This is a genomic window from Sphingomonas sandaracina, assembly GCF_036663695.1.
In the GTDB taxonomy this organism is placed as follows: Bacteria; Pseudomonadota; Alphaproteobacteria; order Sphingomonadales; family Sphingomonadaceae; genus Sphingomonas.
Window position 1 is genome coordinate 459928 of record NZ_JAXOJK010000001.1, and the last position, 57671, is coordinate 517598.

The 57671-nt window shown below is 66.6% G+C and carries 45 protein-coding genes (2 of these 45 only partly in view); 24 read left to right on the forward strand and 21 right to left on the reverse strand.

What is annotated here, in order from left to right:
* From addA to U1707_RS01965, 6 genes are all read right to left on the reverse strand, one after another.
* Positions 1–3417: the 5' portion of a double-strand break repair helicase AddA gene (gene addA / locus U1707_RS01940; protein WP_332798463.1), read on the reverse strand. It extends 12 nt beyond the left edge of the window; 3417 of the gene's 3429 nt are visible here — the first part of the coding sequence; it begins with the start codon at positions 3415–3417; its stop codon lies beyond the left edge, outside the window.
* Entirely contained in the window at positions 3401–6379 is a 2979-nt protein-coding gene (gene addB, locus U1707_RS01945; RefSeq protein ID WP_332798464.1) for a double-strand break repair protein AddB, read from the reverse strand. The genes addA and addB overlap by 17 nt, the downstream gene beginning before the upstream one ends.
* Positions 6372–7127, reverse strand: coding sequence for a nucleotidyltransferase family protein (locus tag U1707_RS01950; protein ID WP_332798465.1), 756 nt, complete (start codon positions 7125–7127; stop codon positions 6372–6374). Before U1707_RS01950 ends, addB begins: the two co-directional genes overlap by 8 nt.
* Positions 7124–8092: an aminoglycoside phosphotransferase family protein gene (locus U1707_RS01955; protein WP_332799028.1), complete on the reverse strand. Its 969-nt coding sequence runs from the start codon at positions 8090–8092 to the stop codon at positions 7124–7126. Before U1707_RS01955 ends, U1707_RS01950 begins: the two co-directional genes overlap by 4 nt.
* On the reverse strand, positions 8089–8529 hold the full coding sequence (tsaE, locus tag U1707_RS01960; RefSeq protein ID WP_332799029.1) for a tRNA (adenosine(37)-N6)-threonylcarbamoyltransferase complex ATPase subunit type 1 TsaE: 441 nt from the start codon (positions 8527–8529) through the stop codon (positions 8089–8091). The genes U1707_RS01955 and tsaE overlap by 4 nt, the downstream gene beginning before the upstream one ends.
* A gap of 127 nt (positions 8530–8656) precedes the next feature.
* Positions 8657–11032 (reverse strand): PAS domain-containing sensor histidine kinase, encoded by a 2376-nt coding sequence (locus U1707_RS01965; protein ID WP_332798466.1) that lies wholly within the window; start codon positions 11030–11032, stop codon positions 8657–8659.
* Positions 11033–11344: 312 nt separating this feature from the next.
* Between U1707_RS01965 and U1707_RS01970 the strand changes: the two genes are divergently transcribed.
* Together U1707_RS01970 and U1707_RS01975 are read left to right on the forward strand one after the other, a co-directional pair.
* Entirely contained in the window at positions 11345–14359 is a 3015-nt protein-coding gene (locus U1707_RS01970; RefSeq protein ID WP_332798467.1) for a TonB-dependent receptor plug domain-containing protein, read from the forward strand.
* A 129-nt stretch (positions 14360–14488) separates the two neighbouring features.
* Positions 14489–14890 carry a hypothetical protein gene (locus U1707_RS01975; RefSeq protein WP_332798468.1) on the forward strand — a complete coding sequence of 134 codons (402 nt, stop codon included), beginning with the start codon at positions 14489–14491 and terminating at the stop codon, positions 14888–14890.
* 75 nt (positions 14891–14965) lie between these two features.
* Here U1707_RS01975 and ahcY read toward each other — a convergent pair whose 3' ends face one another.
* Positions 14966–16387: an adenosylhomocysteinase gene (ahcY, locus tag U1707_RS01980; RefSeq protein WP_120300115.1), complete on the reverse strand. Its 1422-nt coding sequence runs from the start codon at positions 16385–16387 to the stop codon at positions 14966–14968.
* Between the two features lie 225 nt (positions 16388–16612).
* Positions 16613–17173: a YqgE/AlgH family protein gene (locus U1707_RS01985; protein ID WP_332799030.1), complete on the reverse strand. Its 561-nt coding sequence runs from the start codon at positions 17171–17173 to the stop codon at positions 16613–16615.
* Positions 17174–17281: 108 nt separating this feature from the next.
* On the opposite strand from U1707_RS01985, the gene U1707_RS01990 reads away from it, so the two are divergent.
* The 3 genes from U1707_RS01990 to U1707_RS02000 all read left to right on the forward strand — a co-directional run bounded on the left by U1707_RS01990 (position 17282) and on the right by U1707_RS02000 (position 20007).
* Complete coding sequence (locus U1707_RS01990; protein ID WP_332798469.1) at positions 17282–17761, forward strand: peroxiredoxin; 480 nt, start codon at positions 17282–17284, stop codon at positions 17759–17761.
* Positions 17762–17974: 213 nt separating this feature from the next.
* Entirely contained in the window at positions 17975–19411 is a 1437-nt protein-coding gene (locus U1707_RS01995; RefSeq protein WP_332798470.1) for an AMP nucleosidase, read from the forward strand.
* 89 nt (positions 19412–19500) lie between these two features.
* The gene (locus U1707_RS02000; protein ID WP_332798471.1) at positions 19501–20007 is read left to right on the forward strand and encodes a hypothetical protein; all 507 of its coding nucleotides are present in this window, start codon (positions 19501–19503) and stop codon (positions 20005–20007) included.
* 267 nt (positions 20008–20274) lie between these two features.
* On the opposite strand, the gene U1707_RS02005 is transcribed toward U1707_RS02000, so the two are convergent.
* The 6 genes from U1707_RS02005 to U1707_RS02030 form a co-directional block, all read right to left on the reverse strand.
* Positions 20275–22110 carry a M2 family metallopeptidase gene (locus U1707_RS02005; protein ID WP_332798472.1) on the reverse strand — a complete coding sequence of 612 codons (1836 nt, stop codon included), beginning with the start codon at positions 22108–22110 and terminating at the stop codon, positions 20275–20277.
* A 176-nt stretch (positions 22111–22286) separates the two neighbouring features.
* Entirely contained in the window at positions 22287–23048 is a 762-nt protein-coding gene (locus U1707_RS02010; protein ID WP_332798473.1) for an alpha/beta fold hydrolase, read from the reverse strand.
* 169 nt (positions 23049–23217) lie between these two features.
* Positions 23218–24243 carry an aspartate-semialdehyde dehydrogenase gene (locus U1707_RS02015; protein ID WP_332798474.1) on the reverse strand — a complete coding sequence of 342 codons (1026 nt, stop codon included), beginning with the start codon at positions 24241–24243 and terminating at the stop codon, positions 23218–23220.
* Positions 24244–24452: 209 nt separating this feature from the next.
* Positions 24453–25124 carry a hypothetical protein gene (locus tag U1707_RS02020; RefSeq protein WP_332798475.1) on the reverse strand — a complete coding sequence of 224 codons (672 nt, stop codon included), beginning with the start codon at positions 25122–25124 and terminating at the stop codon, positions 24453–24455.
* A gap of 31 nt (positions 25125–25155) precedes the next feature.
* A complete protein-coding gene (locus tag U1707_RS02025; RefSeq protein ID WP_332798476.1) occupies positions 25156–25872 on the reverse strand; it encodes an MgtC/SapB family protein in 717 nt (238 codons plus the stop codon).
* Positions 25873–25878: 6 nt separating this feature from the next.
* A complete protein-coding gene (locus U1707_RS02030) occupies positions 25879–28218 on the reverse strand; it encodes a S9 family peptidase (protein WP_332798477.1) in 2340 nt (779 codons plus the stop codon).
* Positions 28219–28477: 259 nt separating this feature from the next.
* Between U1707_RS02030 and U1707_RS02035 the strand changes: the two genes are divergently transcribed.
* From U1707_RS02035 to U1707_RS02060, 6 genes are all read left to right on the forward strand, one after another.
* Positions 28478–29143, forward strand: a complete 666-nt coding sequence (locus tag U1707_RS02035; RefSeq protein WP_332798478.1) for a DUF6975 family protein — start codon at positions 28478–28480, stop codon at positions 29141–29143.
* A 70-nt stretch (positions 29144–29213) separates the two neighbouring features.
* Positions 29214–30068: an AAA family ATPase gene (locus tag U1707_RS02040; RefSeq protein WP_332798479.1), complete on the forward strand. Its 855-nt coding sequence runs from the start codon at positions 29214–29216 to the stop codon at positions 30066–30068.
* Between the two features lie 166 nt (positions 30069–30234).
* A complete protein-coding gene (locus U1707_RS02045) occupies positions 30235–30798 on the forward strand; it encodes a CHAP domain-containing protein (protein WP_332798480.1) in 564 nt (187 codons plus the stop codon).
* Between the two features lie 209 nt (positions 30799–31007).
* Entirely contained in the window at positions 31008–32903 is a 1896-nt protein-coding gene (locus tag U1707_RS02050; protein ID WP_332798481.1) for a CocE/NonD family hydrolase, read from the forward strand.
* Between the two features lie 165 nt (positions 32904–33068).
* Positions 33069–34247 (forward strand): vWA domain-containing protein, encoded by a 1179-nt coding sequence (locus U1707_RS02055; RefSeq protein WP_332798482.1) that lies wholly within the window; start codon positions 33069–33071, stop codon positions 34245–34247.
* A 77-nt stretch (positions 34248–34324) separates the two neighbouring features.
* Positions 34325–34645: a hypothetical protein gene (locus tag U1707_RS02060; RefSeq protein ID WP_332798483.1), complete on the forward strand. Its 321-nt coding sequence runs from the start codon at positions 34325–34327 to the stop codon at positions 34643–34645.
* Between the two features lie 306 nt (positions 34646–34951).
* Here the strand turns inward: U1707_RS02060 and U1707_RS02065 are convergent, their stop codons facing one another.
* Positions 34952–36088 carry an anhydro-N-acetylmuramic acid kinase gene (locus tag U1707_RS02065; protein WP_332798484.1) on the reverse strand — a complete coding sequence of 379 codons (1137 nt, stop codon included), beginning with the start codon at positions 36086–36088 and terminating at the stop codon, positions 34952–34954.
* Positions 36089–36182: 94 nt separating this feature from the next.
* On the opposite strand from U1707_RS02065, the gene rimO reads away from it, so the two are divergent.
* Complete coding sequence (rimO, locus tag U1707_RS02070; RefSeq protein ID WP_332798485.1) at positions 36183–37535, forward strand: 30S ribosomal protein S12 methylthiotransferase RimO; 1353 nt, start codon at positions 36183–36185, stop codon at positions 37533–37535.
* A gap of 94 nt (positions 37536–37629) precedes the next feature.
* On the opposite strand, the gene U1707_RS02075 is transcribed toward rimO, so the two are convergent.
* On the reverse strand, positions 37630–37776 hold the full coding sequence (locus tag U1707_RS02075) for a lmo0937 family membrane protein (protein ID WP_128452849.1): 147 nt from the start codon (positions 37774–37776) through the stop codon (positions 37630–37632).
* A 162-nt stretch (positions 37777–37938) separates the two neighbouring features.
* Between U1707_RS02075 and U1707_RS02080 the strand changes: the two genes are divergently transcribed.
* The gene (locus tag U1707_RS02080) at positions 37939–39330 is read left to right on the forward strand and encodes a serine hydrolase domain-containing protein (protein WP_332798486.1); all 1392 of its coding nucleotides are present in this window, start codon (positions 37939–37941) and stop codon (positions 39328–39330) included.
* Entirely contained in the window at positions 39327–40709 is a 1383-nt protein-coding gene (locus U1707_RS02085; protein ID WP_332798487.1) for a leucyl aminopeptidase family protein, read from the forward strand. The genes U1707_RS02080 and U1707_RS02085 overlap by 4 nt, the downstream gene beginning before the upstream one ends.
* Positions 40710–40841: 132 nt before the next feature.
* On the opposite strand, the gene U1707_RS02090 is transcribed toward U1707_RS02085, so the two are convergent.
* Together U1707_RS02090 and tpiA are read right to left on the reverse strand one after the other, a co-directional pair.
* Positions 40842–41540, reverse strand: coding sequence for a hypothetical protein (locus tag U1707_RS02090; protein ID WP_332798488.1), 699 nt, complete (start codon positions 41538–41540; stop codon positions 40842–40844).
* A gap of 123 nt (positions 41541–41663) precedes the next feature.
* The gene (gene tpiA, locus U1707_RS02095; RefSeq protein WP_443025634.1) at positions 41664–42407 is read right to left on the reverse strand and encodes a triose-phosphate isomerase; all 744 of its coding nucleotides are present in this window, start codon (positions 42405–42407) and stop codon (positions 41664–41666) included.
* A gap of 153 nt (positions 42408–42560) precedes the next feature.
* On the opposite strand from tpiA, the gene U1707_RS02100 reads away from it, so the two are divergent.
* Both U1707_RS02100 and U1707_RS02105 read left to right on the forward strand, forming a co-directional pair.
* The gene (locus U1707_RS02100) at positions 42561–44516 is read left to right on the forward strand and encodes a peptidylprolyl isomerase (protein ID WP_332798489.1); all 1956 of its coding nucleotides are present in this window, start codon (positions 42561–42563) and stop codon (positions 44514–44516) included.
* Positions 44517–44520: 4 nt separating this feature from the next.
* Positions 44521–46011: an anthranilate synthase component I family protein gene (locus tag U1707_RS02105; protein ID WP_332798490.1), complete on the forward strand. Its 1491-nt coding sequence runs from the start codon at positions 44521–44523 to the stop codon at positions 46009–46011.
* Between the two features lie 185 nt (positions 46012–46196).
* Here the strand turns inward: U1707_RS02105 and U1707_RS02110 are convergent, their stop codons facing one another.
* On the reverse strand, positions 46197–46601 hold the full coding sequence (locus U1707_RS02110; RefSeq protein WP_332798491.1) for a hypothetical protein: 405 nt from the start codon (positions 46599–46601) through the stop codon (positions 46197–46199).
* 212 nt (positions 46602–46813) lie between these two features.
* On the opposite strand from U1707_RS02110, the gene U1707_RS02115 reads away from it, so the two are divergent.
* From U1707_RS02115 to moaC, 4 genes are all read left to right on the forward strand, one after another.
* Positions 46814–47410 carry an anthranilate synthase component II gene (locus U1707_RS02115; RefSeq protein ID WP_332799032.1) on the forward strand — a complete coding sequence of 199 codons (597 nt, stop codon included), beginning with the start codon at positions 46814–46816 and terminating at the stop codon, positions 47408–47410.
* Positions 47411–47567: 157 nt separating this feature from the next.
* Positions 47568–48560: an anthranilate phosphoribosyltransferase gene (gene trpD, locus U1707_RS02120; RefSeq protein WP_332798492.1), complete on the forward strand. Its 993-nt coding sequence runs from the start codon at positions 47568–47570 to the stop codon at positions 48558–48560.
* Positions 48561–49352 carry an indole-3-glycerol phosphate synthase TrpC gene (gene trpC, locus U1707_RS02125; RefSeq protein WP_332798493.1) on the forward strand — a complete coding sequence of 264 codons (792 nt, stop codon included), beginning with the start codon at positions 48561–48563 and terminating at the stop codon, positions 49350–49352.
* Positions 49349–49816, forward strand: coding sequence for a cyclic pyranopterin monophosphate synthase MoaC (gene moaC / locus U1707_RS02130; RefSeq protein WP_332798494.1), 468 nt, complete (start codon positions 49349–49351; stop codon positions 49814–49816). The genes trpC and moaC overlap by 4 nt, the downstream gene beginning before the upstream one ends.
* Positions 49817–49907: 91 nt before the next feature.
* Here moaC and U1707_RS02135 read toward each other — a convergent pair whose 3' ends face one another.
* Positions 49908–50648: an energy transducer TonB gene (locus U1707_RS02135; RefSeq protein WP_332798495.1), complete on the reverse strand. Its 741-nt coding sequence runs from the start codon at positions 50646–50648 to the stop codon at positions 49908–49910.
* Between the two features lie 536 nt (positions 50649–51184).
* Here U1707_RS02135 and U1707_RS02140 point away from each other — a divergent pair.
* Together U1707_RS02140 and lexA are read left to right on the forward strand one after the other, a co-directional pair.
* Complete coding sequence (locus U1707_RS02140; protein WP_332798496.1) at positions 51185–52366, forward strand: molybdopterin molybdotransferase MoeA; 1182 nt, start codon at positions 51185–51187, stop codon at positions 52364–52366.
* A gap of 68 nt (positions 52367–52434) precedes the next feature.
* A complete protein-coding gene (gene lexA, locus U1707_RS02145; RefSeq protein WP_332798497.1) occupies positions 52435–53109 on the forward strand; it encodes a transcriptional repressor LexA in 675 nt (224 codons plus the stop codon).
* Between the two features lie 132 nt (positions 53110–53241).
* Here the strand turns inward: lexA and U1707_RS02150 are convergent, their stop codons facing one another.
* Complete coding sequence (locus tag U1707_RS02150) at positions 53242–55476, reverse strand: ComEC/Rec2 family competence protein (RefSeq protein ID WP_443025635.1); 2235 nt, start codon at positions 55474–55476, stop codon at positions 53242–53244.
* A 49-nt stretch (positions 55477–55525) separates the two neighbouring features.
* Here U1707_RS02150 and gltX point away from each other — a divergent pair, with 49 nt between their 5' ends.
* Positions 55526–56956 (forward strand): glutamate--tRNA ligase, encoded by a 1431-nt coding sequence (gene gltX, locus U1707_RS02155; protein ID WP_443025636.1) that lies wholly within the window; start codon positions 55526–55528, stop codon positions 56954–56956.
* A gap of 25 nt (positions 56957–56981) precedes the next feature.
* Positions 56982–57671, forward strand: partial view of a citrate synthase gene (locus tag U1707_RS02160; RefSeq protein WP_332798499.1) — the 5' portion only. It continues 594 nt past the right edge of the window; the window shows 690 of its 1284 coding nt (coding positions 1–690); the start codon lies at positions 56982–56984; its stop codon lies off the right edge, out of view.

Genomic DNA, 57671 nt, shown 5'->3' on the forward strand with positions numbered 1-57671 from the left:
CGTGGGCCGATAGTGCGGCTTGTTCGCAGCCAGCGTCTCGTCGTTCAGCACGATCAGGCGCGGTCCGGCCGTGTACAGCAAGGCTGCCTCGACCGACCGCCCTGGAAAGATCACGGCCAAGGCTTCGACATAGGCTGCCATCTGCTTCAGATGGTATTCCGGCACGTCGTCGAGGCCGCGCGGTGCGCGCCGCCCGGTCTTGAAGTCGACGACGCGGATGCGGTCGGCCCCGATCAGCAGGCGATCGACCGTTCCCGACACGACCGTGCCGTTCGGGAGGGTCGCGGCGATCGGCGCTTCGGCCAACGTATCCTCGCTGAACAGCTCGGCAAAGCGCGGATCATCGAGCACCGCGACCACGCTCTGCACGATTTCGGACCGTGCTGCGGGATCGTCGACGCCGCCTGCTTTCGCTAGCCAGCGGTCCGCTGCCGTCGCGCGGTCAGTGGCAGCAACCGCGGGCAGACGCTCGAACAGCGCATGGATCAACCGGCCCCGCTCCGCCGCGACGCGCATCGCCGGCGTCGGCGGTGGATCGGACACGGCGTCGTCACCCAGCGCAGACGGCGACAGCGGACGAGGCGGACGCGCTTCTTGCGGTGCAGGTTCATGCGCCCAGGCCGGTAGCTGCGCGTTCGCCGCAACGTCCACCGATGTCGAAGCCTTGGCGATCACCGCAGGCTGAGGCTCGACCCCGGCGAACGTCCGCGCCCCCTCACCCACCGGCACCTCGAGCGCCGTCAGCGCCCGATCGGCCGCGGCGTACCAGCTGTTCTCCGGCGGCACGCCCTTGGCGCGCGGCCCGAGCGCACCGGCGATCACCAGCCGCTCTTCGGCGCGCGTTGCGGCGACGTAGAACAGCCGCCAATGCTCCTCCAGTTCGCGCTGCTCGGCGGCCGACACAACCGCATCCAGCGGCCCGCCGCGCTCGCTCGACCGCGGCCGGAACACCGGGATCGGCGCAGCCCCCGGCTCGGGCGCCCATTTTAGAATCGAGCGCGGCGCCGCCGACGGATCCGCCGTCGCATCCGCGAGGATCACCAGCGGCGCCTGCAACCCCTTTGCGCCATGCGCGGTCATCACCCGCACCGCATCGAGCGGCGCCGACGGATCGCGGACGATCTCGACATCGCCGCGATCGAACCAGTCGAGGAAGCGCTGCAACGACGGCGTCGTCGTACTCTCGAACGTCAGCGCGGCGTTTAGCAGTTCCTCGATCGGATCGCGTGCTTCGGTCCCGAGCCGCCGGATGAGTTTTCGGCGACCATCGAGTGGGCCGGAGAGCAACTCCTCCAGGAACTGGTACGGCGTGGCGATGTCGGCGCGCGCCAACATCGCCAGCAAGGGGGCGAGCCGCGTCGCGGGTTGCGTGCGTTGCAGATGCCGCCATAGCGGGCCGGCCTCGCGCGGTGCGGCGGCCATCAATTCGTCCTGCGTCCAGCCGATCAGCGGCGATACGAGCAACGCCGCGACGCTCAAATCGTCCTCCGGCTGCAACACGAAGCGGATCGTCGCGAGCAGATCCTGTACCGCCAGCGGAGCGTTCAGCCGCAAGCGATCGACGCCCGCCACCGGCACGCCCTCGGCATAGAGCCGCGCGACGATCAGCGAGGCGAGATCGCCGCGGCGCTTGACGAGGATCATCACGTCCTCAGGCCGCAACCGCCGCCCCTTGCTCTCCAGCATGAGCCCCGTGTCGGACGTGAGCCAGCCCTTCACCGCGCGCGCGATGTCGCTGGCGAGTTTGCGCACCGCGTCGTCGACCCAGCCCTCTTCGTCGTCCTCGCTGCCGCCCGCCGACACCGGTGGCCACAAGGTCACGGTGCCCGGTCCGGCCACTTCGCTCGCATGCGGTTCCGTAGTCTCAATACCTAGCCCAGGCTCGCCGATTGCCTCGATAGCCGCGTCGACAAATTCTAGAACGGGTAGCGTCGACCGAAATGAATGCGTCAGCGAAAGTGCTGATAGAGGTAGCCCACGCTCGTGCTCGGGCCAATCGTCATCACCAAGCGCCTCTTCGGCGCGCCGAGTAAAGGATATCTGCGCGGCTTCGAACTGTTGCGGGTCGGTCCCCTGGAACCCGAAGATCGCCTGCTTGTAATCGCCGACCGTGAACAGCGTCCGCGTCGACGGCGCATAGATGCCGCGGCCGACGAAGAACTCATCCGCCAGCGCGCGGACGATCCGCCACTGATGTCCGTTGGTGTCCTGCGCCTCGTCGATCAGCAGATGCTCGGTCGCCTGGTCGAGCTTGTAGCGCACCCATTCGCCGATCCCCGGCTGGTCGAGCAGCGCCACCGTCGTCGCGATCAGGTCGTCGAAATCGACCGCCCCCGCGCGGCGCTTGGCCAGCGCATAGCCGCGAGCATAATCGCGCCCGACCTCGAGCCCGTCGGCGAGCAGGTCGCAATAGGTCGCGCGCTGGACCATCGACAGCACGTCGGTGCATGCCTCGCCCAGATCGCGCGCGAGGATTTCGTAGTCGGGCTCGGCATCGATCAGCTTTTTCGAGGCTTTGCGCTGCGTGCCGGTGCCGGTCAGCACGACGCTGGCGAGCTCGTCCAAGGTCGCCGCGCGATCCTCGGAGTCGAGCCACCGCTGCACGGTCGCCGCCGCTGCCTGCCCGGTGGCGGTCCCCCAGGCGCGATTGGCCGCTGCAATTCGCGCGATCGCATCGAGGTCGAGCGCGTCGCACCATTCCGCGATCGCCTCGTCGATGTCACCGGACGGCAGGCCGAGTTCGCGGCGGAGCCACGGCTGGATCCCGACCGGTAGAGCCTCCAACGCGGGCAACGCGCGCGCGCAGGCGAGCAGGAACGCTTCCGCCCCACCCTCGCCCATCCGCAAGCTCAGCCGCCCGACAATCTCGACCGGCCTCTCGCGCCCTTCGCGCTCGGCATCCGACAGCATCGTCGCCAGCGCTTCCCGCGCGAGCCCCGCCTCTTCGCGCGCCTCCAGCGGCCGGAACCCCGGCGTCAGCCCGGCCTCGACCGGGAACGCGGCCAGCAACCCCTGGCAGAATCCGTGGATCGTCTGGATCCGTAGGCCACCGCCCGGTGCATCGAGCACCTTGGCAAACAGGGTGCGTGCGCGGTCCTGCAACGCCTGCACCGGGCTCTCGCCGAGCGCGATCAGGTCCGCCGCGAGCGCCGGGGCGGGCATCCGCACCCAGGCCGCGAGCCGGCCGTTGATGCGCTGCGCCATCTCCGCCGCGCCCGCTTTGGTGAAGGTCAGGCAGAGGATCGCGCCGGGATCGACGCCGCGCAACAGCAGGCGGAACACGCGCGCAGCCAGCACCTGCGTTTTGCCGGTGCCCGCCGATGCGGAGAGCCAGACGTGCGACGCCGGGTTGCTCGCATCGGCCTGCGCGCCTCTCAGCCGGGGCAGCGTGGCGAGCGCGTCACCGCTCACGGCCATACCATTCGTCGCGTCGCATCAGCTGGTCGTACTCGGCATAGGGGGCGTATTCGGGGACGAGTTTCGCGGTGAACGCGGCGCTGCCGGTGAGCCATTCGCCGACGACTTCGGTGAAGTTGTGCGCGGCGATTGACGTGAATTCCGCGGTCGGGATCTTGTCGCGCTTGCCCTCGGGATCGACCGGGCTCTCGATATAGCCGAACGCATCGCGCTTCTTGCCGAGCGACCAATATTCGAACGCGCCTGCGGTGCCGGAGACGTCGGGGAAACCGCCGCGCTCGGCGATCAGGCCGAGCAGGCCGAGCTGGAGGCTGTAGCCGGCGCGGACCGCGGTCGGCGAAGGGGGCTTGCCGGTCTTGTAGTCGATCACGGCGAGGCGGCCGTCGGGGAGCTTGTCGATGCGGTCGTAGCGCCCCGATAGCGTCACCCCGGCGATCTCGATCTTGCCCTTGCCCTCGGCGCTGGCGACGGTGCGGCCGTCCTGCCCTTGCGCGACGATGGCGCCCGCGATCCAGTCGATCGCCTCCAGCAACCGCGGCTGCCACAGCGCGCGCATCATCGGATGCGTTCGCTCGTCGTCGAGCATCGCCTTCGCGCGCAGCCGCAGCGTGTCGACGGTACACCCGTCCTGCTTCCACCATTGCTCGAGGATGTCGTGCACCGCCGTCCCGCGCCACGCCGCGCTGGGGTCGGCATCGACGGGGTCGAGCGGCATCAGCCCGAGCACGCGCCTCGCGTAGAAGGCGTATGGGTCGGCCTTGAGGCGGTCGACCTCGGTGACGGAGATCGCCTTCGGACGCAGCAGAGCGGGTGGCGACGGGGCCGGCCGGTCGGCGGGTAGATGCTCGCCCGGATCGTCGAGCGCGCGCGTCCAGCCTTCCAGCGCGGATGCGCGCTCGAACCGATCGCCCGCAAGCGCCTGCAACCTTAGCCACAACCGCGACGCCAAGGCGGGCGACTTCGCATCCCGCCGCGCCCGCGTGACAACCGCACGCGGCGCACCGAGCGCCTGCGCGAAATCATGCGCCGCGGTGCCGACACGTCGCTCCAACCCCGGCAGCCCGAGTTCCATGCGGATACGTGGGGCCAGCCACGGATCGGGCGCAGGCCGCCCCGGCCACACGCCTTCGTTCAGCCCGCCGAGCACCATGACGTCGGCGGTCTGCAACCGCGCCTCGATCAGGCCGTAGATGGCGAGCCGTGGGTGCCCGCCCGGCGGCGGCCGCACCGCGACCTCGTCGAGCAACGTCCGCAACAATTGCGGCAACTCGCGCGGATCGATGCGCGGCGGTCCGGCCGGCGCTTCGGCTTCAAGATCGGCCAGGAACTCCGCCGCGGCGCGCCCTGCTAGCCCCGACCACAGATTGTCGCCGCACAAGGTCTGCGCCGTCTCACGCAGGCAAGCGAGCACCGAGGCCAAGGGTTGCGGCCCCTGGTCGAACGCTCCTGCCAGCGGCGTCAGCAACGGCTGGACGTCCGTCCACCACGTCGCCGCGGTCCCCTTGCGCTCCTCCAGATGCCCCGCGATCCCGTCGAGCCCTGCCGCCGGTCGCGGACCACGCAGCCTTCGATCAAGTGCACGCGCACCGTCGAGCCAGGCAAGGCGTATCGGCCGTTCGGAGGGTTTTTCGCTCGCCCGCACCAGCGGATGCTTCAGCAACGCCAGCAGAGCGAGCGGCGAGAAGCGCTGCGCCGCCGCCTCGGCCAGCGCGAGCAGCAACGTACCGGGCGGCAGGATCGACAGAGGCCGCCCCGCACTGTCGTCGATGCCGATGCCCCAGCGCCCGAGATGCGCCGCCACTCGCCGCGCCAAAGCCCGGTCCGGCGTGACCAGCGCGGCGGTCCGCTCCGGCACTTCTAACGCCTCGCGCAACACGAGCGCGATCGCCTGTGCCTCCTCCGCGGGGGTCGCGAGTTCGGCTGCGGTCACGCCCTTCAAGCGGCGATCCTCCGCCGCGATCTGCGTCCACTTGCCGGTGAAATCGGCGGGCGCCAGCGCATTGGCGATTGCCCGCCCGCGCGCCGCATCGGCGTCATGCCCGCCGCCTTCACGCCAGGTCTGCACCTCAGCACGGCCGACGCCCATACGCAGGAGCATCAGCTTGGCATCGAACTGGGGGTGCGTTTCGATCGACCGCCGCGTGAGGCCGGTGACCGGGTTCGGATCGTGCGGGCCGAGTGCGTCCCATTCCTCGTCCGGCAGGGCTAGGTCGAGCCCTGCGAACACCACCATGCCCTGCGGCATGTCGGCGATACAGCGGAGCAGACGCGCGACCGCGGGTGCGGAATCGGTCACGCCAGCCGCACAGACGATCCCGGCCGGCGGCGCGGTCCGCCAGCGCTGGGCAAGCCGATCGAGCAACGCCGAGCGCCGGGTTGCCGCATCAATCCGCTCCAGCCGCGCCAGTTCGCCCGGCCAGCGTTGCAGCACGATCTCGAACGTCGCGAGCGCACGCCGCCAATGCTCGGTCAACTCCGGCCCAAGCTCGATATCGCGCAGCTTGGTCGGCGGCACTTCCTCGACCAGCAACTGATCGAGCGTTCGCGCGAGTTCGCCCGCCAGCCGAACCGCCTCCGCCGCATCGACCGGATGCCCCTCTCGCGCCCGTTCTTCCGACACCAGTCGTGCGAGGATCATGCGGCGCTGATACGGCGGCACGGCGGGCAGCGGCGGATCGATAGCGTCCGCCGGATCGAGCGCGGCGCCGACCGCCTCGCCCATCTCCGGATCGCCCAGTGCAACCAGCCGTGGCAGCACGAGCCCGCCGCCACTCGCACGGACGAAAGCCTCGGTCACCGCCTTCACCGCGCGGTTGTTCGGCAACACGACCAGCGCGCGAGCCAGCGCCAGCGGATCGCGCCCCGCCCGCCGGGTCAGTCCGGCGACCAGCGCATCCGCAAACGCCCGGTGCGCGGGGATCGTGTACAGCGTCGGACGACCCGCCGTGGCGACATCAGCCATCCGCGAGGATCGCCTCGGTCTTCGGAATCGCGGCGGGCGTGCCGACATCGAACCACAGGCCCTGGTGGACCTGACCGTAAGCGCGCCCGGCGGCGATCGCGCGGTCCCAGAACAGGTTCGTCGAAAACGGCCCCTCCGGCCAGTCCGCGATCAGGCGCGGGTGAAGGATCTGGATGCCGGTATAGGCGAACGGTGCGACGCGGCCGGGCTTGCGCCGCCCGACGATCCGCCCGTCGCTGCCGAGGTAGAAATCGCCCATGCCGCCGTGATTGTTCGCGCGCGCAAGCGGGACCATCAGCAGCAACGCATCCATCTTGGCATCGTCCCAGCGCGACGCGAGCAGCTTGATCGCATCGACGGGCCCATCGATCCACAGATTGTCGCTGTTGACGACCAGCACCGGCGCGGACCCGAGCAGATGCCGCGCCTGGACGAGCCCGCCGCCCGTCTCCATCAGCATCTTGCGTTCGTCGGAGATCACGACGTCGATCCCCGCGAACCGGTCGGTGACGTGTGCCTCCAGCGTATCCGCCAGGTAATGCACGTTGACGACCGCGCGCTTGATGCCCGCCGCCTGCAACCGCTCGAAGACGTGATCGATCAGCGGCTTGCCCGCGACCTGCACCAACGGTTTGGGCCGCGTCGCGGTCAGTGGCCGCATCCGCTTACCCAGACCCGCCGCCATCACCATCGCCGTCTCGGGCACGATCCCACGCGGGACAGGGCGGATCGTCTGCTGACGAGTCACGCCGCGATGACCAGCGGATCGCCGCGCAGCGCAGGCGGCACGTTGGCGGCGAACCACGCTGCGACCGGGGCCATAACCGGCTGGGCCAAGTCGCGCTCCATATACGTCCAGACACGCGGGCACATCGTCGCGTAATGCGACTTGCCGTCGCGCTTCCAAAGCCGGGTGAAGATGCCGAGGATCTTCGCATTCCGCTGCGCGCCGAGCACGTGGTACGCGTTCATGAACGCCTCGTCGGCGTCGGTGACGGCGCGATACCGGTCCAGCATCGCCGCCTCGACCACCGGGTCCACAGTCCGCCGCGCGTCCTGCAACAGCGACACCAGATCATAGGCCGGGTGCCCTGCGAGCGCGTCCTGAAAATCGAGCAGGCCGAGCGAGCGCGCCGGCCCGACCAGCATCAGATTCTCGGCATGATAATCGCGAAGCACAGTGACCGGCGTTTCAGCTATGGCGTGGTCGAACACCGACTCCCACGCCGCGTGCCAGCCTGCGAGATCGGGCTCGATACCGACCGCCGGGCAGTACCATTCCACGAACAACCCCGCCTCGCGCTTCAGCACCGCGCGGTCGTACGGCGGAACGGGTGCCGCCGGATGGCCACGCAACCGCACGAGCAGGTCGATCGCGGGGGCGTAAAGCGACAGTTCGTCGGCGGGCGTCGCGTCGATCGCCTCGCGCAACCGGTCGTCGCCGAAATCCTCGATCAGCACGAGCCCCTGGTCGAGGTCGCAGGCGAGGACGGCCGGTGCCGCGAAGTCATGCTCGACGAGCCACTGCGCGATCGCGATGAACGGCCGTGGGTCCTCATGCGGCGGCGGCGCGTCCATCAGGATAGCGCGGCGCTCGCCTTTGACGGCGCGAAAATACCGCCGGAACGAAGCATCGCCCGCGACCGGGAGGATCTGCGCCCCGCCCCAGCCATGAGCATCGAGAAAAGCGGCGGCGCCGGGCGGCGGGGTCATGTCGGCCATCGCGACCTCCAAGCTTCCGGGACGCCGATAGTCAAGCCGCGCGTGCCATCCGGCTCGATCGTCAGGCTCAACCGAAGCGCATCCGGCCAGTAATCGGGGCCGGCGCGCTCGGGCCATTCGACCAGCAACAGCGAATCGTAGCGCGCATCGTCGAGCGCCAGTTCCTCGATCTCGGCGGGGTCGTCGATCCGGTAGAGGTCGACATGCAGCACGGGAAACCGCACCTCCGGCGGCTCGTAGGGCTGGACGATCGCGAAGCTGGGGGATGGCGCCTCGCCGGCGAGACCGAGCGCGGCGAGCAACCCGCGGGCAACGCTGGTCTTTCCGGCGCCGAGCGTGCCTTCGAGGGTGATCACGTCGCCCGGCTGGACGCGCGTGGCGAGCATCGCCCCGAACGCCTCGGTCGCCTGAGGATCGGGTAGAGGGATCACACGCACGAGCCCTCTCCCCTCCGGGAAGAGGGTGGGGTGAGGGGCAGTCCCGGGCGCTGCACTGCTTGGCAGCCCCTCACCCCGACCCTCTCCCCGAAGGGGAGAGGGAGCAGTGCCCCCGCTCTCATCGACGCGGCAACTCGACTGTTATCAAAGTCCCAGCCCCCGGCTCCGACACCAGCTCGATCGTCCCGCCATGCGCTTCCACGAACTGCTTGGCCAACGGCAATCCCAACCCCAAGGCCCGATCCCCCATCGGCTTCGACTCCGCGAACCGGTCGAACGCGTGTGCGACTGCCTCCTCGTCCATCCCGATCCCGTCGTCCGACACCACGATCCGCGCCGAGGTCGCGTTGCCGTCGGTATGCAGCAGCACCCGCCCGCCATCCGGCGTCGCCGCGACCGCATGCCGCAACAGATGCTCGACGACCTCCTTCAGCCGCTTCGCATTGCCGTTCACCCGCCCCGTCGAACGCGCCACCTCGACCGCGAAATCGAGTTTGCGCCGCTTGGCCGACGGCAGGATCGTGTCGGCGGCCGCGCGCACGATGTTGGCCAGATCGACGTCGCTCCGGTCGGTCTCGTCGCGGTCGCTCTCGGCGCGCGTCAGGTCGAGCACGTCGTCGACCAGCAACCCCAGCCGCTCGACGGACTCGAGGATGGCGCCGACATACGCCTCGGCCTGCGCGGTCATCGTGCCGGCATAGCCGCCGTGCAGCATTTCCGCGAACCCGCTGATCGACGTCAGCGGCGTGCGCAGCTCGTAACTCATGTTCGCGACGAAGGCGGTCTTCACCTTGTCGGCGGCCTCCAGCGCGTTCGCCCTGTCGCGCAAAGCCTGCTCGGCACGCCGGCTGTCGGTGATGTCGAGCATCGTGAACAGTGCGTTGCCGTCGGGCAGCGGCACGCCGGCGAACTCGAAATGGCGCCCGTCCGAAAACGCGACACGCCCGCCGCGCTGCTGCCGTTCGACCGTGGCGGACCGGACCAGATCGGGGATCAGCGCCGACCGGCTCGGCGTCGCCAGCTTGTCGGCGACCGCATCGGCGAACGCGTCGACCCGCGGATGCGCGGCGAGAAACTCCTCCTCGAGACCCCAGAGCAGCCGGAACCGGTTGTTCCAGACCTGCAACCGGCCATCGGCAGCGAACACGCCGAGTGCCTCGAACAGATTGTCGAAGGTCGCCGTCCGCACCCGCAACAGCGTGTCGCGCGCGCTGGCCAGCTGGACTTGCTCGGTGCGATCCTCGAAGATCAGGAGCAGGCCGCCGTCGGGAAGCGGCTGCGCGACGACGCGCAGATGCGTGCCGCCGCGCAAATGCCAATTCTCCTCGATCGCGCCCCCCCCAACCGGGCCATTCTGCGACCCGCCGTTCTGCAGGAACCAGTCGCGCCGCTCCGCCTTCCAGCTCGGAAAGTCGCGCACCTCGGGCAGGCGATTGGCTTCGCGCATTCGCTCCAATACGCGGTCGAACTCGGGGCGATCGGCCAGCCATTCGCTGCGCATCGCGAACATCCGCCGGAACGGCTGGTTGCAGAAGACGAGCGACCGGTCGCCGCCGAACTGCGCGACGCCCGCCGACAGGCGATCGAGCATCGCCCGCTGCGCTTCGGCAAAGCGCTTGGCGCCCGAACGCGCCTGTTCCAGTTCCTCGATATCGATCGCGAACCCGGCCACGCCGCCGCTCGACAACGGCACGTCGTAGATCTGCAACGAACGTCGCGCGCCGTCGATCGTCGCCGGCAGGACCTGCTGGTGCGGGCGTCCCTGCTCACGCGCGACCGCGGCGCCCGCAAGCGGCCCGCCGCGTCCCGATCCCTCGACCAGTTCCAGCCCACGCGCCACCACATCGGCCGCATCGCGCCCCTCGACCGCATCGACATAGGCGGTATTGACCATCGTCAGCCGCAGGTCGTTGGCGCGGTACCACATCGGCATCGGTGCCGCCTCGATCAATCCGGTCAGCGAATCATAGGCGCCTGCCAGCCGCGTGGTCTCGGCGCTGAGCCGCGCGATCTCCGCCTCGCTGTCGGTCGCATCGAACGCCCACAGCAGCACCGCGCCGGTCGCCCCCATCTCGCCCGGTGCGCGACCACCGCGAAACGTGATCGCGCGCGTCGATCCCTGCAACCGCACCGACCGCACGAACGCCCGTCCGGCGCGCTGGGCGGCCGTCAGATCGGCGATCAACCGCGCCGCATCGTCGGCCGACAATCCCGTCCCGCCAGCCGCAAGCTCGGCAAGCGACTGCGGCGGCGTATCGAGCCCCAGCCAGTCCGCCATCCGCTGCACCATCTCGATCCGCCCGCCGGACCGGATCAGCGTCACAATCGCCGGCGAGCCGTCAAGGATAGTCCGCAACTGTGCGTTCGTTTCGACTGTTTCCGCAGCAGCGTTCCGAGCGTGCACCCCGAGATACAGCAGCCCGCCGCCCCCCACGACCAGTGCCAGTAAAAGGACACCCGCAAGCACGGTCATCTCGAGGCCAAGCGTGATCATCGTGAAGCGGACGAGGTACGGAGCAGATTCATCTTTATCAGTCTAAGCGCCACGATGCCGATGGGGAAGACGGAGGAAAAAAACCGAGGGTCAATTGTCGTCTTGCACTCGCGCCTACGACGACATTCCACCGTTGGCCAAATATGTCTGCAAACATTGCCAGTGTTGCAAGGAAGAAACACCACGCAATAATCGGTCGCGATTCGCCGCAAGAGAATGGCAGAACCCGTGTCCCAGCCTTACGCAGCGGCGCATTGACGAACGACAGCCCCCTTGCCGTTTCGCCCGGACAATATGCCAGGACGCCAAAGAATGCAGACATATCGCCGCCGTTTGCTCGCCACGACGTTGTTCGTGGGTGCCGTTGCCCTCGCCGCCCCTGCGATCGCGCAGGTCGCTCCTACCGAAGCGCCTGCAACCGAACCCACGGCATCGCAGCCTCCCGTCGATCAGGCCACAGCACCGTCCGCCGCCGATCCCGCCGCGCAGGCGACCGGCAGTGCAGCGCAGGGTGACGAACCCGCCGGCGATATCGTCGTGACCGGGTCGCGCATCTCGTCGCCGTCCGCCACCGCGGCGTCGCCCTTGCAGTCGATCAGCGCCGACCTGATCCGCCAGTCCGGGGCGGTCAACGTGCAGGACGTGCTGTTGCAGAACCCGACGTTCGGCGCCCCCGGCATCAGCCGAACCAACTCGAGCTTCGCAACCCAGTCGGCCGGTGTCGCCACCGTCAACCTGCGCAACCTGGGTGAGGATCGTACGCTTGTCCTCGTCAACGGTCGTCGCTTCGTCTCGGGCGTTCCCGGCAGCAGCGCGGTCGATCTCAACGTCATCCCCGCACAGTTCCTCGAGCGCACCGACATCCTGACCGGCGGCGCGTCGGCCGTGTACGGTTCGGACGCCGTCGCTGGCGTCGTCAACTTCGTCTACAAGACCAAGTTCGACGGCCTGAACATCGACGCGCAGCAGGGCATCTCGCAATATGGCGACGGCGCCGATCGTCAGATCAACCTGCTCGCCGGCAAGAACTTCGCCGACGGTCGCGGCAACATCATGCTGTTCGGCGGTTATTCGAAGCAGGGCACCGTCCTGAAGAAGGACCGCTCGACCGAGGCCGGTTCGAGCGCGATCGACCGCACCAGCGCATCGCTGACACCTAACGATCCCGAAGTCCTGTTGTCGGGCTTTATCCCGGGCGGCCGCTTCTACGCCGGCGATCAGACGTTCAGCTACGGCACCGACAACACGCTGCGGGACTGCACCACGGTCAGCTGCGGCGGTTTCAACCGCTCCGATTCGCGCTACCTTGCCGTGCCGGTCGAGCGCTATCTCGCCGCCGGTCGCGCGAACTACGAGTTCTCGCCAGCCGCTAACGTCTTCATCGAAGGCAATTACGCAAAGACCAAGGCGCGCACCAATATCGAGGCATTCCCGCTCAGCTCGGATCTGGTCAACATTGCTACCGGCGGTCAGGTGCCGATCCAGACAGTCGTCGGCGGCGCGACCCTCCGCAATCCGTATGTGCCCGATGCGATCTTCAACGCGGCGACCGACACGGACGGCGATGGACTGAAGGATATCTACTTCGACCGCCGCCTGACCGATTTCGGTCCACGCACGAGCAGCGCGACGCGTGACATGTTCCGCATCGCCGGCGGTGTGAACGGCAAGTTCCTCGAGGATCGCTTCAACTACGAAGTGTACGGCATCTATGGTCAGACCATCGAGAACCAGACCGGCAACGGCCAGTATGACAGCACCAAATTCAACCAGGCGCTGAATTCGTACCGCGATCCGGCAACCGGCCAGATCGTCTGTGCCGATCCGGCAGCACGCGCAGCTGGCTGCGTCCCTGCGAACATCTACGGCATCAACGCGCTTGCGCCGGCCGCGAGCTACCTCGCCGTTCCGACGTCGCTGCGTTCGAAGATCACGCAGACGGTCGCTGGTGCAAATGTGTCGGGCAAGCTGTTCTCGCTGTTCGGCGCGGACCCGGTCGGCTTCAGCGTCGGTACCGAATATCGCCGCGAGAGCAGCAGCAACACCTTCGATCTGCTCACGCAGCAGGGCCTGAACGGTAACAACGCGCTGCCGTCGACGAGCGGCAGTTTCGACCTGATCGAAGGCTTCGCCGAGACGATCGTGCCGATCCTTCAGGACCGTCCGTTCTTCCACTCGTTGTCGGTTCGCGGCGCGGTCCGCGTGTCGAACTATTCGACCGTCGGCACCACGGTCAGCTACAACTATGGCGGCGAATGGGCGCCGATCCAGGACGTCCGCTTCCGGGTCATGCAGGCACGCTCGGTACGTGCGCCGAACGTGAACGAGCTGTTCCAGCCTGCCCAGCAGGATTTCCCGACCGGTCTTCAGGATCCCTGCGCTGGCGTGACGGCAACGACCGCCGGCACGCTTGGAACGCAGTGCCGTGGCGCGCCGGGGGTCGCCGCCAACATTGCCGCCAATGGTGCGTTCGCGGTCAACCAGGCCGATCTCCAGGGCGTCACCAGCTTCGGCGGCGGCAACCCCGCCTTGCAGGAAGAGAAGGGCAATTCGTTCACCGCTGGCGTGGTCATCAACCCGCGCTCGGTCGCGGGCCTGCGCAACCTCGTCGTCAGCGTCGATTACTTCAACATCAAGATAGACGACGCGATCGTCACTACACCGCTCCAGTTCATCCTCAACCAGTGCTACAACTCGGCGATCCAGCAATATTGCGACTTGGTCGTTCGTCGTCCGGCCGTATCCGGTCCGAACAGCGCCGGTTCGCTTGACGAGGTCAATACGTCGCCGAGCAACAGCGGCGGCGCAAAGACTTCGGGAATCGACGTCGCGGTTGACTGGCGCTCGAACCTTTCGTCGCTCGGTCTGGCCGGCGATCTTACGCTGCACGGTGCCTACACGCATCTGATCAGCGGCTACAACGTACCGTTGCCAGGCTCGGCGCGGGACTATTTCGCGGGCGAAGTCGGTACCGATATCGCGGCGCCCCGCGACAAGTTCAGCATCACATCCGGCTATGATATCGCTGGAATTGGCCTCACGCTGACAGGTACGTGGCTGAGTCAGGCGAGCCTTGACGATCAGCTGACAGGCGTTCGTCCAGGCAGCGATTTACAGTACCGCACACGTCCCCAATTCTACCTCGACTCGCAGATACGTTTCCGAACCAACGACGGTTTCGAATTCTACGTTGGTGGTTCGAACCTTCTGAACAACAAGCCGCCGTTTATCGCCGATATCGGCGCAAGCGCAGGACAGGATACGAACACCTCGATTTATGACCCACTCGGTCGCCGTTACTACGCAGGCGTTCGCATGTCGTTCTAAGCGACCTGCCCGATCGATCGAACCGAAGAGGGGAGCCGGAAACGACTCCCCTTTTTTATTGTGCCGAAGGTAAGTAGCTCTGTCGCGATCAGCTCAAGACTGACAATTTCTGCCATGGGAGTATTGCAGATGCACTGGGTATCGGGAATTGCGACTGTAGCGCTGGCGGCTTCGGGTTTGGCCACCGCTCAACCGGCCACGGACACGACCGACGTTTTGCGGGTGAAGGACGTGGGCCGATTGGTCCCCGTCAAGCCTGACTCTGAAATCCGGATTGCGTTGCCGTATGTTATCGGCTCCAACTATCGTTGGCAGATTTTGTCGTCGAAGCGCGTGACGCTCGCAGGCCCCATCGTGACGATCGACGATCCCGAGCGCTCGGTTGGGGCACCTGGGTTACCCCAGGTCGCCTTCATTCGCCTGCGCGCACCGTCGAGCGGAACCGCCAGCATATTACTGGGCGAGGTCCGTGACGGCGGCGGCGGTGTGGCACCCAACTCGTACCGCTTCCGCTTTCGCGTAGTCCCGTAATTACGGCTCCATAACACAAAAGCCGCGCCCACCTGATGGTGGACGCGGCCCTTTACGCAACGATCGCGCGCGCGATCAGTAGCGGTAATGGTCCGGCTTGAACGGGCCCTCGACCGGCACGCCGATGTAACCGGCCTGCTTGTCCGAGAGCTTCGACAGCTTCACGCCGAGCTTCTCGAGGTGGAGCATCGCGACCTTTTCGTCGAGGTGCTTCGGCAGGACGTACACTTCGTTCTTGTAGTTCTCGCCCTTGGTCCAGAGCTCAATCTGCGCGAGCGTCTGGTTGGTGAACGAGGCCGACATCACGAACGACGGGTGGCCGGTGGCGCAACCGAGGTTCACCAGGCGACCCTTCGCCAGGATAATGATCTGCTTGCCGTCCGGGAACTTCACCAGATCGGTGCCGGGCTTCACTTCGGTCCAGTCGTAATTCGACAGCGCGGCGATCTGGATCTCCGAGTCGAAGTGGCCGATGTTGCAGACGATCGACATCGGCTTCATCGCCTTCATGTGATCGGCGGTGATGACGTCGGCGTTGCCGGTCGCGGTGCAGAAGATGTCGGCGCGCTTCACGGCCTCTTCCATCGTCACGACTTCGAAGCCCTCCATCGCCGCCTGCAATGCGCAGATCGGATCGACTTCGGTGACCATCACGCGCGCGCCGCCGTTGCGGAGCGACTGGGCCGAGCCCTTGCCGACGTCACCGAAACCGGCGACGCAGGCGACCTTGCCGGCGAGCATGACGTCGGTCGCGCGACGGATCGCGTCGACCAGCGATTCCTTGCAGCCATAAAGGTTGTCGAACTTCGACTTGGTGACCGAGTCGTTGACGTTGATCGCCGGGAAGGGAAGCTCGCCCTTCTTGGCGATCTCGTACAGGCGGTGAACACCGGTGGTGGTCTCTTCCGAGACGCCCTTCAGGTTCTTGACGGTCTCGGTGAGGTAGCCGGGGTTCTTCGCGACGTACGCCTTGAGCGCACGCTGCATCTCGACCTCTTCCTCGTTCTCGGGCTCGGGCATCGTGTGGCCGGCTTCGAGCTTGGCGCCCCAGAGTGCGAACATCGTCGCGTCGCCGCCGTCATCAAGGATGATGTTGGCGGTCTGGCCCTCTACGTCGCGATCCCACGAGAAGATGTCGCCGACATAGTTCCAATAGTCCGCGAGGCTCTCGCCCTTGATCGCGAACACCGGCACGCCGGTCGCGGCGATCGCGGCGGCGGCATGGTCCTGCGTCGAGAAGATGTTGCAGGTCGCCCAGCGGACGTCGGCGCCGAGCGCAGTCAGCGTCTCGATCAGCACCGCGGTCTGGATCGTCATGTGCAGCGAACCGGTGATCCGCGCGCCCTTTAGTGGCTGTGCTGCGCCGAATTCGGTGCGCAGCGACATCAGGCCGGGCATCTCGGTTTCGGCGATGTTGATCTCGGCACGACCGAAATCGGCGAGGCTGATGTCGGCGACGACGTAGTCGGTCTTCGCGGGGGCGAGGGTGGTGGCCACTATGGGTCTCCTGAGAATATCGTGATCGGCGAGCCTCATGCCCGTGCCGGATACTGCATCATAGGAGAGTGGAGGCCCCAAATCAAATATAAAGATATCTTTATATGACGCTTCGGAGATCCGTACCGCTGCGCTAGCCGCCTACGTTCTCCTGCGAACGCAGGAGCCGAGGATCACATAGAACACCGTTCGTTACCCTGGGCTCCTGCGTTCGCAGGAGAACGGCTAGGCCCGGCCCGTCTCCGCCACCAACAACCGCGGATCCACGCCAGCTTGCGCGAACGCATAGGTCCAGCGATCCTCGACCGCGGTATCGAACAGCAGGTCGGTATCCCCGGCCACGTTGAACCACCCCGGCCGCGACAGCTCCCCCTCGAGCTGCCCGCCGTCCCAGCCCGCATAGCCGAGCGCCACCACCCATTGCGAAGGCCCGGCGCCCTCGGCAATCGCGCGCAATACGTCGACCGTGCTCGACAGCTTCCACCGCCCGGCGACATCGACCGAGTCCTGTCCGCCCCAGTCGGACGAATGCACCACGAACCCGCGCCTCGGCTCGACCGGGCCGCCGAAATGCACCGGCGCGTTGGGCGCATCGCCAGGCTCGATCCCGAACTGTTCGAGCAGGTCGTGGAAACCGAGCCCCTCGATCGTCGCGCCGATGCCGATGCCGATCGCGCCACTCTCGTCATGGCTGCACATCGCGATCACCGCGCGTGCAAACCTGGGGTCGCTCATCCCCGGCATGGCGAGCAGGAATTGTCCGGAAAGAAAGGGCGTCTTGTCCATGACGCGGAACATAGCGTCCCGCGCGCACGGTCGCCACGCTTGAAATACTGCGCCCGGCGTCCAAGGTACGGACCGCGCGCGACCAACGCGCGGCACAGGAGATTTCACATGACGATCAGCGTCGGCGACCGGCTTCCCACCACCACCCTCGTCAAGGCCACCGCGGATGGCCCCGACCAGGTCGATACCGACAGCTTCTTCAAGGGCCGCAAGGTCGCGCTGTTCGCGGTCCCCGGCGCGTTCACGCCGACCTGTTCGGCCAAGCACCTTCCCGGTTTCGTCGAGAAGGAAGCCGAACTGAAGGCCAAGGGTATCGACGAGATCGCCTGCGTGTCGGTCAACGACGCGTTCGTGATGGGCGCATGGGGCAAGTCGGCAGGCGCCGGCGACATCACCCTGCTCGCGGACGGCAATGGCGATTTCGCCAAGGCTGTCGGCCTGACCATGGACGGTTCGGGCTACGGCATGGGCACGCGCAGCCAGCGCTATTCGATGATCGTCAACGACGGCGTGGTCGAGCAGTTGAACGTCGAGGCACCGGGTGAGTTCAAGGTCAGCTCCGCCGAGCATCTGCTCAGCGAGATCTGATCGAAGGGGCGGGAGCGATACCCGCCCCTTATACCACCCCGGCGAAGGCCGGGGCCCAATTGGCAAGGCCGAGGTAACTTCGGACCGGCGTCCGTTACATATGTCCCCCAATTGGGCCCCGGCCTCCGCCGGGGTGGTGCATTAACGGCGAGCGCTGACTGTGCCCCCCACCGTGGTCTTGCCACCGTAACCTCGTCCACCTAACACTGCCCGATGACAATCGCATCCGACCTCGTCGCAGACCTCGACCGCCTCTATCGCGCCTCCGTCGAGCGCCTCCAGACCGCGATGAGCGCCTATATCGCCGACGGCACGACGCCAGATCCGGCCAGCCGCACCGACGGCTCGTTCGCTTATCCCGAAATCCGGCTGATCTATAAGGGCGGCGTCGATCGCCCTACCCCGCTGCGCTCGTTCGGCCGCATGGTCACGCCCGGCGAATACAAGATCAGCGTCACCAAACCCGCGATCTTCGCCGAATATCTGATCGAACAGCTCACCCTGCTGATCGAGGATTACGACGTCACGGTCGAAGCGGTCGAGGGTCGCCAGGAAATCCCCTTCCCCTATGTGATCGACCCCGGCCACGCGCTGAGCCTCGACGAGGTCTCCGCCACCGAATTGTCGCGCCACTTCCCCGCCACCGAACTCGCGCACATCGGCGACGAGATTGCCGACGGCCTCTGGATCGCAAACGACGAGACGCGCCCGCTCGCGCTGTTCGACGGCCTGCGCACCGATTTCAGCCTTGCCCGCCTGCGCCATTACATGGGCACGCCCGCCGAGCACGCGCAGCGCTTCGTGCTGTTCACCAACTATCACCGTTACGTTGACGAGTTCGTCCGCTGGGCCGGTACACAGCTTGGTGAAGGCTCGCGCTTCACCAAGCTGTCGGGCGCGGGCGGAATTACGATCTCGTCGGGCGACGACATCGACAAGATCATCTCGGACAGCGCGTGGCGGCGTCACCAGATGCCTGCCTATCATTTGATGGCGGACGACCGCACCGGCATCACGCTCGTCAACATCGGCGTAGGGCCGTCGAACGCCAAGACGATCTGCGATCACCTCGCGGTCCTGCGTCCCGAGGCGTGGCTGATGATCGGCCATTGCGGCGGGCTGCGTCCCAGCCAGCGGATCGGCGACTATGTCCTCGCCCACGCCTATCTGCGCGACGATCATGTCCTCGACGACGTCCTGCCGCCCGAAATTCCGGTGCCGGCGATCGCCGAAGTCCAGGTCGCGATGGCCAAGGCGGCCGAGATCGTTTCCGGCCAGTCGGGCGAAGAACTGAAGCGCCGCCTGCGTACCGGTACGATCGTTACCACCGACGATCGCAACTGGGAGCTGCGGTATTCGAAGTCCGCGCTGCGCTTCTCGCTCAGTCGTGCGGTCGGGATCGACATGGAGTCCGCAACGATCGCCGCGCAGGGCTACCGCTTCCGCGTTCCCTACGGCACATTGCTGTGCGTCTCGGACAAGCCGCTCCACGGCGAACTCAAGCTGCCGGGCCAGGCGAACCGGTTCTACGAGCGCGCGATCAGCGAGCATCTGCGGATCGGCATCGAGACCTGCGAGCAGCTTCGTCTCGAAGGTGCCAAGCTCCACAGCCGCAAGTTGCGCGCGTTCGACGAGCCGCCGTTCCGCTAAGCCAGTAGAGCGCGTGGGTCGGTAAAAAACGGAGCGGACGCGGCGAAAATGCGTTACGCACCGGGAACCATTGCTGAGGGAAAATGACCGTGGCCGACACCGACACGCCCGATACGGAAGCAAAGAAGCCCGTCACCCGCCGCCGCGCCCCGCGCAAGACCAGTGCGCCCAAGGCGGCACCGGCCGCGACGTCGTCCACCAAACCGGTTGCTGCAAAGCCGGCACCCGCGACAAAGCCCGTCGCGGACCAGCCTCTGGCCGCCGCGCCGCCCAAGCCCGCTGCGAAACCTACGCCGAAACCACGCTCGACCAAACGCAGCACGCCTCGCCCGGTCCCGGCGCGCAGCACCGCCACGCCGGTCCCGGTCGCCAAGCCACCGGAGAAGACCCGTGGTAAATGGGGCGCTGCCGCGATCTTCAGCGGTGTCGCGGTCGCTGGCGCCGCAGTCGGCGCGCTCCTCACGCTTCGGGGGAGCACGCCGAAGGCTCCGACACCGCCCAAGCCGAAGGGTGGTCATGCGCATCAGGCAGACGGAACGGACTCGTCGAAGTCGTTCGACGCGGGCATCGCCGATCCCGGGACGGTCCCGGAATAAGCCTCCCCGACCAACGCCACCCCGGCGAAGGCCGGGGCCCAATTGGAACGTCCTGAGTAACGAACCACATCGCTCCGTTAGCGACGTTTCCCAAATGGGCCCCGGCCTTCGCCGGGGTGGTAGAAATTGCCAGCGGCCTTCCTTCAAGACCGTTCCCCCGCGGAGGCGGGGGCCCAGCTAAAGCCACGGGAGCGTTCGTAGCCCTGGGCCCCCGCCTCTGCGGGGGAACTAGGAGGAAGCGTTAGTGGTCAGATGCCCGGCCCCCCCTCACCACCCGGTCGGCTTCCCCTTGTTCTGCACGTCCAGCCATTTCTTCAACGGCGCAAAATACTCGACCAGCGCCGCGCCCGACATCTCCCGGCTCCCGGTGAACACCTGCAACGCATCCGGCCAGGGCTTCGACTGTCCCATGCTCAGCATCGCGTTCAGTTTCGTGCCGACCGCCTTGTTGTCGTAGAACGAACAGCGATGCAGCGGCCCCTTCCAGCCGGACTGGTCGCACGCCGCCTTGTAGAACTGGAACTGCAGCACCCGCGCCAGGAAATACCGGGTGTACGGCACCGCCGCCGGGATGTGGTATTTCGCACCCGCATCGAACTTCGTCTCGTCGCGCGCCACCGGCGGCTTGATGCCCTGATATTGTAGCCGCAACTTGTCCCACGCCGCCTGATAACCGGTCGCCGGGATCTCCCCGGAGAACACGCCCCAGCGCCATTTGTCGATCAGCAACCCGAACGGCAGGAACGCGACCTTGTCCATCGCCTGGCGCAGCAGCAGCCCGATGTCCTTGTCCGCACTCGGCACCTTCGCCTGGTCGAGCAGGCCGATCTTCACCAGGTAATCCGGCGTGATCGACAGCGCGACGGTATCGCCGATCGCCTCGTGGAACCCGTCATTCGCGCCGTTCTTGTAGAGGAACGGCTGCGCCTTGTACGCGCGCTGATAGTAATTGTGGCCGAGCTCGTGGTGGATCGTGACGAAATCGTCGGCGTTCACCTTCGTGCACATCTTGATCCGGATATCGTCCTGATTGTCGAGATCCCAGGCCGATGCGTGGCAGATCACGTCGCGGTCGGCGGGCTTGGTGATCTGCGACCGCTTCCAGAACGTCTCCGGCAGCGGTGCGAAGCCGAGCGACGAATAGAATCCCTCGCCCTGCTTCACCATCTTCAGCGGGTCATAGCCCTTCGCCTTGAGCAGTTCGCCGGTATCGTAGCCGACGTCGCCCGCCCCTTTCGGCGCGACGATGTCGTAGATATTGCCCCATTCCTGCGCCCACATATTGCCGAGCAGGTCGCTGCGGATCGGGCCGGTCTTCGCCTGCACCGCATCGCCGTATTTCTCGTTGAGCTTCCACCGCGTGTAGGTGTGCAGCGCCATGTACAGCGGCTCGACCTCTTTCCAGATCTTGTCGGTCAGCGTCGCGAACTGCTCCGGCGTCATGTCGTAGCCCGAGCGCCACAGCGCGCCGACATCCTTGTAGCCAAGCTCGCGCGCGCCTTCGTTCGAGATCGACGTCATTTTCGCATAGTCGCCGCGCATCGGCGCGCCGACCTTGTCGTTCCAGCTCGTCCACATCTCGGTCAGCTTGGCGGGGTCGCGCACCGAGCCCATCGCCGCCTCGATATCCGACCCGTTGATCGGCTTGCCGTCGAGCGTCCCCATGCCCTTGCCGTAGGACGACGACATCTTGGTGGTGAGCGTCGATAGTTCCTCGGACGCACCCGCGCGCGTCGGTGCCGGCAGCGTCAGCCCACCACGCAACAGGTCGAGCTTGCGCTTCGTATCGAACGACAGCCCCGGCAGCGACGCGTAGCGGGCGGCGCCGAGCGCATATTTGACGCCGAGATCGGTCATCTCCGCGCCCGACTTCGCCGCCAGCGCATCGGTGTCGTCGGTGATGTACGTGGCATTCACCCACGCGACCCGGTTGGCGTCGAGCGAAGCGGCCGCCATCGCCGTCTCGGCCTCGGCGACGAAGGCATCCGCCTGCGCGACGGTCGGCTTGCCGGTCATAGTTGCCGCAACTTGCGCGCCAGCAACGGACGGCACGGCGCACAGCGCGCCGGCCAGAGCAAACATCGAAACGCTGAACCGAACCATCGTTATCCCCTTTGTATGGGGCATTGATTGCGGATGCAGCATGGCGAGGTCAAGCCGCGCCCCCCGTCATCCTGACGAAAGTCAGGATCCAGAGCCAAGACCGTCAGCGCCAGTAACCCTGGATCCTGACTTTCGTCAGGATGACGGGAGGGGTTGGGTGAGGTCGCGAAAACCGCTCAGCGCGCGAGGAAGTCCGCGATCGCCTGGCCGAGTTCGGGCTTCACGACCGCGCTCATATGTCCGCCGGGGGTCTCGACATATTCGCCATGCGGCAGGACCGCCGCGAGGTCGGGTGCAGAACCGTTGTCCTGGTCCTCCCCCCCACACACGACCAACGTCGGCTGCTGGATCGCCTTCACGGACTCCATCGGCGTATCGACGAACGTCTCGAGGATCCCGAGCAGCGCGACCGGATCGCCGCCGGTGGTCTTCAGGAATGCCTCGGCAAGCCATTCCGGCGTGCCCTGCACATGCTGCCCGAGCTTGGTCAGGATGTTGCGGAAATGCCCGGCCCGGCGCGACGTATGCGTCAGCCCCTCCAACCCCATCCCCGAGAAGATCACACGCCGCGGCGTCGCGCCCGTCGCCAGCATCCGCGACGTCGTCCGCGCCCCCAGCGAATACCCGCCAAGATCGTAATCGGTGAGGCCAAGATGCGCGACCAGGGCATGCCCGTCCTGCGTCAGCGCGTCGGCCGGATACGCCTCGAGCCCATGCGGCTTGCCGCTGTCGCCGTGCGCGCGCAGGTCCGGCATGATCACGCGGAACCCCTTCGCGGCGATCTTGGCGGCGTGGCCGTAGCGGATCCAGTTGGTCTTCGCGTCGGAGAAATAGCCGTGGATCAGGACGACGGCTCGACCTTCGCCGACCTCATGCCAGGCCAGCCGCGTGCCGTCGAAGCTGTCGAAATAGCGTGTCTCGCTCGGGGTGATGGCCACGGTGTCGTCCTGCAATGGGTTCGCCGCCAGTTCGGAGCGCGGGCGCCGTCTGTCAACGGTCGGCAAACGAAAACGGGCGACCCGCAGGCCGCCCGTTTCGTCCGTCATACCCTCAAGATCGGAGCTGATCCGATCCGGCCCGACGCACCCGGGCAGCGGTCGATCCGGCTCACGCCTTCTGCAAATGCCGACGGCCGAGAAGTTCGGCGATCTGCACAGCGTTCAGCGCCGCACCCTTGCGCAGGTTGTCGCTGACGCACCACAGGTTGATGCCGTTCTCGACGGTCGGATCCTCGCGCACGCGGCTGATATACGTCGCGAAATCGCCGACGCACTCGATCGGCGTGATGTACCCCCCGTCCTCGCGCTTATCGACCAGCATGACGCCGGGCGCCTCGCGCAGGATGTTCTGCGCTTCCTCGGCCGAGATCTCGTTCTCGAACTCGATGTTGATCGCTTCCGAATGGCCGACGAACACCGGCACGCGCACGCAGGTCGCGGTGACCTTGATCTTGCGGTCGAGGATCTTCTTGGTCTCGACGACCATCTTCCACTCTTCCTTGGTCGAACCGTCGTCGAGGAAGCTGTCGATGTGCGGGATCACGTTGAAGGCGATCTGCTTGGTGAACAGCTTGGGCTCCGCCGGGTCGCCGACGAAGATGTTGCGGCTCTGCTCGAACAGCTCGTCCATGCCGGCCTTGCCCGCGCCGGACACCGACTGATAGGTCGAGACGACCACGCGCAGGATCTTCGCCGCATCGTGCAGCGGCTTCAGCGCGACGACCATCTGCGCGGTCGAGCAGTTCGGGTTGGCGATGATGTTGCGGACCTTGTAACCGTCGATCGCCTCGGGGTTCACCTCGGGCACGATCAGCGGCACGTCGGGGTCCATGCGGTAGAGCGACGAATTGTCGATCACGACGCAGCCGGCAGCCGCGGCGATCGGCGCGTAGACCGCGGTGCCTTCGGAGCCGATCGCGAACAGCGCCATGTCCCAGCCGTTCCAGTCGAAATGCTCGATGTTCGTGCATTTGATCTGCTTGCCGGTATCGCCGTAATCGACCATCAACCCCTGGCTGCGCGACGACGCGACGCAGGCGATCTCGTCGGCCGGAAACTCGCGCTCCGCCAGGATATTGAGCATCTCGCGCCCGACATTGCCGGTCGCCCCTGCGACCACCACCCGATAACCCATGTTGTCACTCCGATTGGACTTGGGCGGGCAGTACCGACGTTGCGCTGCGAGGTCCAACGGCTTTCGACTTGTTGCGCGGATAGGCGGAGTTTTGGCAGGCGGGGAAGCGCCTTATAATTGATATGTGATCTGCCCGCCTTGTTCTCCAGCAAAGGCGGGCTCGCATAGCGATACCGTGCCCAAACCTAGTCATCATTAAATTTTTTGTTTCACAAGTCCCCGTCGCTGGCTAGCTGGTTTACCGATCGTAAATCAGCCTTCCCCCGAAGCTTAAACTCCGCCAAGGTTTTAACCCTTCGAAACACACTCAGCAGTATCTTGAGAGACTTTAAAGGATCCTTCGTTCGTTCATGAAGAAATTGAGCCGTTCCGATATCGAGCATGGTGGCCATAGTTTCGCTCATTTCCTTGACCAGATAAAATTCCTCACGACTTAATTCTAGCTGCTTACGACCCACTTCAATTCGTAGAAGTTTTCTTTTCTGCAGATCGATGTGGATGCTGTTGTAAACCTTGTTGCACACGCCGATAGATGCAGCGACGCTACTTACAACAGAGCCTATGTGGACGGCCAAAGGGAGGCTGAGGTAGAGTTCAATCAGCCCGGGTGACGCGTATTGAATACGAGTTACGGTGGGTCGCCGCTGGATAGGTGTAGCAAATTTTAACTGATTATAGAAACTGACGGCACTATAGCCGCCTCGCCAAGGGAACGCCTCGAATGCACGAGTTAGCCGTTCTTCAACCTCGACTGTCTCCGAGGGACTGATCGCTTCGAACGCAAAATATACCTGTTCGTAAGCGCGCGGGAATCGGTATAAATCTTCTAACGTCCATCGTCCGTCGATTGGAATTTTATACCGGTCATATTGATCTGCCACATGCAACCCCTTCAACGCTTATGGCGACCGTCTAATTATGCGTCTTCGCCTGCCACGTTGCATGCTCCACTTTGTGCACCTTCGCCAGATGTTCGGCAATCGCATCCAGTTCCTCGGCCGACACGTTCGTCGCGACGAGCGTGGCGGTAATCTCGACCCGGTCCTCGCCCCGCTCGGTCACGTCCAGTTCCGCCACCATCAACTGCGCTGCCTCAAGATGCTCGACCACCAGATCGCCGATCGGCCCGGCATCCGCCGCCGCCGCCGTCACCATCACGCTATAGGTGGCCTCGATCGTCCGCCCCTCGGTGGGTATCCGGTTGATCCCGTCGACCAGCGGCCGCAGCGCGGTGTTCGCCAGCAGGATGACGAACGTCAGCAACGCCGCCTCGGCGATCATGTCGCTCCCCGCACACGCCCCGACCGCCGCCGAGCACCACAGGGTCGCCGCGGTGTTCAGGCCGCGGACGTTCATGCCCTCCTTCATGATCACGCCGGCGCCGAGGAAGCCGATCCCCGACACGACATAGGCGATGATCCGGATCGACTCGACGTCCCCGCCCAGCCGCTGCCCGAGGTCGACAAACGCCGCCGACCCGAGCGCGACCAGCGTGTTCGTGCGCAGCCCGGCGGTCCGCTGGCGATACTGCCGCTCGGCCCCGATCAACGTCCCGAACACGAACGCGGCGATGTAGCTCACCAGCGTGTCGAGGAACGGCCACAGGTGGAAGGTCTCGACGAACCGCACCGGGGTTTACTTCGCTGGTGCCGGTACCGCCGCCGGTGCGCCCTCGGCTACCGGCTTATCCTTCACCGTGCGGTCGAGGAAGTTCAGGATCGTCCCCCAAACGTGCTCGCTGATCCCCGGCCCCGATACCCTGTGCGTATAGCCGGGGTATAACATCATTTCGAACGGCGTCGCCGTCGCCTGCATCCGTGCGGCGACCTTGGTCGAATTGTCGAGGAACACGTTGTCGTCGGCCATGCCGTGGATCAGCAGCAGCGGATCGACGATGCGATTGGCATCCTCGACCGCCGCCGACGTCGCATAGCTCGCCGGGTCCTTCGCCGGATCGCCCAGATAGCGCTCGGTATAATGCGTGTCGTACAGCTGCCAGTCGGTCACCGGCGCACCCGACACCGCGGCGGCATACACCCCCGGAGTCTTCTCCAGCATCTTCAGCGACATATAGCCGCCATAGGACCAGCCATAGGTCGCGATCTTGCTCGGCTCGACGAACGGCAGCGACTTCAGATACTCGGCGCCGGTCAGCTGGTCCTCGACCTCGACCGTCCCCATCGCGTGATAGATCTGGTCCTCGAATGCCTTGCCGCGATTGTACGAGCCACGATTGTCGATCTTGAAGTAGATGTAGCCGCGATCGACCAGATATTGCGGCAACGCCCCCTGCCAGCCGCGCGTCACGACTTGGCCAGTGCCGGGTCCACCGTAATGTTCGAAGAACACCGGGTATTTCTTGCCCGGCTCCAGCGGCGGCGTGATCATCTCGTAATACAGCGTCGTGCCGTTCTTGGCCTTCAGCGTGCCGAACTTGGTCTCCTGATGGCTCGCGAGATACGGGTAATAGGGATGCCCCTCGACCACCGCATTCTCGTTGATCCACGACAACCGCTTGCCGGTCGCATCCGCCAGATAGACCTGCGTCGGCTGCTTCGGGTTCGAGCGCGAGATGATGAACCGGCTCGCCGCCGCGTCCATCGTCGCGCTGTTCCACCAACCGGCTTCGGTCAGCTTGGTGATCGCGTTCGGCTTTGCGACGTCGACCGAATACAGCTGCTGCTCGAGCACGTCGTCCTTGTTGCCGAGGAAGAACAAGCGAGGCCCCGTCGAATCCTTGGGCGCTTCATCGACGCCGACGAGATCGGTGACCACCCAATTGCCCTTGGTCAGTTGCGTCCATTTGCCCGACGCGAACCGGTAGAGATGACCATAGCCGTTCCGCTCCGACCGCCAGATCAGGCTGCCGTCCTTCAGCACCCGGTACGCGTTGGACAGATTGAGCCAGCTCTTCACGCCCGACTTCTCGGTGAACAGCACGGTCGACTTGCCGGTCGCCGGATCAACGCGGAGCATCTCCAGCAATTTCTGGTCGCGGCTCTGGCGCTGGACCAGCAGCATCCGGCCGTCTGGCGTCCAGTCGACCCGCGCGAGATAGATGTCGGGATTGACGCCGAGCTCGACCTTCACCTGGCCCGAGCCGTCGGGCTTCATGATGTAGAGCGCGACCAGCACGTTGGGCGTGCCAGCCGCGGGATAGCGCTGTTCGTAGACCTTGGTCCCGGTCGCGCCGATCGATGCCCGCGTGGCGACCTGGACCGGCGCCTCGTCGAACCGCTCGACCGCGACATGCTGCTCGTCAGGCGACCACCAATAGCCGGTGTCGCGGTCCATTTCCTCCTGCGCCACGAATTCCGCCTCGCCGAAATGGACGGTGCCGCCACCACCGGTCGTGACGGCGCGCGCGGCGCCACCGTCCAGCGGCTGGACGAAGAGGTTCTGGTCGCGGACGAACGACACGAAGCCGCCCTTGGGGCTGACCACCGGGTTCAGTTCGCCACCCGGCGTGTTGGTCAGCCGGGTGACCTTGCCGTCGAGCCCGGCGAGATACAGGTCGCCGTCGAGGGGCACGAGGATCGACTTGCCGTCGGGTGCCCAGTCATAGGCGACGATACCCTTCTGGCCGCCGATCCGCGCCCGCTCGCGCTGCATCTTCTCGGCTTCGGTCAGCTCGGCGCCGCTGCCGACCTTCTTCGAATCCACCAGCATCCGCGCCGCTCCGGTCGCGGTATCGACCGCCCAAAGGTCGAAGCGCTCCTTCTCGTCGTCGCGATTACGGAGCGACGTCAGCAAGGTGCCGTCAGGCGACAGCCGTACCGCGCGCGGCTGCGACCCGGACAGGTCCGGATTGCCGAACACGCGCGCCATCGTCAGGTCGCCGGGCTTTGCGGCTTCGACGGGCCGTACCGGCGCGGGCGCAGGCGCAACCGGCGCGGCCGGCGGCGTGACCTGATCAGCGGCCATCGCGGCGGTTCCGACCGAAGCAAGTGCAAGCCCGAGCAACCATGTGCGCATCCTGTAGACTCCGTGGGATCAGGCAGCCGATCCTCGGCGCCGGGGCGCGTTATCGCGACGGCATGTCACGGCGTAAAGGCCGGATCGCATGCCGCCCGCAATTGCCGGAACGCTGGGGGCGAAGCGACCAACCGGAAACGCGGCATACGATAATTAATTTGCCGTAAACCATGTTCCTACGCGCTTCGTACAGGCGCCGCGGTGCAAGGGAACGCCGTGGCGCATACGGAGCGCCCGACGTTTTACAAGCCGGAGCACGATGGTTTCCCATGCGGCACTAAAGATCGGGTCGTCGAACGCATGGGACGCGCTTGCCCGTCTGGGCGACGCCGACGGCAGCGCCGCGCACCCGCACATGCGCCGCCTCGTATCCGGCATGCCGGTACAGCGCACGCTGTCCGATGCGGTGCACGCGCTCTGCGCCATCCACGGCGACCATCCGGGCATGATCGCCGACATTCTGACACAGGCTGTGCAACCCCCGGCAACGGACTGGCTTACCGCTGCCGCTGCGGGGTTTGCCGAAGAACGCGCGTATCTCGCGCGACTGACCGCAGCCGTCGGGCCGCTGCCGTCGACACCCGGCCAGGCCTTGACCGAAACGGCGCTGGTCGGTGAACGCCACGCGCTGGAGATGCTGGCCCGGTCCGAACGCCGCGGCTGCGCGACCGGGGCCGCGGCGGCGCTGGTCTACGACTGGACGGCGATCCGCCGTGTCCTCGACACCGCCGCCGAACGCTTCTCGGTCGCCATACCCGCTACCAGCTTTCCGCCTGAGCCGACGACGGCCGCGGCGATCGCCGAACTGGGCCAGGCCCCCGGTTGCGACCGTGCGATCCTGTTCGGCGCGCAACAGCTGTTCGCGCAGCATCGCGGTCTGTGGGCACTGCTCGAAGCCCGTGCGAGTGCCCGCGGCGACCTGTAACCCGCTTGCGTCGACCGCCCGACACCCTCTATCCATACCCGGTATTCAGAAAAACGGGACGGGATATCGCATGAAGCGCTTCGAGGGCACCCAGAGCTACGTCGCGACCGACGATCTTAAGGTCGCGGTCAACGCCGCCGTCACGCTGCGCCGTCCGCTGCTGATCAAGGGCGAGCCCGGCACCGGCAAGACCGTGCTCGCCTACGAGATCGCTAAAGCCCTCGGTGCGCCGCTGATCGAGTGGAACATTAAGTCGACCACCAAGGCGCAGCAGGGCCTGTACGAATACGACGCGGTCGCCCGCCTGCGCGACGGCCAGCTCGGCGACGCACGCGTCCACGACATCGGCAACTATATCCGCAAGGGTAAATTGTGGGAGGCGTTCACCCAGCCCGCCCCGCCCGTCCTGCTGATCGACGAGATCGACAAGGCCGATATCGAGTTTCCCAACGACCTGTTGCAGGAACTCGATAGGATGGAATTCCACGTCTACGAGACCAAGGAAACCGTCCGCGCGGTCGAGCGCCCGATCGTCATCATCACCAGCAACAACGAGAAGGAACTGCCCGACGCGTTCCTGCGCCGCTGTTTCTTCCACTACATCAAGTTCCCCGACCGCCAGACCATGCAGGCGATCGTCGACGTCCACTTCCCCGGTATCCAGAAGATCCTCGTGTCGAAGGCGATGGACCTGTTCTACGACGTCCGCGACGTGCCGGGCCTGAAGAAGAAGCCCTCGACGTCAGAGCTGCTCGACTGGCTCAAGCTGCTGCTGCACGAGGACATGCCGCTCGACGTGTTGCAGAACCGCGATCCGACCAAGGCGATCCCGCCGCTCCACGGCGCGCTGCTGAAGAACGAGCAGGACGTCATGCTGTTCGAACGCCTAGCCTTCATGGCAAAACGGCAAAAGAATAGCGTCTGATCCCAACAGGATCGCAGCACCGGTCGGCAACGAAAGCGTAGCCGACCGGCGCATTACTCGAGTCCAGAGCCTGGATAGCGCCGACCCGACCGAAAATCACGGCGGACCCCGCCATTAACCACAGCCGGCAACCGACCAGTCACGCGATGGTCGGTAGGTCGGTAGCATGAAGCGACTCACCCGAACGCTCTTCGCAATCGCCACCGCCGCGTTCGCCGCCGTCGGCGCACAGGCATCGCTGCTCGACTATGTCGGCCAGTGCGTGCCCTTCGCGCGGGCCGCGTCCGGCATCCAGATCTACGGCAACGCCTGGACCTGGTGGGAGCAGGCCGACGGCAAGTACGAGCGGACGCACAAGCCCAAGGAAGGCGCGGTCATCGTCTTCGCCAAGACCGCGCGCCTGCCGATGGGCCATGTCGCGGTCGTCAGCCGGGTCGTCGAGAAGCGCGTCGTCATGCTCACCCACGCCAACTGGTCGCGCCAGAACGGCGAGCGCGGCCATGCCGAACAGGACGTCACGCTGTTCGACGTCTCGCGCAACAACGACTGGAGCGACGTGAAGGTCTGGTACAAGGACGTCGACGGCCTCGGCGGCGGGATCTACCCGGTATACGGCTTCATCTACGGCCACGCGCATGCCGCGGCGGGACTCACCAGCCGCAACCCCGATTACGTCGGCGCACTGATCGACGCCTACGTCCCCGTAAGCGGCAAGCCGATCGCGCGGTAAACCCGCACACTCACTCCCACTCCGTCATCCTGGCCACCGCCGTCATCCTGACCACCACCGTCATCCTGACGAAAGTCAGGATCCAGAGCCATAGAGTGCGCCGCCCGTAACCCTGGATCCCGACTTTCGTCAGGATGACGGCGGGAACGGATTGCCGCTACCCTCCAAACCGTGCCACCACCGTCCCGCGAAACACGGCGAGGATAACGATGCGGTTCAAGGCTCTCACGACCATCACGCTGGCCCTGCTCACCACGTCCGCACTTGCGCAGAAGGAAAAGGCGCCCCAGCCCGGCGGCGACATTCCCGCCAAGTTCTCCCCCGCCAACGCCAGCTTCGACTTCGACCGCCGCGAGGTCGACATCCCGATGCGCGACGGCGTCACGCTCCACGCCGTCATCGTCCAGCGCAAGGGCCTCACCGACGCGCCGATCCTGCTCCAGCGCACCCCCTACAATGCCGAGAGCGCCGCCAGCCGATCCTCCAGCTCCAGCGGCGCGATGAACCTGCGCGCGTCCGACGCGATGTTCTTCGACGCCGGCTATATCCGTGTGTTCGAGGACGTCCGCGGCAAGAACGGCTCGAACGGCGCCTATATCAACGAACGTCCGCTGATCGGCCCGCTCAACAAGACCAAGGTCGATCACTCCACCGACGCCTACGACACGATCGACTGGCTGGTGAAGAACCTCAAGAACAGCAACGGGCGCGTCGGCATCATCGGTGGCAGCTACGACGGCATGATGGCCGCGATGGCGCTGGTGAACCCGCATCCCGCGCTGAAGGCCGCGGTGCCGATGAACCCGGTCATCAACACCTGGAAGGGCGACGACGATTTCCACGGCGGCGCCTTTCGCCAGATCGGCTACGATTATTACTACACGCAGGACGCGGCGAAGGGCGAGGCCGGCGACCTGTGGCGCGACGCGTACGACGATTACGACACGTTCCTGCGCGCCGGTTCCGCCAGCGCGTTCGTGAAGAGCCGCGGGCTCGAACAGCTCCCGTTCGTCAACCGCCTCCACGACCACCCGAGCTACGACGCGTTCTGGCAGGGTCAGGCGCTGGAGACGATCCTCCCGAAGCAACCGCAGACGGTGCAGACGCTCTGGGTCGCCAGCCAATGGGACCAGGAGGACATCTACGGCGCAGTCGCGGCCTACGAGGCGGTGTCGAAGGTCGACCCCAACCACGTCAACCACCTCGCGCTCGGCCCCTGGGCGCATGGCGGCGCGAACGGCGACGGCTCGACCCTCGGCGCGATCCGCTTCGACGCCGACACCGCGCTCTGGTTCCGCAAGAACGTCCTGCTCCCGTTCCTCGACGGCGCGCTTAAGACCGGCGCGACACCGCCCGCGCTCGCCCCCGTCACCGCGTTCCAGACCGGCACGAACCAGTGGCAGACGCTTGCCGGCTGGCCGAACTCGACCGCCACGCAGAAACTCTACTTCCAGCCCGCCAACGGCCTCGGCGCCACCGCCCCGGCGAGCGACGGCCACGACGACTATATCTCCGATCCCGCCAAGCCGATCCCCTATCGCCTTCGCCCGATCCGCCCGACCTACGCGACCGGCTCGACGTGGCGGCAATGGCTGGTCGACGACCAGCGCCCCTTTTCCGATCGCACCGACGTCCTGACCTACCAGACGCCGCCGCTCACCAGCCCGGTCGCGATCGCCGGCGCGCCGGTTGCCGACCTGATCGCCAGCACCACCGGCACCGACGGCGATTTCGTGGTGAAGCTGATCGACGTCTACCCCGCCGAATATTCCGACAAGCCCGAGATGGGCGGCTACCAATTGGCGGTATCGATGGACATCCTGCGCGGCCGCTACCGCGATGGCTTCGACAAGCCCACGCCGATCGTCGCCGGCCAGCCCACGCATTTCCGCGTCGTCCTGCCCAACGCGAGCCACGTCTTCCTCCCCGGCCACCGCATCATGGTGCAGGTCCAGTCGAGCTGGTTCCCGCTCTACGACCGCAACCCGCAGACCTACGTCCCCAACATCTTCGACGCGAAGCCCGCCGACTACCGCAAGGCCACGATCAGCGTCTTCCACTCGGCCGCGCGACCCAGCGCGATCGAACTGCCGATCGCCCGCTAAGACCCATGTCACCAACCCAAACCACTCCGTCACCCCGGACTTGTTCCGGGGTCCACCGTGCCGCAAGCTCACGACTATCAAGCGCGCGGAACCGTGGATGCCGGAACGAGGCTCTCCTGAGCGTAGCCGAAGGGCCCGGCATGACAGTGGCTTCGGAGTAACCCCATGTTCCTGAACTTCCTCGACGAACTCCGCAGCGCCGGCATCCCCGCCAGCCTGAAAGAGCACCTCATTCTGCTCGAAGCACTCGACGCCGAGGTGATCGAGCGGACGCCGGAGGATTTCTACTACCTCTCCCGCGCGGTGTACGTGAAGGACGAGGGGCTGCTCGACAAGTTCGACCAGGTCTTCGCCAAGGTCTTCCGCGGCCTCGCCACCAGCTACGGAACACCTGAAGGCGAAGTCCCCGAGGACTGGCTCAAGGCCGTCGCGGAGAAATTCCTGACCCCCGAGGAGATGGCGGCGATCAAGTCGCTCGGCTCGTGGGACGAGATCATGGAGACGCTCAAGAAACGTCTCGAAGAGCAGAAGGAACGCCATCAGGGTGGCAACAAATGGGTCGGCACCGGCGGCACGAGCCCGTATGGTAACGGCGGCTACAACCCCGAAGGCGTCCGCATCGGCGGCGAGAGCACGCACAAGCGCGCACTGAAGGTCTGGGACCAGCGCGAGTTCCGCAACCTCGACAACACCAAGGAGCTCGGCACCCGCAACATCAAGGTGGCACTCCGCCGCCTGCGTCGCTTCGCTCGCGACGGCGCCGCCGACGAACTCGACATCGACGGCACGATCGCCGGCACCGCGCGGCAAGGCTATCTCGACATCGTCATGCGCGCCGAGCGCCGCAATGCGGTGAAGCTGCTGCTGTTCCTCGACGTCGGCGGCTCGATGGACCCGTTCGTCAAGCTCTGCGAGGAGCTGTTCTCGGCCGCGACGACCGAGTTCAAGAACCTCGAATTCTTCTACTTCCACAATTGCCCGTACGAAGGCGTCTGGAAGGACAACACGCGGCGCTTTGCCGAGCGCACCCCGATGTGGGACGTGCTCCACAAATACGGCCACGACTACAAGCTGATCTTCGTCGGCGACGCGTCGATGAGCCCATACGAGATCACCCACCCCGGCGGCTCGGTCGAGCATTTCAACGAGGAGCCTGGCGCGGTCTGGATGCAGCGGCTGACGAATACTTACCCGGCGGCGGCGTGGCTGAACCCGGTGCCCGAGGCGCAATGGGGATACTCGCAGTCGGTGCGGATCATCCGCGAACTGATGACCGACCGGATGTACCCGCTGAGCCTCGCCGGGCTCGACGACGCGATGCGGGAACTGACCCGGAAACGGTAGGCGCGTGGATCTGTAACGGAACCGTCACGGACACGATCGGTTTATCGCGCATCATCCCTTACCAAAGGACAAGCCCTATGTCGTCGATCCCCAACTCCGCCATGCCGCACGCCAAGGTCCATCACGACGACGACCACAAGCCCAAGCCCGACAAGAAGACGTCGGCGACGAGCGACTGGGTCGAGGACGCGACCGACGCGGCCAAGGCCGGGCTGGCAACCGCGACCGACGCCGTGAAGTCGCACCCGAAGACCGCGATCGCGGTCGGTGCGACGGTGATCGCAGGCATCGCCGCAGCGATCGCAGCACCCGCGCTGCGCGCGAAGGATGCGTCCGAGCCGAAGACGCCAGCAAAGCCCGAGCCGAAGAAGCCGGCCAAGGCGAAGAAGTCGCACTGATACGAGCCACGGCGAAGCTTCCCGCCCCAACCTCCTGTTCCACCCCGGCGAAGGCCGGGGCCCAGTTGGAAAGGTCGGAGTGGTGAAGCGCAGCCTAAGTTGGCAACTCCTCTCAACTGAGCTCCGGCCACCGCCGGGATGGTAGAACTTGAGCGTTGGCGTGTGATAGGGTGCGAAGCGGGTGGCAGCGACGCAAACCGCCCAACCGCACTCTTGTTCTCCCGCGAAGGCGGGAGCCCAGTCTGGGCTCCCGCCTTCGCGGGAGAACACGCTTTCGTAGGCGTTAACAGCGTCAGCCCGTCCCCCTCATACCCGGTCCACAACCCCACCAACCATCGCTACCGGAACCCCAGTCGTCCCCGGAAAACTAATCGCCAACCCCTTCAGCGTCCGCACCGCCATATACGCGAACCCCTCGGCCTCCAGCGCATCGCCGTTCCACCCAAGCACATCGGTAGGCTCTACCACCAACCCGGTCCGCTCGGCGATCATCGCCAGCATCGTCGGATTATGCCGACCACCCCCCGCCACTAGCAACCGCACCGGTCGAGCCGGCAAATGCCGCAAAGCCTCCGCCACGGTCGCCGCCGTGAACGCGGTCAAAGTTGCCGCGCCGTCCGCAGCCGAAAGCCCCCGAGCCGGCTGGATCGTAAAATCGTTCCGATCGAGCGACTTGGGCGGAGCCGCATCGAAAAACGGATGATCGAGCATCGCCATCAGCACGGTTTCGTCCACGCGACCAGACGCCGCCAACGCCCCCCCGGCATCATACCGGGCGCCGGTCTCCGCTTCGACCCAACTATCGATCAATCCATTCGCCGGCCCGGTATCGAACGCCACCAGACCACCGCGATCGGACATCCGCTCCGGCGACATCTCGCGCGAATCATGCATGTCCCGCCCGCCCGGAATGAAAGTGATGTTCCCCACCCCACCAAGGTTCAACACCGCGACCGGCCCCTCGAGACCCGCCGCCAACGCCGCATGATACACCGGCAGCAACGGCGCCCCCTGCCCACCAGCCGCCACATCGGCCGAGCGAAAATCCGACACCGTCGTGATCCCGGTCGCCCGCGCGACCGCCGCCCCGTCGCCGATCTGCCACGTCCAGCGCCGATCCGGCCGATGCGCGATCGTCTGGCCGTGAAAGCCGATCACGTCGACATCCGCCGCCGCGACGCCCGCATCCGCCAGCAACTTGTGCACTGCAAACACATGCGCGCGCGTGATCAGCTCGCCCGCAGCAACCACCGGCGGGCTCGCGCGCGGCTTGTCGAACGTCAGCGCCATCCGCGTGGCTTCCGCCAACTGCGCCCGTGCCGCATCCGAATACGGCTCGCCGCGAAACGCGATCGGCCGCACGAACGCCTCGCCGTCAGTCTCGATCAACGCGGCATCGATCCCGTCGAGCGACGTACCCGACATCAGTCCAATCGCCAGCATATCGGTTCCTTTCCGCGCAATCGTGCCACCCATGCCGGATGCATTTTCCACCGCCTAGAAAAAACCGAACTTTGCGCCTATGTGCGCGTCTTCCATGGCAACATTACTCCCCTCCCCGCCCAAGATCGGCATGGTCTCGCTCGGCTGTCCGAAGAACCTCGTCGACAGCGAGCGGATCCTCACGCAGCTGCGCGGTGACGGCTATCAGATGTCTCCGGATTATGCCGGCGCCGACATCGTGCTGGTCAACACCTGCGGCTTCCTCGATTCCGCCAAGGAGGAAAGCCTCGAAGCGATCGGCGAGGCGATCGCCGAGAACGGCCGCGTCATCGTCACCGGCTGCATGGGCAAGGAAGCCGACGCGATCCGCGCGCGCTTCCCACAGGTGCTCGCGATCACCGGCGCGCACGAATACGAGCAGGTCGTCGGCGCGGTCCACGAGGCCGCGCCGATGCCGCCCTCGGCGTTCCTCAACCTGATCCCCGACGCCGGCCTGAAGCTGACCCCGCGCCACTACAGCTATCTGAAGATCTCGGAGGGTTGCAACCACCGCTGCTCGTTCTGCATCATCCCGAGCTTGCGCGGAGACCTCGTCAGCCGCCGCCCCGACGCGATCCTCCGCGAGGCGGAGAAGCTGGTCGAGGCCGGCACCAAGGAACTGCTGGTCATCAGCCAGGACACCTCGGCGTACGGCGTCGACCTGCGCCACGCCAGTTGGCCGGTAAAGACCGGCGGCCCGATGTCGCGGAACGAGGCCCGCGAAGTCCGCGCGCACATGACCGACCTCTCGCGCGAACTCGGCAAGATCGCACCGTGGGTCCGCCTGCACTACGTCTACCCGTACCCGCACGTCGACCACGTCATCCCGCTGATGGCGGAAGGCCTCGTGCTGCCGTATCTCGACATCCCGTTCCAGCACGCCGCACCGTCGGTGCTGCGCCGGATGAAGCGCCCCGGCAACGACGCGAAAGTGCTCCAGCGCATCCATAACTGGCGGACGATCGCGCCCGACATCACGATCCGCTCGACCTTCGTCGTAGGCTTCCCGGGCGAGACCGAGGAGGATTTCCAGTATCTGCTCGACTGGCTCGACGAGGCGCAACTCGACCGTGTCGGCGCGTTCCGCTTCGAACCGGTCGAAGGGGCCGCGGCGAACCTGCTCCCCGATCACGTGCCCGAAGAGCTCAAGGAAGAGCGCTACGCCCGCATCATGGAAAAGACCGCGGCGATCTCGGCGGCCAAGTTGCAGGCCAAGATCGGCCGTACGCTCGATGTCATCATCGATGCTGTCGACGAGGAAGGTGCAACCGGCCGCTCGCAGGCGGATGCCCCCGAGATCGACGGAGAGGTCTTCCTCCGCGACGCCGGTCACCTGACGGTCGGCGACATCGTGCCGGTCACGATCGAAGACGCCGACGACCACGACCTTTACGGCGTCCCCGCCTAACCCCTCTCACTGTTCTCCCGCGAAAGCGGGAGCCCAGGATACCAAGCGATACCGCCCGTAACCCTGGACTCCTGCGTTCGCAGGAGAACAAGATTCAGACGACGCTGCGCCCAGTGAACAGCTTCACCAGCACGACGATGACCGCGATCACCAGCAGGATATGGATCAGCCCACCTGCAACGTGGAAGGCGAACCCCGCCAGCCACAGGATCAGCAGGATGACGGCGATGGTGTACAACATTATTCGGTCCCCTTGAGAGTATCGGCCTCCCGGCACCGGGTGAAACGGCCTCGTCACCCCGCCTGTTCCGTCAACATTTCTGCCCTAGCCTAACCCGTTCAACTACCCCGAAATTAAAATCTCGGCGTTGCGCGCGTCATCCGGTTCTGCTTCGATATAGCCATGCTGATACGCCTTCTCGCCGTCGCCGCGCTCCTGCCGGCCCCCGCCCTCGCGCAATCGCTCACCCCCGCCGAAACCGCGCAGATCGACACGCTGGTCACCGGCGCGCTCGGCGATACCGGCGTGCCGTCCGCCTCGATCGCAGTCGTCCGCGGCGGCAAGATCGTGTTCGCAAAGGCATACGGCAAACCCTCCGAAGCGATCGCCGTCGCCGACCCGAAACTCCCGTACCAGATCGCCTCTATCTCGAAGCAGTTCACCGCTGCCGCGATCCTGTTGCTGGAGGACGAGGGCAAGCTCAGCCTCGACGACACCGTCGCGAAATACATCCCCGGCATCACCGACGGCGACCGCATCACGATCCGCCAGCTGCTCAGCCACACCTCGGGCCTGCAGGACTATTGGCCGCAGGACTACAGCTTCGCCGCGATGGCGCATCCCGTCACCCCGCAGCAGATCGTCGATCGCTGGGCGAAGAAGCCGCTCGATTTTCAGCCGAGCACCCAGTGGCAATATTCCAACACTGGCTATGTCGTCGCCGGCCTGATCGTCGAGAAGGTTGCACGGCAACCGCTGCTGAGCTTCCTCCAGCAACGCATCTTCAAGCCGCTCGATATCCGCGCGCTCGACCAGGACAAGGCGATCGGCAAGGCCTTCCCGCAAGGCTATGGCCGCTTTGCACTTGGCCCGGTCCGCCCCGAAACGCCGAGCGCAGACGGCTGGCTCTACGCCGCCGGCGAACTCTCGATGAGCGCGGAGGACCTCGCCAAATGGGACGTCGCCCGCCTCAACCGCACCACCCTCCCCGCCGACGACTGGGCCGCACAGGAAACCCCCGTCAAACTCGCGGACGGGTCGAGCAACGGCTACGGCCTCGGCGTCTTCACCGGCAGCGCGGACGGCCGCCGCTATGTCGAGCACAGCGGCGAAGCGGTCGGCTTCCTGTCCGAAAACACCGTCTATCCCGACGACAAGGCGGCGATCGTCGTCCTGACCAACAGCTGGTTCAGCGACGCAACGGGCCGCATTGCCGCCGGCGTCGCCAAGATCGTCCTGCCGCCCGCACCTGCCAATGCCGAAGATACCGCCGGACTCGCCCGAGCGCGCACGGTCTACGACCAGCTCCGCACCGGCACGATCGACCGGAAAGGCCTGACCGAAGACGCCAACTATTACTTCAAGCCGGTCGCACTCGCCGACTACAAGACCAGCCTGGGCGCCCTCGGCAACTCCACCGCATTCGCACAAACCGGCAAGACCCGCTTGCGCGGCGGCTTCGTCAACCGCACCTACCGCATCACCTATCCCGACCGCACGCTCTCGCTCAGCACCTATGCCGAGCCCGGCGCGGGCGGCCGGTACGAACAACTCCTGGTGGCGCCCGCACAATGACCGACTTCGCTTCGATGCTGCAACCCGACCGTGGCCAGCCCGCACGGACGATCCATGTCGTCCACCCCGACGCGTACGAAGGCTGGCTCGCCAAACAGTCGCAGCGCATCCGCACGACGGTCGCCGCGCACCGCCTGACCGGCAAGCCCGGCGACCGCGCCGTCCTTCCCGGCGACACCGCCGACGACTGGTCGATGCTGCTGGTCTGCAACGAGCCGGTGACGTCGCCGTGGCGGATCGCCTCGCTCGGCGCGTCCTTGCCCGAGGGCACGTACCGCCTCGCGGAAGGCCCGGTCGGCGCGGCAGGGCTCGGCTGGATGCTCGCCCAGCACCAGTTCACGCGGTACGTGAAGCCCGACGCAATCGGCCCTCGCGTGCTGCTGACCGAAGACGCCGCGCATATGGACGAGACGATCCGCCTCGCCGAAGCCACCGCTCTCGTCCGAGACCTAGTCAACACCGGCGCCTCCGACATGGGGCCGGCCGACCTCGAAGCCGCCGCCGAGATGCTCGCCAGGCGCCACGGCGCGACCGTCACGACGACCCGGGGCGATGCGCTCGTGACCGGCTACCCGATGATCCACGCGGTCGGCCAGGCCGCGAGCAAGGACCGCGCGCCGCGGCTGATCGAACTCGAATGGGGCGATCCCTCGCACCCCCGTATCGCGCTGGTCGGCAAGGGCGTCACCTTCGATACCGGCGGGCTCGATATCAAGCCGTCCGCCGGCATGCGGCTGATGAAGAAGGACATGGGCGGCGCCGCGCACGCGCTCGCGCTGGCCAGCCTCGTGATGGCGGCGAAGCTCCCCGTCCGCCTCCATCTGCTGATCCCCGCGGTGGAGAATGCGATCGCCGGCAATGCCTTCCGCCCCGGCGACGTGCTCGCGACTCGCAAGGGCCTGACCGTCGAGAACACCAACACCGACGCCGAAGGCCGCCTCGTGCTAGGCGATGCGCTGACCAAGGCGGGCGAGGACAGCCCCGAACTGATCCTGGACTTCGCCACGCTGACGGGGGCCGCCCGCGTCGCGCTCGGCCCCGACCTGCCGCCGATGTTCACCGACGACGAGATGCTCGCGGCCGATCTGATCGCGGCAGGCTTGGAGCAGAACGACCAGATGTGGCGCCTGCCACTCTGGAACGGCTATGACGAGATGCTGAAGTCCGACGTCGCGGACATGGTCAACGCCCCCGATGGCGGGTTTGCCGGCGCGATCACCGCCGCGCTATTCCTCCGGCGGTTCGTGCCGAAGGATACGGCATGGGCGCATCTCGACGTGTTCGCCTGGCGGCCATCCGCGAAGCCGGGTCGGCCGAAGGGCGGTGAAGCTTACGCTCTCCGCGCTACGTTCGCGATGTTGGCAAAGCGGTACCGCTAGGCTGTTCCCCCGCGGAGGCGGGGGCCCAGGGTTACAAACGCTAGCCTGTGAGATCCTGGGCCCCCGCCTCCGCGGGGAAACATGCTAATGTTTGATGCAGCTCAGACGAGGCATCACGGCGTTCAGGCGACATTACCCCGCCGCAAACTGCCCGAACGGCAGCAATTTGTCCGCCAGCGCCTTCGTCTTGTTCGCATCGCCCGCCCTTAGCGGCACCAGCACCGCCATCGCCGCTTTCCGGACATACCCGTCGATCGCGGTCGGCGTCGGCGCCCTGCTCGCCGTCTCGACCAGCGCGCGGCCCCGCGCATCGTTCGGGTCCAGCTCCAGCCGCAACAGCCCCGCCAGCCCTGCGAACATCGCGCGGTTCCCACCCAGCGCCACCGACCGATCCAAGGCTTCGAACCCGGTCGCCTTCTGCGCGCCCGCCACCGCACGCCCGACGAACCGCCCTAACTTGGCGATTACCCCGACATGCCACGCGCCCAGTGCCGCCTGCGCCTCGGCATTGCGCGGATACCGGGCGACCAGCGCCTCATATTGCTTCCGTGCGGCGATCGCCTGCGACCGGTTGCCGAGCAGCTTCGCGCGATACCCGTTCGCCATCGCCTGCATGATCGCGGCCTCCTGATCGTTCGGCGACCGGCTCAGCGCCTGTCCCGCAACTGCCGCCGCCTTGTCGATCCGCGCCAGTGCCACGCCCCGATCGCGATCTACGAACCCGGCCTGGGTCAGCAACTCGCGCGGCGTCTCCGCGCGGGCAGGGATCGCAGACACCGCCGCGCAGATCGCGATCGAGGCGCCAACGCCTCCGGGAAACCATCTGGCCATATAAACCCTCGCCTGGAAGCCGCATCACGCCGACCAACGATCAGATCGCCGAATCGCCCATTGATCATGAGACTATAGCGTTTATCGGTACTTAACGCTGTCCAACGCAAGTATTCCAGGACCTCAAAGGGTAGCGGCCGCCTTGATGATCGGCACGAACTTGTCCGCGGTCAGGCTGGCACCGCCGACCAGCGCGCCATCGACGTTCTGCGTCGCCAGGATCGCCGCCGCGTTCGCGCCCGTCACCGAGCCGCCGTACAGGATCCGCACGCCCGCCGCGGCATCGCCGATCAGCATCCGCAGCTTCGCGCGCGCGATCGCGTGAATTGCCGCGATCTCGTCCAGCGTCGGCGTCCGGCCCGTGCCGATCGCCCAGCGCGGCTCGTACGCCAGCGTGAACCAGCTGCCGTCCGCATTGTCCGGCACCGACTTCTCGATCTGCGCCTGCACCACGCGCTCGGCGCGGTCCGCGTCGCGCTCGGCTTCGGTCTCGCCGCAGCACAGGATGACGTGCAGCCCCTGCCGCCGCGCCGCCGCCGCCTTCGCCCACGCATCGTGGCTCGTCTCGTGCTGGTCCGCACGCCGCTCGGAATGGCCGACGATCGTGAACGACGCGCCGACTTCCTTCACCATCGCTGCCGACACGCACCCGGTATGCGCGCCCGAGTCCGCCTCATGCACGTCCTCCGCGCCGATCGCGAGGCCGGGTACCCGCTCCGCCGCCGCCGCGATCAGCGTGAACGGCACCGCCACCGACACGTCGACCCCCGGTGCGGCCTTCGCCGCCGCCGCAATCGTGTCGAGTTCGACGAGCATCGCCCGCGACCCGTTCATCTTCCAGTTTCCTGCTACCAGCTTGCGCCGCATCACTGTCTCCCCGAGAATTTTGCCCAGCGATAGCGCCGCCCCCGCCCCGCACAACCCCGCACGGGTCGACACGACCGTGTAAGCCCCCGACTTGAAGAGCCGCCCTCGCCCCCGTAAAGCAACCGGGTTCCCATTCCTGTCGATTGGTTGTCCATGCTCGCTTTCTTCCGCCGCCTTACCCATTCGAAGGTCGGCGTGGTCATCACGTTCATCGTGCTCGGCGTGATCGCGCTCGCCTTCGCGGCGGGCGACATCACCGGGCTCAGCTCGATGACCGGCGGCGCAGGCATAACCGGCGGCGACGTCGCGAAGGTCGGCAAGGGCGAGGTCACCGCGAACGAACTCAAGACGCAGGCGCAGACCCAGCTCGAAGGGTTCCGGCAGGAACAGCCGACGCTCGACATGGCGACCTTCATCAACCAGGGCGGACTCGACGGCACGCTCGACCGGATCATGTCCAGCATGGCGCTCGAGCAGTTCGGTCGTGCGCAGGGCATGGTCGTCAGCAAGCGCGCGGTCGACGGCCAGATCGCCAGCATTCCCGCGCTGCAAGGCCCGACCGGCAAGTTCGACGAGAATCTGTACCGCCAGGTCCTCGCGCAGCGCAAGCTGACCGACGCGCAGATCCGCAGCGACATCGTCCGCGACACGTTCGCGCAACAGCTCACGCTCCCCAGCAACGGCGCGACCCAGGTTTCCAGCCAGCTGGCGCTTCCCTACGCCTCGCTGCTGCTCGAGAAGCGCACCGGCACGATCGGCTTCATCCCGACCGCAGTGGTGCCCGCAGGGCCGGCACCGAGCGATGCCGACCTCGCGACCTTCTACAAGCGTAACATCGCACGCTACACCGTGCCCGAGCGCCGCGTGGTCCGCTACGCGGTCATCGCTCCAGAGCAGGTGAAGGCGCAGGCCGTCCCCACCGACGCCGAGATCGCCAAGACCTATCAGCAGGATAGCGCCCGCTACGCCGCCACCGAGAAGCGGACGATCACGCAGGTCGTCGTCGCCGATCAGGCCGGCGCCACCGCGATCGCCGCCAAGGTAAAGGGTGGCACGAGCCTTGCCGACGCCGCACGCGCCGCCGGGCTCGAAGCCTCGACCCAGGCCGCGGTCGAGAAGGCCGCCTATGCCGGCACCAGCTCGCCGCAGGTCGCCGATGCGGTGTTCGCCGCCGCCAACGGCGCCGTGATCGGCCCGGTCCGCACCCCGCTCGGCTGGACCGTCGCCAAGGTCGACAAGATCGAAAAGGTCGCGGCGCGCTCGCTCGATCAGGTCCGTGGCGAGATCGCCGCCGCACTCGGCATCCAGAAGGCGGCGCAGGCGCTGTCCGATATCCACGACAAGATCGACGACTCGCTGTCGAAGAACGCCACGTTCGACGAGGTGATCGCCGACCAGAAGCTCAAGCCGGTCACCACCCCCGCGCTGATCGCGAGCGGTGCGAACCCCGACGATCCCGCGAGCCAGCCGAACGCCGCGATCACGCCGCTCGTCGCTGCCGCGTTCCAGGCCGCCGAGGGCGATGGCCCACAGCTCGTCCAGCTCGGCACCGATGGCGGCTTCGGCGTCGTCGCGCTCGGTCGCGTGGTGCCCGCGATGCCGCGCCCGCTGGCGCAGGTGCGTGCCGCCGTGCTGCGCGACGTCACCGCCGATCGGTCGCGTCAGGCGGCGCGCAAGGTTGCCGCGGACGTGCTCGCACGGATCAACAAGGGCATGCCGATCCAGCAGTCGCTGGCGCAGACCAAGCTGCCGATCCCCGCCGCACGGCCGCTGACCGCTTCGCGTGCGCAGATCGCCGCCGATCCGCGCGGTGCGCCGCCGGCCCTCGCACTGATGTTCAGCATGGCGCCCAACACCGCCAAGACGCTCGCCGCCCCCGACGACAGCGGCTGGTTCGTCATCAAGCTCGACAGTATCGCCAGCGGCAACGCGACCGGCAACGACGCCGCGATCAAGGCCGCGCGCGCCAATATCGGCCGCTCGGTCGGTCGCGAATATGTCGAGCAGTTCGCCAAGGCGGTCCGTGCCGATGTCGGCGTGAAGACCGATGCGGCCGCCATCGCCCGTGTCCGTGCCGACCTGCTCGGCCAGGGCGGCACGGGGAACTGATCGCATGAGCGCGCGTGAAGCACTGGCCGACGGACGCCCCGCGCTCGTCTGGCGTCGTCAGGTCGCCGACACCGAGACGCCGGTCGCCGCCGCGCTGAAGTTGATCGAGCCGGGGCGTGGCGACTTTTTGCTCGAATCGGTCGAGGGCGGCGCGATCCGTGGCCGCCACAGCCTCATCGGCCTCGCGCCGGACCTGCTGTTCCGCGCACAGGGTCACCGCGCCGAGATCAATCGGCACTGGGCGACCGATCGCGACACGTTCGCGCCGTGCCCCGTGCCGACGCTCGACGCGTTGCGCGCGCTGGTCGCGGAATGTCGCGCGGAGGTGCCCGCCGAACTGCCGCGCGCACTCGCCTGCCTCGTGGGGTATTTCGGCTACGAGACGATCGGACTGGTCGAGGATTTGCCGCAACCGGCGGCCGATCCGCTCGGCCTGCCCGACATGATCTTCGTACGACCGACCGTCGTGCTCGTGTTCGACCGGCTCGCCGACGCGCTGTATCTCGTCGCGCCGGCCTGGCCCGATCCCGCACGCGATCCCGACGCGATCGTTGCCGAGGCGGAAGAGCGCCTCGACGCCGTCGCCGCCAAGCTCGCCAGCACCCCCGTCCCCGCACCGGTCCGCGCCGACGTCGCCGAACCCGTCTACACGCCCGCGCTGCCCGAGGGTCGCTACGGCGAGATGGTCGCCACCGCGAAGGATTACATCCTCGCCGGCGACGTCTTCCAGGTGGTGCTCGCCCAGCGTTTCAGCACGCCGTTCGCGCTGCCGCCGTTCGAACTCTACCGCTCGCTACGCCGGATCAACCCGTCGCCGTTCCTCTATCATCTCGACCTGCCCGGCTTCGCGCTGATCGGATCGAGCCCCGAAATCCTCGTCCGCGTCCGCGACGACCAGGTGACGATCCGCCCGATCGCCGGCACGCGCCCACGCGGCAAGAGCGCCGCCGAGGACGAGGCGAACCGGATCGGCCTGCTCGCCGACCCGAAGGAGCGCGCGGAACATCTGATGTTGCTGGATCTCGGCCGCAACGACGTCGGCCGCGCCGCGTCGCCGGGCTCGGTGCGCGTCACGGACAGCTACGGCGTGGAGTTCTACAGCCACGTCATGCACATCGTCTCGAACGTCGTCGGCACGCTGTCCCCCGACAAGGACGCGCTCGACGCACTATTCGCGGGCTTCCCCGCCGGCACGGTCAGCGGCGCGCCAAAAGTACGCGCCTGCCAGATCATCGCCGAACTGGAGCCCGAACGCCGCGGCGCCTACGCCGGCGGCGTCGGCTATTTCTCCCCCGACGGCTCGATGGACTCCTGCATCGTGCTCCGAACCGCGGTGGTGAAGGACGGCACGATCCACGTCCAGGCGGGTGCCGGCATCGTCGCCGACAGCATCCCCGAATACGAACAGCGCGAGTGCGAGGCGAAGGCGGGCGCTATCCTCGCGGCTGCGCGCGAAGCTGTCAGCCGAGCGAAGGCACCGGGTTTCGGTCAGTAAATGTCAGTGTATTAGCAGGAAACCCGCCACAACCAGCGGTTATACCACCCCGGCGAAGGCCGGGGCCCAAATGGAAAGGTCGCGGTAATCGCCCGCGACCTTCATTATTCCCGTTCCCCAATTGGGCCCCGGCCTTCGCCGGGGTGGTTGCTTTTCAGGCTTGGAGCGGTCCGACTTACGAAAGCTTAAGGCGTCGTATTCGTCTCGCTCGCGGGAGCGCGACGTTCCGCCGCATACGCCTGGTTGCGCGAGAGGAAGCAGCCCGACTGGCCACCCGTCCCCACCGCGGAGCACGTGTCCGGCAACCCACCAGCGACCCGCCCGACCTGGTCCATCGTCGCCGCCCGGTTCACCCAACTCTGGTTCTGCGCCGCCACCGGCTTGTCGTCGCGCAACGACTTCGGGATGCGGTACGGCTGGTCGAGCGTCGAGCAGACGACGATCTCGCCACCGCTCGACTTGGGGCATTTCTGGTCGCCGGTCAGCGTGACGCTGCGAATGCGCTGGGGCGGCGTGTCGACCTGCGCGTCCTGGGCATACGCCATGCCGGGAAGCGCGATCAGCGCGGCGAGGACGACAGTACGAAACATCGGTTAAGCTCCTTTGGACCGGTAACGTCCGTCACGCGGCATTGCTCCGCACTGAATGAACACCGTCCGGCTCCCCCGATATAGGAAGCCCCCCGGCAATCCGCGACCGTCGCACGGCGAAATTGCGGCAGGCCGTCGCAGCATCGTCGCGGCGGTGCGCCCGGACATGCAGGACACGTTGCATGAGCCTGCGCATCGGCTATGGCGACGCCATGATCCTCGTCGTCGACAATTACGACAGCTTCACCTGGAACCTCGTCCATTATCTGATGGAACTGGGTGTCGAGGTCGAAGTCGTCCGCAACGACGCGATCTCCGCCGGGCAGGCTCTGTCGTCGGGCGCGGACGCGTTCCTCATCTCCCCCGGCCCCTGCACGCCGACCGAGGCGGGCGTGAGCCTCGATCTCGTCGCGGCATGCGCGGACGTCGGCAAACCGCTGCTCGGCGTATGCCTCGGCCACCAGGCGATCGGCCAGCATTTCGGCGGCAAGGTCGAGCGCGGTGGCCTCATGCACGGCAAGACCTCGCCCGTCCTCCACGACGACACCGGGCTGTACGCCGGGCTCCCCTCGCCGTTCATCGCCACCCGCTACCACTCGCTGATCGTCAACGCGGTCCCCGACACGCTGGTCGTCAACGCGACCGCGCAGGACGGCACGGTCATGGGCTTCCGCCACGCTACGCTGCCGATCCACGGCGTCCAGTTCCACCCGGAGAGCATCGCCACCGAGCACGGCCACGCCATGCTCGCGAACTTCCTGAAGATGGCTGGCATCCCCGTGAAGGCACGCGAGGGCCTGGAGATATGAGCGCGACCTCTACCCCCCGTCACCCCGGACTAGTTCCGGGGTCCACGGTCCCGCACGCTCGCCGGCCGTTGAACACGCGCAACGGTGGATGCCGGAACGGGGTTCTCCTGAGCGCAGCCGAAGGGCCCGGCATGACGAAAAACATGACGGTGGTACGATGAGCACCACGACGCTCCTGCCCGACCCCAGCTCACCCCTCTCCCGCGAATCCGCCCGAGAAGCGTTCGCCGACATACTCGACGCCCGCGCCAGCGACGACGCGATCGCCACCTTCCTCACCGACCTAGCGAGCCGCGGCGAAACCAGCATCGAGATCGCCGAAGCCGCCCGCGCGCTGCGCAACCGGATGATCCCAATCGACGCCCCCGCCGGCGCGATCGACGTCTGCGGCACCGGCGGCGACGGCCACCACACCTTGAACGTCTCGACCGCCGTCGCCCTCGTCGTGGCAGCCTGCGGCGTGCCCGTCGCCAAGCACGGCAACCGCGCCGCCTCCAGTAAGGCCGGCGCCGCCGACACGCTCGAAGTGCTCGGCCTCGACATGGACCGCGCCGGCGCTACAGCGGAGGCGAGCCTGAACGAGATCGGCATCGCCTTCCTCTTCGCCGCCAACCATCACCCGGCGATGAAGCGCATCACCCCGATCCGCCAACGAATAGCCAAGCGCACGATCTTCAACCTGATGGGCCCGCTCGCCAACCCGGCCGGCACCGCCCGCCAGCTCATCGGCATCGCCCGCCCCGGCTATGTGTCGCTCTACGCCGACGCGCTCGAACATCTCGGCACCCAAGCCGCGCTCGTCGTCTCGGGCGAAGAGGGCCTCGACGAACTGTCGGGCGCCGGCCGCAGCATCGTCGCCTCGGTCGGCACCGTCACGCTTCCCGCCACGGTCACCCCCGAAGACGCCGGCCTCACCCGCCACGCGATCACCGACATCCGCGGCGGCGACGCGCACCACAACGCCGACGCGCTCCGCCGCCTGCTCAAGGGCGAGGCCGGTGCCTACCGCGACGCCGTCCTGCTCAACGCCGCCGCCGCCTTGATGGTCGCCGGCACCGTCCCCACTCTCGTCGAAGGCGCCGCGCAAGCCGCCGCCGCGCTCGACACCGGCAGCGCCGACGCGCTGCTCGCCCGCTGGATCGCTTATTAAATGACCATGCTCGACCGTATCCTCGAGACCAAGCGCGCCGAAGTCGCCGCGCGCAAGGCGACGACGTCGCTCGCCGATATCGACGCCGGCATCGCCCGCATGTCGAAGCCTCGCGGCTTCCGCGCCGCGCTAGACGCAAAGGCCGGCTACGCGCTGGTCGCCGAGGTCAAGAAAGCCAGCCCCTCGAAAGGCCTGATCCGCGCCGATTTCGACCCGGTCGCCCACGCCCGCGCCTACGAAGCCGGCGGCGCCGCCTGCCTGTCGGTGCTGACCGACGAAAAATGGTTTCAGGGCTCCGACGCCTATCTGACCGCCGCCCGCGACGCCGTCTCGATTCCCGTGCTGCGCAAGGATTTCATGGTCGACCCGTGGCAGTCGACCGAGGCGCGCGCGATCGGTGCCGACTGCATCCTCATCATAGTCGCAGCACTCGACGACATCCAGATGGCCGAGATCGAAGCCTCTGCGCTTGAATGCGGCATGGACGTGCTGGTCGAGGTCCACGACGCGCACGAGATGGAGCGCGCGCTGAGGCTCAAGTCGCGCCTGATCGGCGTCAACAACCGCGACCTGCGCGACTTCTCGGTCGATTTCCAGCGCACCTACGATCTCGTCGGCAAGGCGCCCAAGGACTGCACCTTCGTCGCCGAAAGCGGCCTGACGACGCGCGCCGAACTCGACGCGATGGCCGAACACGACATCCACTGCTTCCTGATCGGCGAAGCGCTCATGCGCCAGGCCGACGTCGAAGCCGCCACCCGAGCGCTGGTCGGCGAAGTGGGGGTCGGATGACCGGCCTCACGCACATCGACGAAGCCGGCGCGGCAAGAATGGTCGACGTCGGCGGCAAGGCGGTAACCGCCCGCGAAGCCGTCGCCTCCGGCCGCATCACCATGTCCGCCGAAGCTGCCGCCGCGATCGGCGCCGGCACCGCGAAAAAGGGCGACGTCCTCGCCGTCGCGCGCGTCGCCGGCATCATGGCCGCCAAGCGCACCAGCGACCTGATCCCGCTCTGCCACCCGCTCCCGCTCACGAAGGTCGAGATCGACCTGATCGTGGACGAAACCGGCGTAACCGCCACCGCCACCGCCTCGACCGAAGGCAAGACCGGCGTCGAGATGGAGGCCCTGACCGCAGCCACCGTAACGCTCCTCACGATCTACGACATGGCCAAAGCGATCGACAAGACGATGGTCCTCAGCGACATCCGCGTCCGCGCAAAGAGCGGCGGCAAATCGGGCAACTGGACTGCCTGACAAGGAACCCTCTCCCCAAAGGGGAGAGGGAAAGACGCCAAAGGCGGCGAGGGTGAGGGCAAGCCAAGCAGAACGCGCCTAGCCTGGGACTTCAATCCTCACCCATAGACCAATCGTGGCTCTCCACGATCGTAGACTCCACCGGCCGCCCCGCCGCATCGAGCGACGGATCATACCGAAACCGCTCCTCGATCAACCGGCACGTCAGATCATCCAGCACCCGGCTCCCGCTGGACCGCGTCACCCGGCACCGCGTCACCCGACCATTGGTCTCGACCACGTACCGCACGGACACCCGTCCCCGGATTCCCGTCTCGGCCGCCTCGCGCGGATAGTCCGAATCCCGCAACCGTCCCCGGCGCCACTCCGGCGGCGTCTCCTCGCCCCCACCGCCGTCACCATCCCCAGAGCCACCGCTGCCGGTGCCATTACCGATCCCGCCGCTCCCAGTCCCGGGCCCGCGTACATCCGAAGCGCCCGCCGTCGCCTCCGCACCCAGCCCAGCCTTGGCTGCCACGATCACGGGCGGCGGCACGACCACCGGCACCACCGGCGGCGGCGCAACGACCTCGGTAGCCTTCGATTTCAGGTTAGGCGGCGACGCAGCCCCCTCCGGCTTGCGGCTAGGCGAAGGCCGAGGCCTGACCTTCTCCTCGGGCGGCGGTGGCGGAGGCGACGCCACGCTGAATACCTTCAACGCATCGCTCACGGCCGCCGGCAGCGGCACCACCAGCCCGTTGAGCAGCGCATAGCCCAGCACCCCGGGCAACAGCACCGCGCCCACCGCCGCCCCGACCCTGTCTCTCGCCCGAGGCTGATTACGTGTCATCATGCTGATCTGGTGTCTCTTTCTCCCAAGCAAAGCCCTACGCGGCATGAACCGGCGCTGGCCGAACGGTCAAAGGCCACGATCGCAGACCAACGAGCCCTGCGTGCCGGCGCAGCCTGCGTGGGAGAATACAGCGGCACACCAAACTCCCCACCCCACCCCGGCGAAGGCCGGGGCCCCATTGGAAAGGCCGAAGTGATAACGAACGCCTTTCACCCAGCCCCCATGTTTCCCCGTGGAGGCGGGGACCCAGTCCGGGCTCCCGCCTTCGCGGAAGAACAAGGAGGCGGAAGCTGACGTTCAGTTCAAATCTTCATGGCCAGCAACGGCAGCGCCAATACCAGCTCAGCACACCGCAGCCCGCTAAGCCGACGACACCTGTCCTACATCCCAAACCGATGCCAAAGCATGGAACATACCCACGCCCCTCCGCGCTTCCCTCATACACCGCCCCCAAAGCACCAACCGCCAAACCGCTCCCAGCGTCTGCACTTCCTGCACTTCACTTTTCAGAACCGCCCAGAAACAGAGCCTTACGCATGACCCTAGTCCCCGTCGCCGAAGCCCAGACCCGCCTCTTCGCCATGGCCCCCCGCGTCGGCAGCGAGACCGTAACCTTGCGACAAGCCGCCGGCCGCTGGGCCGCCGAGGACATCCTCGCCCGCCGCACGCAGCCCGCGGCCGACCTCTCCGCCATGGACGGCTACGCGATCCGTTACGCCGACCTCCCCGGCCCGTGGAACGTCATCGGCGAAAGCGCAGCCGGCCGGCCCTTCGCAGGCCAGGTCGCCACCGGCCAAGCCACCCGCATCTTCACCGGCGCCGCCATGCCGGACGGTGCCGACACGGTCATGGTGCAGGAAGAAGCAGAGCGTGGCGGCGAAACCCTGATCCTCGCCGGCGAAGGCCCGCAGACGCTCGGCCGCAACACCCGCCGCAAGGGCCTCGATTTCTCCACCGGCACCCGCCTGATCGCCGCCGGTGACCGCCTCAGCCCCGCGCGCATCGCCGTCGCCGCAACCGGGGGCCACGGCAGCCTCACCGTCAACCGCCGCGTCCGCGTCGCCGTCGCCGCCACCGGCGACGAACTCGTCCCACCCGGCTCGACCACCGACGGCGTCGCGCTCCCCGAATCGAACGGCATCATGCTCGCTGCGATGCTCGCCGACATGCCCGTCGACGTCATCGACCTCGGCATCCTCCCCGATGATCTGGACGTGCTGCGCGACGCATTCGCCAGCGTTCAGGCCGACCTGCTGGTCACAACCGGAGGCGCGTCGGTCGGCGATCACGACCTAGTCCGCCCGGCGATCGAAGCCGCCGGGGGGACCATCGATTTCTGGCGGATCGCACTGCGCCCCGGCAAGCCGATGATGGCCGGCCGGATCGGCGGGATGATGGTGCTCGGCCTGCCCGGCAACCCGGTCTCGGCGTTCGTCACCGCGACGCTGTTCGTGAAACCCGTCGTCGCCCACATGGCCGGCGCGCGCGACCCGCTGCCCCAGTCCACCCACGCCCTGCTCGGCGAAGACCTCCCCGCCAACAACGCCCGCACCGATTATCTCCGTGCCGAACTCCGAGAGGGCAAGGCCTATGCCTCCACGATCCAAGACAGTTCGATGTTGCTGACGCTTGCCCGCTCGACCTGCCTGATCGTCCGCGCCGGCAATGCGCCGATCGCAAAGACAGGCGAATCGGCGGAAATCCTCGTGATCGTGTAAAGCGAGCGCTTGACGCCGTTAATTATGTTCCATAGAGGTTCCTCGTCTGTTCCGGACGGAGAACCGCCATGCTCACGCGCAAGCAGCACGAACTCGTCTGCTTCATCAACGATCGCCTCAACGATACCGGCGTCTCGCCGTCGTTCGAGGAGATGAAGGACGCCCTCGACCTCAAGTCGAAGTCGGGCGTCCACCGCCTGATCAGCGCGCTTGAGGAGCGCAACTTCATCCGCCGCCTGCCCAACCGCGCGCGCGCGCTCGAAGTGTTGCGCATGCCCGAGCGTCCGGAAAAGAAGACCCCGTCCAAGTCGTCGAACGTCAAGGCAGCGCCCACCGCCGCGACGCCGCAGCCGGCCAACGACGTGATCGAGATCCCCCTCCACGGTCGCATCGCCGCCGGCGTCCCGATCGAAGCCTTCGAAGGCAGCACCATGCTGGCCGTCCCCGCCGCGCTTCTCGGCACCGGCGAACACTACGCCCTTGAAGTCTCCGGCGATTCGATGGTCGAAGCTGGCATCCTCGACGGCGACTACGCCCTGATCCGCCGCACCGAGACCGCCCGCGATGGCGAGATCGTCGTCGCCCTGATCGAAGACAGCGAAGCCACCCTCAAATACTTCCGCCGCGAAGGCGCAATGGTCCGCCTCGACCCCGCCAACCGCGCCTACGACCCCCAACGCTACGCCCCCGCGCAAGTCCGCGTCCAAGGCAAGCTGTCCGGCATCCTCCGCCGCTACGACTAAGGGTCGGAACAGCACGGGCACATTGGCAAGCCGCGGCGGACGTTCGCTAGACTATTAGGCCCCGTCATCCTGACGAAAGTCAGGATCCAGGGTACCGTGCGGCATCTTACGTAGCTGCGGGCGTAACTCCCGTCAGGGCAACGACCGTTCGTAATGGCCATCCCACCTCCGATACGGCTTTCGAGAAGCCAGACTCCTACTTCCCGAAGTTCGCTCAAGCGTCGGAGGATCCCGCCAGGGATGCCGGTCGCCAGGGCTCAGGATCGTCACTATCCGCCCCGTACCCAACGTCAACGCAATCCCGCCCGTCTTCTTCAGAACACGACGATCCAGCTTAAGCCAGCGTGGCACGCACCGCTTCGGCAAGCCCCGTTCGCTGACGACGACATCCGCAGAACGACACGCTGCGATCAGCTGGCCGATCGGCACCATATACGCACTGCGCGTCGCCAGCACGCGCCAGGTCCGCCCACCGGCGACCACGTCCGTCACGCAAAGGTCGCGACTGCACCGCGCATCCGGCTGGTCGGCCAACAAGAGTGGTTCGCCGTCCACCCCGCCATTCTCGGCCAGCGTATTGCGCGTATAGTCTCCCGCTCGATCCCGCAGCATCGCCAGCCCCGCCACCGTGCGTACCGCGACATGACGACCATCGCCCGTCACCAGGATGTCGGGCGGCGGTGTGGTGAGCGCCCACACGGCCCCGATCGCCAGCGGCACCAGCCCCAGCCGCCGAAGCCGCGTCCGCCACAAGGCAATCCAGATCCCGCCGACCACCATCAGCGCGAACGCCGCCGTCGGCATGGCCGGCAACGACCGCACCGATCCCGGAGCGCCGGCGACGAGATGGGCAAGCCAGAGCAGCGTATCGAGCGACCACTGGACCAGCCACCAGATCGGTGCGCCAAGCCCGCCCGCATCCAGCAACAACGCCAACGCCTCGAGCGGCATAACCACGAACGTCGTCAGCGGGATCGCAACGATGTTGGCAAACGCGCCGTAAAGCCCGGCCTTATGGAAATGATAGACCGCGATCGGCATCAGCGCGAATTCGACCAGCAGTCCGGTCAGCAGCAACGACGCCACGCCGCGTGCGAGACGCCGCCCCCGACCCTCGTCATGCGGCCCGAAGAACACCCGAACCGCGGCGTGTTCGTGCAGCGCCATGATCGCGGTGATCGCCGCAAACGACAGCTGAAAGCTCGGCCCCGCCGCCGATTCGGGCAAAACGAGCATGACGCACATCGCGCCTGCCGCGACGAGCCTCAAGGTCATCGCCTCACGCCCCATCGCCAGCGCCGCGAGCACGAGCAATGCCGCGACGCAGGATCGGATCGTCGGCACCTGACTGCCCGTAAGCAAGGTGTAACCGATAGCGGCCGCCGCGCCCGCCAGTGCCGCGACGAGCGGCAGGCGGACATGCAAGGCGAGCCAGGGGCTCAGCGCCAACAGTCGCAGGACGATGAACATCGTTGCCGCCACTGCCGCGGTGATATGCAGCCCACTGACCGACAGCAGATGTGCAAGGCCCGCCCGGCGCATCGCCTCCGAATCCTCCTCGCTGATCGCGCCGACGTCGCCGGTCGCGAGCGCTGCGGCGATACCGCCCGCGCTTCCGTCCAGTCGCGATACGATGTGGTGGGACAGCGCGACGCGGACTCCAGCGCCCGAATCGCTCGGCGTGGTGATGGTCACCGGTGCGAAACCCCGTCCCGTCGCGCCGATCTGGCCGAACCACGCGACGCGGGCAAAATCGTAGGCGCCCGGGACCGCGGGGAGCGGCGGCGGCATCAGCCGGGCTCGCAGATGCACGACAGCCCCTGTCCCGAGCACCGCGGGCGCGTCCGCCTCGGCTAGATTGACGCGCACGCGGTATGGCAAGGCGACCGCCTGCCCATCGGTCTCCACGCCCTTGCCGATCGGCAGCACCGTCAACCGCACAAGCTTGCGCGCCACCAGTGGTTCGATAGCTTCGACCTTCGCGGAGAAACGCGCGATCGTCGGACCGCCAAGGACCGGCCGCGCCACCCATTCCGAACGCGCCCAGATAAGCCCCAGCCCCAGCGCGCACGTCAGCAGCCCGATAGCCAAGACGCGCGCCGCCCGTCCACCTTGGCCGACGGCAAGGCATGCCAGCCCGACTGCAACGAGCGACAGTATCGCCAGACGCCAGGCTTCAGGGTCCGGAAGCGCAAACCACAACGCGATCCCGCCACCCAGCATCACCGGCAGCCACAGCACCAGTTGGTCGCGCTCCGCCTCGAGCCAGCGCTCCACGCCAAGCCCGACGGCAGCCCCCCATCGCGGCACGCCCATTTGTCGCCGCCAAGGACGCATGCTAGGGGCGGCGACGGCTGTCATGGCCATCGTTTTCTATCGTTTCTCCATCGTTTCTTCAGTCTGGGAGCACCCGCGGTTGGGCGCAATATCTGATACGGGCACCGCCAACTCGGCCGCACCCGTCGTTACCCGTTTCGCTCCGTCGCCGACGGGGTTCCTGCATCTTGGCGGCGCGCGCACCGCGCTGTTCAACTGGCTGTTCGCCAAGGCGAACGGCGGCAAGTTCCTGTTGCGGATCGAGGATACCGACCGGGTCCGCTCGACCCAGCCGGCGATCGACGCGATCATCGACGGGATGCGCTGGCTAGGTCTCGACTGGGACGGCGACGTCGTCATGCAGTTCGCGGGCGCCGAGCGCCACGCACAGGTCGCGCACGAGATGGTCGCGAACGGTCACGCCTATCGCTGCTACATGACCAACGACGAGATCGCCGCGATGCGCGCCGAGGCACAGGCCGCGAAGAAGCCGCTTCGCATCCGCAGCCCGTGGCGCGATCGCCCTGCAAACGAGGCCCCCGATCTTCCCCACGTCGTCCGCCTGCGCGCGCCGCAGGAAGGCGCCGTCACGATCGAGGATCGCGTGCAAGGCGCGGTGACGGTCCGCAACGAGGAGATCGACGACCTCGTCCTGCTCCGCTCCGACGGCACGCCGACCTATATGCTGGCCGTCGTCGTCGACGATCACGACATGGGCGTCACGCATGTCATCCGCGGCGACGATCATTTGAACAACGCCTTCCGCCAGTTGCCAATCTACCGCGCCATGGGCTGGCCCGAGCCGATCTACGCGCACATCCCGCTGATCCACGGCCCCGACGGCGCCAAGCTGTCGAAGCGTCACGGCGCGGTCGGCATCGAAGCGTACCGCGACGAGATGGGCATCCTGCCCGAAGCGTTCGACAATTACCTGCTCCGGCTCGGTTGGGGTCACGGCGACCACGAGATCATCAGCCGCGATCAGGCGGTCGAGTGGTTCGACCTGTCGGGCGTCGGCAAGTCGCCCTCACGCTTCGACCTGAAGAAGCTCGAGAACCTCAACGGCCATTACATCCGCGAAGCCGACGACGCGCGCCTCGCGCAGCTCGCCGCCGATCGTCTCGGCCACGACCTGCCGACCGGCGGACTTGAGCTTCTGACTCGCGCGATGCCCGTCCTGAAGCCCCGTGCCGCAAACCTGAACGAGCTGGCCGAAGGTTCAAATTTCCTGTTCAGCCAGCGTCCTTTGGCCATGGATGACGCCGCAGCGAGCCTTTTGCAGGGTGAAGCGAGCGGAATTTTGGTCAATGCCCATGCCGAACTTGACGCGCTCGCCGAGTGGGATACGGAGGCGCTCGAAGGCGCGGTACGGCGCGTGGCCGAAGCCCGAGGGGTCAAACTCGGCCAGGTCGCACAGCCGCTTCGCGCCGCGCTGACCGGGCGCAAGACGTCGCCGGGAATATTCGATGTGCTCGACCTGCTCGGGCGCGACGAGAGCCTCGGTCGGATCGCCGACCGGATGGCAAGCTGATAAGATTTCGAGGAAGGATACAAGCATGAGCGAGACCGCAAACCTCAAGGTCGACGGCAAGGATTTCGATTATCCGGTTATGTCCGGCACGATCGGCCCCGATGTCATCGATATCCGCAAGCTGTACGCGCAGACGGACAATTTCACCTATGATCCGGGCTTCACGTCGACGGCATCGTGCCAGTCGACGCTGACCTATATCGATGGTGACGCAGGCACGCTGCTGCATCGCGGCTATACGATCGGCGAACTGGCCGAACAGTCGAACTTCATGGAGGTCGCCTACCTCCTGCTCAACGGCGAACTGCCGACGGCGGACGAGCTGTCGAATTTCTCGAACACGATCACGCGCCACACGATGGTGCACGAGCAGCTCGCGCAGTTCTTCCGCGGCTTCCGCCGTGATGCGCATCCGATGGCGATCCTGTGCGGCGTCGTCGGCGCACTCTCCGCCTTCTATCACGATTCGACCGACATCCACGATCCGGCGCAGCGCGTCATCGCGTCGCACCGCCTGATCGCCAAGATGCCGACGATCGCCGCGATGGCGTACAAGTACAGCGTCGGCCAGCCGTTCGTCTATCCGGACAACACGCTGAGCTACACCGGCAATTTCCTGAAGATGACGTTCGGCGTGCCAGCCGAGAACTATGTCGTGAACCCGGTCGTCGAAAAGGCGATGGACCGCATCTTCATCCTCCACGCCGATCACGAG

What these genes read in the sequence shown, in the direction of transcription:
- U1707_RS01955 (WP_332799028.1), bottom strand. Translation starts at nt 8,092, where the DNA reads ATGACCCCGCCGCCCGGCGCCGCCGCTTTTCTCGATGCTCATGGCTGG.
- U1707_RS02005 (WP_332798472.1), bottom strand. Translation starts at nt 22,110, where the DNA reads ATGGTTCGGTTCAGCGTTTCGATGTTTGCTCTGGCCGGCGCGCTGTGC.
- U1707_RS02040 (WP_332798479.1), top strand. Translation starts at nt 29,214, where the DNA reads ATGAAGCGCTTCGAGGGCACCCAGAGCTACGTCGCGACCGACGATCTT.
- U1707_RS01975 (WP_332798468.1), top strand. Translation starts at nt 14,489, where the DNA reads ATGCACTGGGTATCGGGAATTGCGACTGTAGCGCTGGCGGCTTCGGGT.
- U1707_RS02135 (WP_332798495.1), bottom strand. Translation starts at nt 50,648, where the DNA reads ATGATGACACGTAATCAGCCTCGGGCGAGAGACAGGGTCGGGGCGGCG.
- U1707_RS02035 (WP_332798478.1), top strand. Translation starts at nt 28,478, where the DNA reads ATGGTTTCCCATGCGGCACTAAAGATCGGGTCGTCGAACGCATGGGAC.
- U1707_RS02100 (WP_332798489.1), top strand. Translation starts at nt 42,561, where the DNA reads ATGCTCGCTTTCTTCCGCCGCCTTACCCATTCGAAGGTCGGCGTGGTC.
- trpC (WP_332798493.1), top strand. Translation starts at nt 48,561, where the DNA reads ATGACCATGCTCGACCGTATCCTCGAGACCAAGCGCGCCGAAGTCGCC.
- U1707_RS02030 (WP_332798477.1), bottom strand. Translation starts at nt 28,218, where the DNA reads ATGCGCACATGGTTGCTCGGGCTTGCACTTGCTTCGGTCGGAACCGCC.
- U1707_RS02080 (WP_332798486.1), top strand. Translation starts at nt 37,939, where the DNA reads ATGCTGATACGCCTTCTCGCCGTCGCCGCGCTCCTGCCGGCCCCCGCC.
- U1707_RS01985 (WP_332799030.1), bottom strand. Translation starts at nt 17,173, where the DNA reads ATGGACAAGACGCCCTTTCTTTCCGGACAATTCCTGCTCGCCATGCCG.
- U1707_RS02075 (WP_128452849.1), bottom strand. Translation starts at nt 37,776, where the DNA reads ATGTTGTACACCATCGCCGTCATCCTGCTGATCCTGTGGCTGGCGGGG.
- U1707_RS01970 (WP_332798467.1), top strand. Translation starts at nt 11,345, where the DNA reads ATGCAGACATATCGCCGCCGTTTGCTCGCCACGACGTTGTTCGTGGGT.
- U1707_RS02140 (WP_332798496.1), top strand. Translation starts at nt 51,185, where the DNA reads ATGACCCTAGTCCCCGTCGCCGAAGCCCAGACCCGCCTCTTCGCCATG.
- U1707_RS02150 (WP_443025635.1), bottom strand. Translation starts at nt 55,476, where the DNA reads ATGGCCATGACAGCCGTCGCCGCCCCTAGCATGCGTCCTTGGCGGCGA.
- tpiA (WP_443025634.1), bottom strand. Translation starts at nt 42,407, where the DNA reads ATGCGGCGCAAGCTGGTAGCAGGAAACTGGAAGATGAACGGGTCGCGG.
- U1707_RS02110 (WP_332798491.1), bottom strand. Translation starts at nt 46,601, where the DNA reads ATGTTTCGTACTGTCGTCCTCGCCGCGCTGATCGCGCTTCCCGGCATG.
- moaC (WP_332798494.1), top strand. Translation starts at nt 49,349, where the DNA reads ATGACCGGCCTCACGCACATCGACGAAGCCGGCGCGGCAAGAATGGTC.
- U1707_RS01990 (WP_332798469.1), top strand. Translation starts at nt 17,282, where the DNA reads ATGACGATCAGCGTCGGCGACCGGCTTCCCACCACCACCCTCGTCAAG.
- U1707_RS02090 (WP_332798488.1), bottom strand. Translation starts at nt 41,540, where the DNA reads ATGGCCAGATGGTTTCCCGGAGGCGTTGGCGCCTCGATCGCGATCTGC.
- U1707_RS02050 (WP_332798481.1), top strand. Translation starts at nt 31,008, where the DNA reads ATGCGGTTCAAGGCTCTCACGACCATCACGCTGGCCCTGCTCACCACG.
- U1707_RS02045 (WP_332798480.1), top strand. Translation starts at nt 30,235, where the DNA reads ATGAAGCGACTCACCCGAACGCTCTTCGCAATCGCCACCGCCGCGTTC.
- U1707_RS02060 (WP_332798483.1), top strand. Translation starts at nt 34,325, where the DNA reads ATGTCGTCGATCCCCAACTCCGCCATGCCGCACGCCAAGGTCCATCAC.
- addB (WP_332798464.1), bottom strand. Translation starts at nt 6,379, where the DNA reads ATGGCTGATGTCGCCACGGCGGGTCGTCCGACGCTGTACACGATCCCC.
- U1707_RS01995 (WP_332798470.1), top strand. Translation starts at nt 17,975, where the DNA reads ATGACAATCGCATCCGACCTCGTCGCAGACCTCGACCGCCTCTATCGC.
- U1707_RS01965 (WP_332798466.1), bottom strand. Translation starts at nt 11,032, where the DNA reads ATGATCACGCTTGGCCTCGAGATGACCGTGCTTGCGGGTGTCCTTTTA.
- U1707_RS02105 (WP_332798490.1), top strand. Translation starts at nt 44,521, where the DNA reads ATGAGCGCGCGTGAAGCACTGGCCGACGGACGCCCCGCGCTCGTCTGG.
- trpD (WP_332798492.1), top strand. Translation starts at nt 47,568, where the DNA reads ATGAGCACCACGACGCTCCTGCCCGACCCCAGCTCACCCCTCTCCCGC.
- U1707_RS02115 (WP_332799032.1), top strand. Translation starts at nt 46,814, where the DNA reads ATGATCCTCGTCGTCGACAATTACGACAGCTTCACCTGGAACCTCGTC.
- U1707_RS02015 (WP_332798474.1), bottom strand. Translation starts at nt 24,243, where the DNA reads ATGGGTTATCGGGTGGTGGTCGCAGGGGCGACCGGCAATGTCGGGCGC.
- rimO (WP_332798485.1), top strand. Translation starts at nt 36,183, where the DNA reads ATGGCAACATTACTCCCCTCCCCGCCCAAGATCGGCATGGTCTCGCTC.
- lexA (WP_332798497.1), top strand. Translation starts at nt 52,435, where the DNA reads ATGCTCACGCGCAAGCAGCACGAACTCGTCTGCTTCATCAACGATCGC.
- U1707_RS02065 (WP_332798484.1), bottom strand. Translation starts at nt 36,088, where the DNA reads ATGCTGGCGATTGGACTGATGTCGGGTACGTCGCTCGACGGGATCGAT.
- U1707_RS02085 (WP_332798487.1), top strand. Translation starts at nt 39,327, where the DNA reads ATGACCGACTTCGCTTCGATGCTGCAACCCGACCGTGGCCAGCCCGCA.
- U1707_RS02055 (WP_332798482.1), top strand. Translation starts at nt 33,069, where the DNA reads ATGTTCCTGAACTTCCTCGACGAACTCCGCAGCGCCGGCATCCCCGCC.